This window comes from Curvibacter fontanus (genome assembly GCF_054780335.1).
In genome coordinates, this window is sequence record NZ_BAAGWN010000011.1 from 55,572 (window position 1) to 112,045 (window position 56,474).

49 protein-coding genes, 1 other RNA gene and 1 pseudogene (2 of these 51 cut by a window edge) are annotated in these 56,474 nt (G+C 67.3%); 15 read left to right on the forward strand and 36 right to left on the reverse strand.

Going from position 1 to position 56,474, the window contains the following annotated elements; all coding sequences use genetic code 11:
• Positions 1-401, reverse strand: the 5' portion of a protein-coding gene (locus ACYVH8_RS06380; protein ID WP_460488042.1) for a response regulator. The gene continues 298 nt to the left of window position 1, outside the view; only the first 401 of its 699 coding nucleotides appear in the window; the start codon lies at positions 399-401; the stop codon falls past the left edge of the window.
• Between the two features lie 139 nt (positions 402-540).
• On the opposite strand from ACYVH8_RS06380, the gene ACYVH8_RS06385 reads away from it, so the two are divergent.
• The 5 genes from ACYVH8_RS06385 to ruvC all read left to right on the forward strand — a co-directional run bounded on the left by ACYVH8_RS06385 (position 541) and on the right by ruvC (position 5,879).
• The gene (locus ACYVH8_RS06385) at positions 541-1,128 is read left to right on the forward strand and encodes a YqiA/YcfP family alpha/beta fold hydrolase (protein WP_460488043.1); all 588 of its coding nucleotides are present in this window, start codon (positions 541-543) and stop codon (positions 1,126-1,128) included.
• 41 nt (positions 1,129-1,169) lie between these two features.
• Positions 1,170-3,221, forward strand: a complete 2,052-nt coding sequence (locus ACYVH8_RS06390) for a ribonuclease catalytic domain-containing protein (protein WP_460488044.1) — start codon at positions 1,170-1,172, stop codon at positions 3,219-3,221.
• A 276-nt stretch (positions 3,222-3,497) separates the two neighbouring features.
• A complete protein-coding gene (locus tag ACYVH8_RS06395; RefSeq protein WP_460488045.1) occupies positions 3,498-4,355 on the forward strand; it encodes an energy transducer TonB in 858 nt (285 codons plus the stop codon).
• Between the two features lie 247 nt (positions 4,356-4,602).
• Positions 4,603-5,334: a monofunctional biosynthetic peptidoglycan transglycosylase gene (gene mtgA / locus ACYVH8_RS06400; protein ID WP_460488046.1), complete on the forward strand. Its 732-nt coding sequence runs from the start codon at positions 4,603-4,605 to the stop codon at positions 5,332-5,334.
• Entirely contained in the window at positions 5,331-5,879 is a 549-nt protein-coding gene (gene ruvC / locus ACYVH8_RS06405) for a crossover junction endodeoxyribonuclease RuvC (RefSeq protein ID WP_460488047.1), read from the forward strand. The genes mtgA and ruvC overlap by 4 nt, the downstream gene beginning before the upstream one ends.
• 12 nt (positions 5,880-5,891) lie before the next feature.
• On the opposite strand, the gene ACYVH8_RS06410 is transcribed toward ruvC, so the two are convergent.
• Positions 5,892-7,760, reverse strand: a complete 1,869-nt coding sequence (locus tag ACYVH8_RS06410) for a YhgE/Pip family protein (RefSeq protein ID WP_460488048.1) — start codon at positions 7,758-7,760, stop codon at positions 5,892-5,894.
• A gap of 52 nt (positions 7,761-7,812) precedes the next feature.
• The gene (locus tag ACYVH8_RS06415; protein WP_460488049.1) at positions 7,813-8,826 is read right to left on the reverse strand and encodes an extracellular catalytic domain type 1 short-chain-length polyhydroxyalkanoate depolymerase; all 1,014 of its coding nucleotides are present in this window, start codon (positions 8,824-8,826) and stop codon (positions 7,813-7,815) included.
• Between the two features lie 99 nt (positions 8,827-8,925).
• On the opposite strand from ACYVH8_RS06415, the gene ACYVH8_RS06420 reads away from it, so the two are divergent.
• Positions 8,926-9,243 carry a hypothetical protein gene (locus ACYVH8_RS06420; protein ID WP_460488050.1) on the forward strand — a complete coding sequence of 106 codons (318 nt, stop codon included), beginning with the start codon at positions 8,926-8,928 and terminating at the stop codon, positions 9,241-9,243.
• A 9-nt stretch (positions 9,244-9,252) separates the two neighbouring features.
• On the opposite strand, the gene ACYVH8_RS06425 is transcribed toward ACYVH8_RS06420, so the two are convergent.
• The 24 genes from ACYVH8_RS06425 to ACYVH8_RS06540 all read right to left on the reverse strand — a co-directional run bounded on the left by ACYVH8_RS06425 (position 9,253) and on the right by ACYVH8_RS06540 (position 38,328).
• On the reverse strand, positions 9,253-9,429 hold the full coding sequence (locus tag ACYVH8_RS06425) for a hypothetical protein (RefSeq protein WP_460488051.1): 177 nt from the start codon (positions 9,427-9,429) through the stop codon (positions 9,253-9,255).
• A gap of 16 nt (positions 9,430-9,445) precedes the next feature.
• Positions 9,446-10,369, reverse strand: a complete 924-nt coding sequence (lpxC, locus tag ACYVH8_RS06430) for a UDP-3-O-acyl-N-acetylglucosamine deacetylase (protein WP_460488052.1) — start codon at positions 10,367-10,369, stop codon at positions 9,446-9,448.
• Positions 10,370-10,379: 10 nt separating this feature from the next.
• A complete protein-coding gene (locus tag ACYVH8_RS06435) occupies positions 10,380-12,698 on the reverse strand; it encodes a putative bifunctional diguanylate cyclase/phosphodiesterase (protein WP_460488053.1) in 2,319 nt (772 codons plus the stop codon).
• Positions 12,695-13,297, reverse strand: a complete 603-nt coding sequence (locus ACYVH8_RS06440; RefSeq protein WP_460488054.1) for a methylamine utilization protein — start codon at positions 13,295-13,297, stop codon at positions 12,695-12,697. The genes ACYVH8_RS06435 and ACYVH8_RS06440 overlap by 4 nt, the downstream gene beginning before the upstream one ends.
• Positions 13,298-13,301: 4 nt before the next feature.
• Positions 13,302-14,186, reverse strand: a complete 885-nt coding sequence (locus ACYVH8_RS06445; protein WP_460488055.1) for a DUF4394 domain-containing protein — start codon at positions 14,184-14,186, stop codon at positions 13,302-13,304.
• A 131-nt stretch (positions 14,187-14,317) separates the two neighbouring features.
• Positions 14,318-15,550 (reverse strand): cell division protein FtsZ, encoded by a 1,233-nt coding sequence (ftsZ, locus tag ACYVH8_RS06450; protein WP_460488056.1) that lies wholly within the window; start codon positions 15,548-15,550, stop codon positions 14,318-14,320.
• A 142-nt stretch (positions 15,551-15,692) separates the two neighbouring features.
• The gene (gene ftsA / locus ACYVH8_RS06455) at positions 15,693-16,922 is read right to left on the reverse strand and encodes a cell division protein FtsA (protein ID WP_460488057.1); all 1,230 of its coding nucleotides are present in this window, start codon (positions 16,920-16,922) and stop codon (positions 15,693-15,695) included.
• A 27-nt stretch (positions 16,923-16,949) separates the two neighbouring features.
• Positions 16,950-17,741 carry a cell division protein FtsQ/DivIB gene (locus tag ACYVH8_RS06460; RefSeq protein ID WP_460488058.1) on the reverse strand — a complete coding sequence of 264 codons (792 nt, stop codon included), beginning with the start codon at positions 17,739-17,741 and terminating at the stop codon, positions 16,950-16,952.
• A complete protein-coding gene (locus ACYVH8_RS06465; protein ID WP_460488059.1) occupies positions 17,738-18,679 on the reverse strand; it encodes a D-alanine--D-alanine ligase in 942 nt (313 codons plus the stop codon). The genes ACYVH8_RS06460 and ACYVH8_RS06465 overlap by 4 nt, the downstream gene beginning before the upstream one ends.
• A 169-nt stretch (positions 18,680-18,848) precedes the next feature.
• Complete coding sequence (gene murC / locus ACYVH8_RS06470) at positions 18,849-20,252, reverse strand: UDP-N-acetylmuramate--L-alanine ligase (protein WP_460488060.1); 1,404 nt, start codon at positions 20,250-20,252, stop codon at positions 18,849-18,851.
• A 64-nt stretch (positions 20,253-20,316) separates the two neighbouring features.
• The gene (gene murG, locus ACYVH8_RS06475) at positions 20,317-21,378 is read right to left on the reverse strand and encodes an undecaprenyldiphospho-muramoylpentapeptide beta-N-acetylglucosaminyltransferase (protein WP_460488061.1); all 1,062 of its coding nucleotides are present in this window, start codon (positions 21,376-21,378) and stop codon (positions 20,317-20,319) included.
• On the reverse strand, positions 21,375-22,625 hold the full coding sequence (gene ftsW, locus ACYVH8_RS06480; RefSeq protein WP_460488062.1) for a putative lipid II flippase FtsW: 1,251 nt from the start codon (positions 22,623-22,625) through the stop codon (positions 21,375-21,377). The genes murG and ftsW overlap by 4 nt, the downstream gene beginning before the upstream one ends.
• Before the next feature lie 109 nt (positions 22,626-22,734).
• A complete protein-coding gene (murD, locus tag ACYVH8_RS06485; RefSeq protein ID WP_460488259.1) occupies positions 22,735-24,237 on the reverse strand; it encodes a UDP-N-acetylmuramoyl-L-alanine--D-glutamate ligase in 1,503 nt (500 codons plus the stop codon).
• Positions 24,238-24,614: 377 nt separating this feature from the next.
• Positions 24,615-25,793 carry a phospho-N-acetylmuramoyl-pentapeptide-transferase gene (gene mraY, locus ACYVH8_RS06490; protein WP_460488063.1) on the reverse strand — a complete coding sequence of 393 codons (1,179 nt, stop codon included), beginning with the start codon at positions 25,791-25,793 and terminating at the stop codon, positions 24,615-24,617.
• Positions 25,783-27,189 (reverse strand): UDP-N-acetylmuramoyl-tripeptide--D-alanyl-D-alanine ligase, encoded by a 1,407-nt coding sequence (locus ACYVH8_RS06495; RefSeq protein ID WP_460488260.1) that lies wholly within the window; start codon positions 27,187-27,189, stop codon positions 25,783-25,785. The genes mraY and ACYVH8_RS06495 overlap by 11 nt, the downstream gene beginning before the upstream one ends.
• Before the next feature lie 76 nt (positions 27,190-27,265).
• Positions 27,266-28,786, reverse strand: coding sequence for a UDP-N-acetylmuramoyl-L-alanyl-D-glutamate--2,6-diaminopimelate ligase (locus ACYVH8_RS06500; RefSeq protein WP_460488064.1), 1,521 nt, complete (start codon positions 28,784-28,786; stop codon positions 27,266-27,268).
• On the reverse strand, positions 28,780-30,519 hold the full coding sequence (locus ACYVH8_RS06505) for a peptidoglycan D,D-transpeptidase FtsI family protein (protein WP_460488065.1): 1,740 nt from the start codon (positions 30,517-30,519) through the stop codon (positions 28,780-28,782). Before ACYVH8_RS06505 ends, ACYVH8_RS06500 begins: the two co-directional genes overlap by 7 nt.
• A 58-nt stretch (positions 30,520-30,577) precedes the next feature.
• Positions 30,578-30,907 (reverse strand): cell division protein FtsL, encoded by a 330-nt coding sequence (ftsL, locus tag ACYVH8_RS06510; protein WP_460488066.1) that lies wholly within the window; start codon positions 30,905-30,907, stop codon positions 30,578-30,580.
• Between the two features lie 124 nt (positions 30,908-31,031).
• Entirely contained in the window at positions 31,032-31,970 is a 939-nt protein-coding gene (gene rsmH / locus ACYVH8_RS06515) for a 16S rRNA (cytosine(1402)-N(4))-methyltransferase RsmH (protein WP_460488067.1), read from the reverse strand.
• A gap of 9 nt (positions 31,971-31,979) precedes the next feature.
• Positions 31,980-32,408 (reverse strand): division/cell wall cluster transcriptional repressor MraZ, encoded by a 429-nt coding sequence (gene mraZ, locus ACYVH8_RS06520; protein WP_460488261.1) that lies wholly within the window; start codon positions 32,406-32,408, stop codon positions 31,980-31,982.
• Between the two features lie 358 nt (positions 32,409-32,766).
• On the reverse strand, positions 32,767-34,635 hold the full coding sequence (locus ACYVH8_RS06525; protein WP_460488068.1) for an STAS domain-containing protein: 1,869 nt from the start codon (positions 34,633-34,635) through the stop codon (positions 32,767-32,769).
• A gap of 44 nt (positions 34,636-34,679) precedes the next feature.
• The gene (gene dksA, locus ACYVH8_RS06530; protein ID WP_460488069.1) at positions 34,680-35,645 is read right to left on the reverse strand and encodes an RNA polymerase-binding protein DksA; all 966 of its coding nucleotides are present in this window, start codon (positions 35,643-35,645) and stop codon (positions 34,680-34,682) included.
• Positions 35,646-35,880: 235 nt separating this feature from the next.
• Positions 35,881-36,942, reverse strand: coding sequence for a CobW family GTP-binding protein (locus ACYVH8_RS06535; protein ID WP_460488070.1), 1,062 nt, complete (start codon positions 36,940-36,942; stop codon positions 35,881-35,883).
• 204 nt (positions 36,943-37,146) lie between these two features.
• Positions 37,147-38,328, reverse strand: a complete 1,182-nt coding sequence (locus ACYVH8_RS06540; RefSeq protein ID WP_460488071.1) for a class I SAM-dependent rRNA methyltransferase — start codon at positions 38,326-38,328, stop codon at positions 37,147-37,149.
• A gap of 89 nt (positions 38,329-38,417) precedes the next feature.
• On the opposite strand from ACYVH8_RS06540, the gene ACYVH8_RS06545 reads away from it, so the two are divergent.
• Positions 38,418-40,163, forward strand: coding sequence for a methyl-accepting chemotaxis protein (locus ACYVH8_RS06545; RefSeq protein WP_460488072.1), 1,746 nt, complete (start codon positions 38,418-38,420; stop codon positions 40,161-40,163).
• 4 nt (positions 40,164-40,167) lie between these two features.
• Here the strand turns inward: ACYVH8_RS06545 and xerC are convergent, their stop codons facing one another.
• Genes xerC through dapF form a run of 3 tightly spaced genes read right to left on the reverse strand, consistent with a single transcriptional unit; the run spans position 40,168 to position 42,804 of the window.
• A complete protein-coding gene (gene xerC, locus ACYVH8_RS06550; RefSeq protein WP_460488073.1) occupies positions 40,168-41,121 on the reverse strand; it encodes a tyrosine recombinase XerC in 954 nt (317 codons plus the stop codon).
• 3 nt (positions 41,122-41,124) lie between these two features.
• The gene (locus ACYVH8_RS06555) at positions 41,125-41,823 is read right to left on the reverse strand and encodes a DUF484 family protein (protein ID WP_460488074.1); all 699 of its coding nucleotides are present in this window, start codon (positions 41,821-41,823) and stop codon (positions 41,125-41,127) included.
• Positions 41,824-41,859: 36 nt separating this feature from the next.
• Positions 41,860-42,804, reverse strand: coding sequence for a diaminopimelate epimerase (gene dapF, locus ACYVH8_RS06560; protein WP_460488075.1), 945 nt, complete (start codon positions 42,802-42,804; stop codon positions 41,860-41,862).
• Positions 42,805-42,886: 82 nt separating this feature from the next.
• Here dapF and ACYVH8_RS06565 point away from each other — a divergent pair, with 82 nt between their 5' ends.
• Entirely contained in the window at positions 42,887-43,432 is a 546-nt protein-coding gene (locus ACYVH8_RS06565) for a carboxymuconolactone decarboxylase family protein (protein WP_460488076.1), read from the forward strand.
• 117 nt (positions 43,433-43,549) lie between these two features.
• Here ACYVH8_RS06565 and ACYVH8_RS06570 read toward each other — a convergent pair whose 3' ends face one another.
• Entirely contained in the window at positions 43,550-44,533 is a 984-nt protein-coding gene (locus ACYVH8_RS06570; RefSeq protein WP_460488077.1) for a tripartite tricarboxylate transporter substrate binding protein, read from the reverse strand.
• A 73-nt stretch (positions 44,534-44,606) separates the two neighbouring features.
• Here ACYVH8_RS06570 and ACYVH8_RS06575 point away from each other — a divergent pair.
• The 4 genes and pseudogenes from ACYVH8_RS06575 to ACYVH8_RS06590 form a co-directional block, all read left to right on the forward strand.
• Positions 44,607-45,488 (forward strand): annotated as a pseudogene (locus tag ACYVH8_RS06575) (MBL fold metallo-hydrolase); the annotation flags it as partial.
• Positions 45,485-46,201 (forward strand): RNA pseudouridine synthase, encoded by a 717-nt coding sequence (locus ACYVH8_RS06580; protein WP_460488078.1) that lies wholly within the window; start codon positions 45,485-45,487, stop codon positions 46,199-46,201. The pseudogene ACYVH8_RS06575 and the gene ACYVH8_RS06580, both read left to right, overlap by 4 nt.
• A gap of 62 nt (positions 46,202-46,263) precedes the next feature.
• The gene (locus ACYVH8_RS06585) at positions 46,264-47,478 is read left to right on the forward strand and encodes a YjgN family protein (RefSeq protein WP_460488079.1); all 1,215 of its coding nucleotides are present in this window, start codon (positions 46,264-46,266) and stop codon (positions 47,476-47,478) included.
• 8 nt (positions 47,479-47,486) lie between these two features.
• Positions 47,487-48,626: a M48 family metallopeptidase gene (locus ACYVH8_RS06590; protein WP_460488080.1), complete on the forward strand. Its 1,140-nt coding sequence runs from the start codon at positions 47,487-47,489 to the stop codon at positions 48,624-48,626.
• A gap of 3 nt (positions 48,627-48,629) precedes the next feature.
• Here ACYVH8_RS06590 and nhaR read toward each other — a convergent pair whose 3' ends face one another.
• The gene (nhaR, locus tag ACYVH8_RS06595; RefSeq protein WP_460488081.1) at positions 48,630-49,526 is read right to left on the reverse strand and encodes a transcriptional activator NhaR; all 897 of its coding nucleotides are present in this window, start codon (positions 49,524-49,526) and stop codon (positions 48,630-48,632) included.
• Positions 49,527-49,660: 134 nt separating this feature from the next.
• Here nhaR and ACYVH8_RS06600 point away from each other — a divergent pair, with 134 nt between their 5' ends.
• Complete coding sequence (locus ACYVH8_RS06600) at positions 49,661-50,194, forward strand: Rrf2 family transcriptional regulator (RefSeq protein WP_460488082.1); 534 nt, start codon at positions 49,661-49,663, stop codon at positions 50,192-50,194.
• Positions 50,195-50,241: 47 nt separating this feature from the next.
• Here the strand turns inward: ACYVH8_RS06600 and rnpB are convergent.
• An RNA gene (gene rnpB, locus ACYVH8_RS06605) (RNase P RNA component class A) lies at positions 50,242-50,561 on the reverse strand.
• A gap of 76 nt (positions 50,562-50,637) precedes the next feature.
• Between rnpB and ACYVH8_RS06610 the strand changes: the two genes are divergently transcribed.
• Both ACYVH8_RS06610 and ACYVH8_RS06615 read left to right on the forward strand, forming a co-directional pair.
• Positions 50,638-52,371, forward strand: coding sequence for an NAD(P)/FAD-dependent oxidoreductase (locus ACYVH8_RS06610; protein ID WP_460488083.1), 1,734 nt, complete (start codon positions 50,638-50,640; stop codon positions 52,369-52,371).
• Positions 52,368-52,502 (forward strand): hypothetical protein, encoded by a 135-nt coding sequence (locus ACYVH8_RS06615; protein ID WP_460488084.1) that lies wholly within the window; start codon positions 52,368-52,370, stop codon positions 52,500-52,502. Before ACYVH8_RS06610 ends, ACYVH8_RS06615 begins: the two co-directional genes overlap by 4 nt.
• 8 nt (positions 52,503-52,510) lie before the next feature.
• Here the strand turns inward: ACYVH8_RS06615 and ACYVH8_RS06620 are convergent, their stop codons facing one another.
• The 3 genes from ACYVH8_RS06620 to htpX all read right to left on the reverse strand — a co-directional run.
• Complete coding sequence (locus tag ACYVH8_RS06620; RefSeq protein ID WP_460488085.1) at positions 52,511-52,795, reverse strand: hypothetical protein; 285 nt, start codon at positions 52,793-52,795, stop codon at positions 52,511-52,513.
• A complete protein-coding gene (locus tag ACYVH8_RS06625; RefSeq protein ID WP_460488086.1) occupies positions 52,792-55,500 on the reverse strand; it encodes a bifunctional diguanylate cyclase/phosphodiesterase in 2,709 nt (902 codons plus the stop codon). The genes ACYVH8_RS06620 and ACYVH8_RS06625 overlap by 4 nt, the downstream gene beginning before the upstream one ends.
• A 210-nt stretch (positions 55,501-55,710) precedes the next feature.
• Positions 55,711-56,474 carry the 3' portion of a protease HtpX gene (gene htpX, locus ACYVH8_RS06630; RefSeq protein ID WP_460488087.1) on the reverse strand. 112 nt of this gene lie beyond the right edge of the window, so only the last 764 of its 876 coding nucleotides appear in the window; its start codon lies off the right edge, out of view; it ends in the stop codon at positions 55,711-55,713.

Consider the following 56,474-nt stretch of genomic DNA (forward strand, 5'->3'; position numbering starts at 1 on the left):
GCGATCATGGGCGAGATGGGCGAGGCCCCGTCCTTCATCTCCAGAATGGTCTGCGCGATGTCGTCCGGCGCGGAGTCCTTGTGGATATAACCCAGGGCGCCGGCTTCGATGCTGGCCAGCACATTGTCTTCGTCACCAAAGAGGGAGATCACCAGCGGCTCGCAGCGCGGATGCAGGCGCGTGGCGTGGCGTATGACCTCCAGCCCGCTGCCGTCAGGCAGGCCCAGATCGGTCAGCAGCACATCGACCATATTGGCATCGTTGTCCAGCCAGGCCCGCGCCTCGGCCACCGAGCCCACGGCCCCCACCAGCTGCAGACCCGCGCAGCGCGAGACGCTGGCGGCGAAAAAATCCCGCATCTGCGCATCGTCTTCCACCACCAGTACACGCCACACTTGCATAGTCCGCCGATCTCTTCACTCTCAGTACGTACGGTCAGAGCATAGCCGCTACACCCCCCCCTGCCCACGCCGACGCCTCCCATGAACATGGGAGGCGTCCTTCCCTTTACGATCTCTCGTGACTTATTCACAGCGCCCCATGCCCACCACCCACCTTCTCTATCTGCACGGTTTCCGCTCCTCGCCCCGTTCGACGAAAGCACAACTGGTGCAAGAGCGTGTCGCACAGCAGCACCCGGGCGTCACACTCTGGTGTCCACAGCTGCCGCCCTCGCCACATCAGGCCATGGACGAGGTGATGCGGGGCATTGCGGCCTGGCCCCACGCGCGCATGGCCGTCATGGGTTCCTCACTGGGCGGTTATTACGCGACCTGGATCGCCGAGCAGACGGGCTGCCCTGCCGTGCTGCTCAACCCGGCCGTGTTTGCGGCCCGCGACCTGGCGACCCAGGTGGGCGTGCACCCGAACTGGCACGAGCCGCAGGAGAGCTTCGAGTTCAGGGCCGACTACGTCGACGAACTGCGTGCCCTGGCCGTATCCGCCATCACGCGCCCCGACCGTTATTACGCCCTGATCGCCAAGGGCGACGAGGTGCTGGACTGGCGGGAAATGAGCGCCCACTACCCGGGCGCGCACGGGCGCCTGCTCGAAGGCAGCGACCACGCGATCAGCGAGTTTGCGGCTTATCTCGACGAGGTGCTGGCCTTCCTCGATCTGGGTGCCTGAGGGAACCAAGCGTTCACGGTCGGCATGGGACAATCCAGGTTATGTTTGCATTGTTCGATGAAGCCGGCAAATTCCTCGCCGGGCGCATTCTGTCCGAGGCCGAGGCTTCGCTCCAGGTGGAGCTGGAATCCGGCAAGCGGATCAAGGTGAAAACCGCCAACGTCCTGCTCAAGTTCGAGAAACCCGCTCCCGCCGATCTGCTGGGCGCGGCCCAGGCCCTGAGCGAGTCCATCGAGCTGGACCTGGCCTGGGAGTTCGCCCCCGAAGACGATTTCAGTTTTACCGAGCTGGCCGCCGTCTACTTCCAGGACCCGCCCACGCTGCCGCAGCAGGCCGGCACCCTGCTGCGCCTGCACGAGGCGCCGCACTACTTCCGCCGTGCCGGCAAGGGCCGTTACAAGAAGGCCCCGGCCGAGATCATCCAGCAGGCCCTGGCCGCCATCGAGAAAAAGCGCCTGCTGCAGATCCAGATCACCGAGTGGGCACAGGCCCTGGGCCAGGGCCTGTGCCCGCAGCCCATCCGCGAGCAGCTCTACAAGATCCTGTTCAAACCCGACAAGAACGCCCCGGAGTACAAGGCCGTGGTCGAGGCCTCGCGCGCCACCCACCTGGCGCCGCTGGACCTGCTGCAAAAAGCCGGCGCCATCGATTCGCCCTACCAGTTCCACTGGCGTCGTTTCCTGTTCGAGAACTTCCCCAAGGGTCATGGTTTCCCGGCGCTGAACGCGCCCGAGATCAAGGACGACCTGCCCGTGGCCACGGCACAGGCCTACTCCATCGACGATTCGGCCACCACCGAGATCGACGACGCGCTTTCGGTGCAGGGCCTGGGCACGGGCACGGTCACGGTCGGCATCCACATCGCCGCCCCGGGCCTGGCCGTGCAGCGCGGCGATGCGATCGACAACGTGAGCCGCGCGCGTCTGTCCACGGTCTACATGCCGGGCTACAAGCTCACCATGCTGCCCGACGAGGTGGTGCAGCGCTACACCCTGCAGGAAGGGCGCGCCTGCCCCGCCGTCTCGCTCTACGTGGCCTTCAAGGAGGACACGCTGGAACGGCTGGGCCACGAGACCAAGCTGGAGCGTGTGCCCATCGCGCACAACCTGCGGCATGACAAGCTGGACCACGTGGTGACGGCCGGGTGGCTGACGGACCCGGCTTTCGCCCATGCACAAGCTGAACCCGCGCCGCTCACTCCGACCCTGCGCACCGAGCTGGCCTTCCTGTTCCGCCTGGCCCGGCACCTGAAAGCCCAGCGTGAAGTCGTACGCGGCAAACCCGAGACCTTCAACCGGCCCGACTACACCTTCAAGCTCGTGGGCAACGACGGCGCCGAACCGGCCGGCAACGAAGAGGTTCGGATCGGCACGCGCAGCCGCGGCGCCCCGCTGGACCTGATGGTGGCCGAAGCCATGATCCTGGCCAACAGCAGCTGGGGCCAATGGCTGGCCGAACTCGGCGTGCCGGGCATCTACCGCAGCCAGGCCAGCCTGGCGCCGGGTGTGAAAGTACGCATGGGCACCAAGGCCCTGCCGCACGCGGGCATCGGTGTGAAAAGTTACGCCTGGAGCACCTCGCCCCTGCGCCGTTACACCGACCTCGTGAACCAGTGGCAGATCATCGCCTGCGCACGCCATGGCCGCACGGCCGCGCTGGCGGCCCCCTTCAAACCCAAGGATGCCGAGCTCTTTGCCATCATCTCGGGTTTCGATGCCGCCTACAGCGAGTACAACGGCTACCAGGCCACCATCGAACGCTACTGGACACTCAAATACCTGCAGCAGCGGGGCATCACGGAACTCGAAGCCACGGTGTTCAAGGACAACCTGGCGCGCGCCGACACCCTGCCCCTGGTGCTGCCGGTGCTGGGCGCCCAGGGCCTGCCGCGCGGCGCGCGCGTGCGCGTGCGGCTGGGCGCCATCGACGAGGTGGCGCTGGACGTCAGCGGCACGGTGCTGGAGCGGCTCGATGCCGACGCAGCACCCGTGGAAGAAGACGATGCGGAAGATGGCGAAGCCCTGGCCGCCGGCCCCATTGCCATCGCGGTCGACGTCAACGAACCTGCCGAGGCGGCGGGCGGAGATAATTAGGGCCTGCTCACACTGATTTCTCAAGATGCGTTGCGGATCAAAAAAGTCATGCGATAGGCGCGTGGACGCCGCCGGGGTAATCCCCCGGCCACAGTCCGCGCAACACCCCGCATGGCTTTTTTGGCCGCAACCCGTAGGGAACGTGGTTAAAACAGCGCCAATCGTTGTTGCACTCCTAGCCCGGGCGGCCAGCCTGGGCGTCGTCGCGCGCCTAGATTGGCGCTGTTTCAACCCCGTTCGCATTTGAGAAATCAGTGTGAGCAGGCCCTTAACCTCGTGAAACTGCGCAGGTTCAGCACTCTCGAATACGCCCTCGGCATCTCGGTTGCCGTGCATGCGGTGCTGCTGACCGTGCGTTTCGTCGATCCCGAGGCGATCGAGCGTGCCTTCCGCGACACGCCGCTGGAAGTCATCCTGGTCAATGCGCGCGGCACCAGCCGCCCGGACAAGGCCCGGGCCATCGCTCAGGCCAGCCTGGCCGGCGGCGGCGAAGCCGAACGTGGCCGCGCCACCAGCCCCCTGCCCTCGACCCAGATCTCCGACAGCGGCGACACGCTGGAAGAAGAATCCCGCAAGAGGGTGCAACAGTTGCAGAAGCAGCAGACCATGCTGCTGGCCCAGGTGCGTCAGCAGCTCGCCGCCCTGCCCCTGCCCGACCCCAAACAGGCCAGGCTCAGTCCCGATCAGGCTGCGCAGGAAGAAAAGCGCCGCCTGCTGCTCAGGCAGCTGGCCGAGATCGAGCGCCGCATCAAGCAGGACAGCCAGAAGCCGCGCAAGCGCTACATCGGCCCCTCCACACGCGAGGAGGCCTATGCCATCTACTACGACCGCCTGCGCCGCGCCATCGAGGACAAGGGCACGGAAAACTTCCCCGCCTCGGGCGGCAGAAAACTCTATGGTGAACTGACCATGGTGGTGACCGTGGACCGCCAGGGCCTGGTGGTCTCCACCGAAATCGCCGAGAGCTCGGGCAACCGTGTGCTGGACCGCCGCGCCGAGGCCATCGCCCGAGCCGCAGCGCCCTTCGGCCGCTTCACCCGGAGCATGCGCAAGGAGGCCGACCAGATCGTGGTGGTTTCGCGTTTCAAGTTCTCGCGCAACGAAACCCTGGAAACGCGCATCAGCGCGCCCTGACGACCGAGCCTAGAAACAGCAGTCGACCGCTTACTTTCCGCAGGAATAACCCATGAGCATTGATTTTTCTCGCCACGAAGACGCTCACCTGTTGGCTCAAAGCGCTACGCACCCGATGGAGCCGCCCTGGGGCGTGCTGGGCGCGTTGCTCCTCCTTGCGGGCACTGGCCGGCTGCGTCGTCGCGCCTTCCCATCCCACCCCATGACGACCCACTCGGGCGCGTCCAACTGCCGCTTCTAGGCTGATATGAAAGCCCTGCTGCGCTGGTTCGCCCTGCTGCTGCTTGCCCTGCTGGCGCTGCAACTCTTTTTCGTCGCGCGCATCGCGCTCATGGCGGTGACCCATCCGCAGTCCACCACCTTCGAGCGCTCCGAAGCCTGGCGTCTCCTGCAGGAGAAGGACCCGTTGCGCTGGCGCCAGCAGTGGGTCGATTACGACCAGATTTCAGATCACCTCAAACGCGCCGTCATCGCTTCGGAAGACGACAGCTTCGCCTGGCATGAGGGCGTGGACTGGGACGCGATGGAAAAAGCCTGGCAGAAGAACCTGGCCGCCGAGGAACGGGTCACCAAGCTGGCGGCCAACGGTGCGCGTGCCGTGCGCCCGCCCAAGATCGTCGGCGGCTCCACCATCACCCAGCAGTTGGCCAAGAACCTGCTGCTTTCGGGGGAGCGCACCCTGCTGCGCAAGGGCCAGGAGTTCGCGCTGGCCTTCCTGCTGGAGAGGCTGCTGAGCAAACAACGCATCCTTGAGCTCTACCTCAATCACGTCGAGTGGGGCGAGGGTGTCTTCGGCGCCGAGGCCGCCGCCCAGCACTATTTCCGCAAGCCGGCGGCGCGTCTCACTGCCGGCGAGGCCGCGCGCCTGGCCGTCATGCTGCCGCGTCCCCGCTACTACGAGAAGCTGCCCCACTCCTCCTACCTGGCCGATCGCGCCGGCGTCATCAGCGGTCGCCTCTGGCGCGCCGAGCTGCCGTGAGAATCATCGGCATCGACCCCGGCCTGCGCACCACCGGTTTCGGCGTGATCGATGCCGCCGGCCACCAGCTGTCCTACGTGGCCAGCGGCACCATCAGCACCATGCACCTGGCCCAGGGGGCGCTGCCGGCGCGACTGAAAGTGCTGTTCGATGGCATCCACGAGGTGGTGGCGCGCTACCAGCCGCAATCGGCCGCGGTGGAAATCGTCTTCGTCAACGTGAATCCGCAGTCCACCCTGCTGCTGGGCCAGGCGCGCGGCGCCTGCGTCACGGCCCTGGTCACCGCCGACCTGCCGGTGGCCGAGTACACGGCGTTGCAGATGAAGCAGGCCGTGGTGGGCCATGGCCGTGCGCAAAAGGCCCAGGTGCAGGAGATGGTCAGGCGCCTGCTCAAGCTGCCCGGCCTGCCGGGGCCGGATGCGGCCGACGCCCTGGGCATCGCCATCACGCAGGCCCATGCCGGCGCCGCGCTGGCGCAGATCGCCAAGGCTGCGGGGCCCCCACGCAAGGCCGGCGGCAGCTACCGTGACGGACGCAGCCGCTGAAACAGCCGCATCTCAGACTTCGACGGCCGCCCGGTAATCCCGTGCAGGCACCGTCTTCCAGGGACGGACCAGACTGCTGAGCAGCAGCGCGCCCAGGCCGATGAGGACGACATCCAGCCAGACCAGCAGCCAGCCGCTGTCATAGGCGCCGAACAGGCTGGCACGCAAGGCCTTGATGACCCAGGTGAAGGGCAGCCAGTCGTGCACGGCCTGGAAGAAATCGGCCGTCAATTCAATCGGCATCACACCGCCACCGGCCGCCAGCTGCAGGGTCAGCAGCAGAATGACGATGAGCTTGCCCACTTCACCAAAAGCGCGCAGGAGCAGCAGCACCAGGGCCAGAAAGGCCTGGCCGGCCGCCAGCATGATCAGGCTGAAGCTGAAGGGATCGGACACCACCACCCCCAGGCCGAAACACAGCACCAGCACGGTCAGCAGGGTCTGCAGCAGCACCAGCAGGGCCGGCACGGCGTAACGCCCCAGGCTCTTGGCCAGCGCCGGAGCCTGGGCGTGTTCCTCGCTGAGCCTCTGCATATTAAAAAGGTAGACCGACATCACCGCCCCCAGCCACAGGGCCATGGCGATCATATTGGGGGCAAAGGCGCTGCCGTTGTTGGGCACGGGGGCCAGCACCTCCAGCACCGGCTCCACCGAGTCGGCCAGGCCCCGCGCGCTGCCGTCGAGCTTGCCCACGCTGGCCGGCAGGGCCGATTCGACCAGCTCGATGCCGCTGCGCAGCTTGTGCGCAGCACGCACCAGCTCGTCACCGCTGCGCGTGAAGGTCTCCAGCCGGGCGTCTTCCGGCAGTTGCACGGCCAGTGCGCGCAGATTGTCGGCCAGCAGGCCCATGCCTTCGGTCAGGCGGGCCGTGCCTTCCTCGATCCGGGTGGCGCCACGCGCCATCCGCGCGTTGGCGTCCAGTGCCACACCCAGGCCTTCGCTGAGCTGCTTGCCACCCCCCGCCAGTTCACCTGCGCTCTGCGCGATCTTTTCGCCCACGAAGGGCAGGCCGGCCGTTTCTTCCTGCAGTTGCGTGGCGCCGGCTGTCAGGCGGCCCGCGCCGAGCTGCAACTGCTCCAGCCCGGCGCCCATTTCGCGCTGGCGTTGCGCCAGGCGCTGCGTCCCGTTGCGCAGGGCCTTGAGCTCCGCCTCGCCGGGCAGGCGCGGCTCCATGCTGCGTGTGCTGGCCCCCACCTGTCGGAGACCCGCCGCCAGCTGGGCCGCCAGGCCGTTGTAGCGCACCATGCCCTCGCCATAGGTCCTGGCCCCGGTACGCAGCTGGGCCATGCCGGCGCGCAGCATGTCCAGGCTCTTGCCCGAGCCGTCGGCCGAAAGCAGCACCTGTTCCCAGCGTTTTTCATTCAGGGCCTCATTGACCTGGTGGCCAAGTTCGGCGGCGAAGCGCCGTGCGATACCCGCCGCCGCGTAGTTGTTGCCCTCGGACAGGACCACCACCACCTTGCCGCCACCGGGAAGCGTGCCGGGCAGCGCGCTGGCGCTGAAGTCCGGCGGGATGATGACGGCAAACGCCAGGCGGCCCAGCCGCACGCCCTGGCGCGCACCATCGGCGTTGTCCATGGCACGAAAACCGAACTCCCCCGAGCGCATCAGCTCCTGCGCGAGTTCGGCGCCGACATTGCTGGTGCGCCCCTGGTGCACCGAGCCCTGGTCGAGGTTGACGATCCCCACCGGCAGGGTGCTGGTCTTGGCATTCGGATCCCACACGCTGGACAGGTAGATCAGCGCATACGCCGCCGGCACCAGGGCGATGGCCAGCGCGGCCAGGACCAGTCGCGGAAAACGCCGGAACAAGGCCAGGTCGGTGGCCATGACGCGCCAGCTCGACCGGACCAGCTGATGGAGATGCTGTCCTGGGCTCATGGCATCGATTGTGCGGGTTTCGCCCGGGCGCACAAGCGAGTCAGCCCCGTCTTTACCTCGGCTTCACCTGTGTGAAAAAAGCCCGCATCGTCTCGTTGGCCGAGAGCGCCCGCGAGGCCGGCTCCCCGCGCGTCTTCACGGCCCCTGGCCAGGAGTGGCCGCCGCTGTCCGTCACGCAGAGCTGCACCTGCGCACCTTCGCGGCAGGGCGCGTAGACCTCGCACCAGGCGCCGGCCCGGTCCAGCACGCGCTGCGGCGTAGGCTGGCAGCCATTGAACGCCACCCAGCGCGCCACGGTGGCCGGCACCGAGCGGTAGTCCGTCACCTGCGCCTTGTCCACCGATTGCGGGCCGGCGCCGCCCTCGTAGAGCACGTGCCCGTCATTGCGCGCGTGGATGTGCAGCACCGAGACCGGCTGCGCCGGCGCGCAGTTGCGCGTGTTGTCGGTCCCGGCCACGGCCGCAACGGCGCGGACCACGTCGGGCATCTCGCAGGCCAGGCGATAGGCCATCATGGCGCCGTTGGACATGCCGGTCGCGTAGACGCGCTGGCGGTCGATGTTGAGCTGGCGCATGACGCGCTCGATCACGACGCGGATGAAACCGACATCGTCCACCACCTCGTCGCGCGCCGCGCCGCAGCAGTCCCCGGCATTCCAGGTTGCGAACATGCCATTGCGAAAGCGGCTGATGCCGTTGGGGAAGACCAGCACCTGGCCTTCGCGCGCCGCATGGCTGAGCTGGCCATAGTTCTCGTCCCTGGCCATGTAGTCCATGCTGCCGCCCCCGCCATGCAGCGAGACCAGCAGGGGCGCCGGGGTGTCGCTGCGGTAGCCGGGCGGCACGTGCACACGGTACAGGCGCGTGCGCCCCCCGTGCGACAGGCTGTAGCGGTAGTCGCCGGGCGCGGTGATCACGGCATCCGGCGTCGATGACGCCTGGGCCTCACCCGCGGCGCGCGCTTGCCGGCGCTCATGAAAACGCTCGCGTAGCCCCCCGTCCTGGGCTGAAAGAACGCCAGACGCCAGCAGGAGGCACACGAAAATCGGCAGAAAACGGGGTTTCATGGCAATCCTTCACGGCCCAAGGCGCCGCCAGCTTGTCACAAATCGTCACGCAGGCTAAATTGTGGTCATCGCAAAGCGTACAGCACCCAGGACGGTCGCATGCTGAAATTCTTCAAGTCCGCTCCCAAGCCCCCGGCCACACCGGCCCGGGCGGTCGCGGCCGCCAAGCCCTGGCCAGCAGCACCCACCCCTTCGCCGGCACGCGCGGGCACCCCGCCCGTGCCACCGCCCCTGCCTGAAGTGAGCGAGGGCAACCAGGAGTCCGACTGGGCCATGTGGGAGGACTCGGTGGCTTTCCAGGACAGCCAGATGCCCTCCGCCTTCAACGAGCTCGATGCCGTCAAGACACACGACGAGACACCGAAGAAGGGTGGGGGGCCCGATCCCTTCGCCGCAGTCCGCAAACGCGGCTCCTGACGGCCGGCCTCAGGCGATGCGCTGCAGGATCAGGACGGCGAAGAAGCCGAAGGCGGCGATCAGCGTCCACTTCAGCGTGACCAGACCCCAGCGTTTGTAACGCGCCTGACCGGTGCCGGCGTAGAAGGCGAAGCAGACAGCGGCGCCGATCAGCGTGAGGAAGATGAGCCAGCGAAACAGCAGCATCGCAAGACCCTGACACTCACCAGGCGCGCGCTGGTTGTGCGAAACCCTTGGGCGCGAGCTTCTCGTTGTCGAAAGTCACGGTTTCCCAGGCATCGGTTCGCTGCAGCAGTTCGCGCAGCAGCTTGTTGTTGAGCGCGTGGCCCGAACGGAAGGCGCTGTAGGCCGCCAGCAGGGGCTTGCCCAGGATGTAGAGATCGCCCATGGCGTCGAGGATCTTGTGCTTGACGAACTCGTCGTCGTAGCGCAGGCCACCGGCATTGAGCACCTTGTAGTCGTCCATCACGATGGCGTTGTCGAGACCGCCACCCAGGGCCAGGCCGTTGGCGCGCATCATCTCCACGTCCTTGGTGAAGCCGAAGGTGCGCGCGCGCGCGATGTCACGCGAGTAGTTGTGCACACTCATGTCGAACTCGACCCGCTGGCCGGTCGAGTCCACGGCCGGGTGGTCGAAGTCGATCTCGAAGCTGAGCTTGTAGCCGTGGTAGGGGTCCAGACGGGCCCACTTCTGATTGAGGCCCTGGCCCTCGCGGATCTCGATGGGCCTGGTGATACGGATGAAACGGCGCGGCGCGTTCTGCATCTCGATGCCGGCGCTTTGCAGCAGGAAGACGAAGGAGGCGGCCGAGCCATCGAGGATGGGCACCTCTTCGGCCGTGATGTCCACGTACAGGTTGTCCAGCCCCAGACCGGCGCAGGCCGACATCAGGTGCTCCACGGTGTGCACCTTGGCGTCGCCGTTGGACAGGGTGGAGGCCAGGCGCGTGTCGGTCACCGCCATGGCCGACATCGGGATGTCCACCGGCTGCGGCAGGTCCACGCGCCGGAACACGATGCCGGTGTCGACCTGCGCCGGGCGCAGCGTGATTTCCACGCGCTGGCCACTGTGCAGGCCCACGCCCACGGCACGGGTCAGGGACTTGAGGGTGCGTTGCTGCAGCATGGACCCGATTCTACTTTCTCAGCCATGCCATGAAGGCCGGTGCGGGCATGGGGCGGCTGAGGTGATATCCCTGCACCTCGTCGCAGCCCAGCACGCGCAAACGCTCCAGGATGGCGGCGTTTTCGACCCCCTCGGCCACCACACTCAGGCCCAGGTTGTGGGCGAGATCGATGGTGGAGCGCACGATGATGGCGTCGCCCTCGTCGCTCTCCATGCCCATCACGAAGGACTTGTCGATCTTGAGCTCGTCCACCGGCAGGCGCTTGAGGTAGGCCAGGGAGGAATAGCCTGTGCCAAAGTCGTCGATGGACAATTTGAATCCCTGCTCGGACAGGCGGTTGAGCATGGCTTCGGCGCGCTGCGGGTCGTCCATGATGGCGCTTTCGGTGATCTCGAGGCAGAAGGCGGCGGCCGGCACACCGTGCACCTCCAGCATGCGGCCCAGGCGCGCACTGAGTTCCAGGTCCAGCAGGTCACGCGTGGACAGGTTGACCGAAACGCGCAGGCCCGCGGCCTGCGGCGTGGCCAGCAGGCGCGCGGTCTCGTCGAACATCCAGAGCGTGAGCTGGCGGATGTAGCCGGTCTGTTCGGCAAAGGGTATGAACTGCATGGGCGGCACCAGGCCGCGCTGCGGGTGCTCCCAGCGCACCAGGGCCTCGGCCGCGTGCGTGTGGCCGTCGGCCAGGCTCACCTTGGGCTGCAGGAAGAGACGCAGCTCGCCCTGGTCCACCGCGCGGCGCAGCTCGGTCAGCAGGGAGAGGGTCTGGGTGCTGGCCGAGTCATAAACCGGGTCGTAGCGCAGCGGCCCTTCGAGCTTGCGCTTGGCCACGTACATGGCGATCTCGGAACGGCTCAGCAGCGTATCGACATCCTGCGCGTCGGCGGGCCAGCAGGCGATGCCGATGCCCGCGCTCAGGTCCACGGTCTGCTCGGCGATGGCCAGCGGCACTTCCAGGCTGCGCGCCACGGCGGCGGCCATGGCGAGCGCCTGCGCCGGGCTGCCCGGCTCCAGCAGCAGGGCGAACTCATTGCCGCCCAGACGCGCCACCACGCCTGAGGCCTCGCCCAGCACATCGGCCAGCTTGCCCGCCACGGTCTTGAGCAGCTGGTCGCCGAAGGCATACCCGAGCACGTCGTTGACGTGCTTGAAACGGTCCAGGTCCAGGGTGACGATGGCCAGCTCCGCACCCTCTGCGCTGCGGATGATGGACTGCTGCACCGAGTCGCGGAAGTTCTCCCGGTTGGGCAGACCGGTCAAGCGGTCCCAGTAGGCCAGGTGCCGGATCTCGGCCTGCTGCGCGGCGATGTCCAGGCGCATGCGGTCGAAAGAGCGCGCCAGGTTGCCGATCTCGTCCTGGCGCTCGACGTCTTCGAGTGGCACGCTGTAGTCGCCGCGTGAAAGCCGCTGCGTGGCCACCAGCAGGGAGCGCAGCGGCGTGGCCAGGCGACGCGCCATCAGGCCGCTGCCCAGGGCCACCAGCAACACACCGCCCACGGTGATGACAGCCAGCAGGATCTGCAGATTGCGGTAGGGCGCCACCACGTCGTCCATGGAGCGCAAGAGCAGCACCCGGGTCTCGCCCCCCACGGCATTGAGCTTGATCTCGCGCACCAGCAGGGTCGCACCGTCGGCCTCCAGTTCGCGCACCTCGCCCTTCATGCCCTGGAGCATGTCCAGCGCCTGCGGATCCAGTGTGCTGACCGGCGCCGCCAGCTTGCCATCGCTCTGGCGCACCTGCAGCACCAGCTGCACCTTGAGCAGGCGCTGCATCTCCTCGGCCAGCGGCGGGCCCACGGGGAAACCCATCAGCACCCACCCCACCACCAGAGGCGCGCGCATGGGCACCATGACCAGCTGGTAGGGGCGCCCGTCCACCACCACGATGCGCCCGCCCTGGGCGGGCTCGGCCAGCGCCGGGGCCAGGCCGGCCAGGATGGCGGAAAGATCGGCGCCGGGCGTGTCCGCACTGACCGCACGCACGCGCAAGCCGGTGTCCAGCAGCGCCGTGATGGCCGCACCGATACGCTCGCCATGGTTCTGCAGGGCCGAGCTGATGGTGTCCAGATCGTCCGAGCTGACCGCCGAGCGGAAACCGTAATCGGCCGCCAGCAGGGCGGCGCTCTGGCGCAGCTTCTCGGCGTTCTGGTCCAGCAGGCGCAGCCAGACTTTTTCACCGGTATCGAACTCACGCGCGATCTGCATGCGGGCATTGCGCGCGATGCTGTCGCGCACCACGAAGAAACCCGCCAACTGCACAAAAAGCAGCAACAGCAGCGACAGGCCGACCAGTCGGGTGATGAGGCTGCGCCGGTTGAAAACGAACTTCATGGCCGCACACCCGTCATGCGCACGCTCACGTCCAGCTGCCCCTCGGCCGGCACGCTCACGGCCTGGTCCAGCGCCGGCGCGCCCACGGGCAGGCCGGCATGCCAGCTGCGCAGGCGGTAGCTGCCCGGCGGCAGCTTGTCCAGCACGAGCTGGCCCTTTTCTGTCGTGCGGCCGAAGTAGGGTGTGTCGACGATCACGATCCAGCCCACCATCTGGTCATGGATATTGCAGCCCAGCACCGCGATGCCGGGCTGGTCGAAGAGCACCGGCTTGGTCGGCGTACCGATGTAGAGCTTGAGTTCGAACTTCTTGACGGGCGAGAAGGAATAGACGTGGTGCCGCACCGTGTCGCGGTTGGGGAAGTTCACCTCGGTGCCGGTGCTCACCACCAGCACCTGTGGCACGAACTGCCTGCCGGCCTGCCCCATCTCGGCGCCCTCGGTCGGCCGCACCTGGCGGCGCGCCTGCGCCGACTCCAGGAACACCACCGCCTCGGGCAAGGGACGGTCGGCGCCATCACGCACCTCCACCCTCAGCGTGCCGGCCTGGACCGGCAGGACCAGCGCCAGCAGGAAACCGATGGACAGGCGCAACGCCACGGCCTCAGGGCTCGATGGCCATGCCGGCCAGGGGCTCGCCCTGGCCGATCAAGCCGATCTCGGTGGCACGTCCGCTGGCCAGATCCACCTGGTACAGACGCGTCTGGGTCTGACCGGCGAGCCGGGCCGCGAGCAGGGCCGTGTTGGCGATGTCCGAAATATCGAAGTGCGCTTCGGCCAGGGCACCCGTGCCCAGCAGGCCCACGGTGCGCAGCTGGCCCGTGTTGGGCGAGATCACCGGTTCGGCCCCTTCGGCCGAACCCTGCATGAGCAGGGCGCCCAGCGCGCGGTCGATCACGTAGTTGGTGGTGATCTTCTCGTTCTTCCTGTTGTAGGTGTAGGCCACGCCGGACACATCCGGCGTGCGACCGGCATGGCGGTCGCCGGCCACATAGTGCAGGCCGCCGTCGAGCTGCAGGCCAGGCTGGGCCGGGTTGCCGTCGACCACGGCATTTGTTTCGGGGTGCAGGCGCAGGCTCTGTCCGCTGCTGCTGAGCACGCGGATGCGGTCCACCGTGGGGTTGAAGTCAAAACCCGTCACGCCGCCCTGCACGGGCCAGGGCACGGGCGCGGCGGCGGCCACCGGCGCCAGTCGGGCCTGCGCCGTGTCGATGGTGTAGAGCCGGCCGCTGTCGGCCAGCGCAAAGAGCACACCACGCGCCACGCGGTAGTCGATGCCGCGCAGGCTTTCACCGGGCGCCAGGCCGCTGAGGCTGCGGCGCTCCAGCACCTGCCCGGGACGGTCCGACTTGAAACGGATCAGCTCGTGCTGCCGGGTCACGGCATACACGGTTTCCTGCGGCACGCTCACCCTGCCCACGGCACAGGCCGAGAGCACCAGGGCCAGGCCCGAAGCCAGGGCAAGGAAGGGACGTCGATGCAAGCTCATAGGAGTCACTCCTGTCGGTCAAAAAAATCGATGCCGCCCGCGCATGCGGCTTGCATGCCGGGGCGGCCCTGATGATCGATCCTAGACCAAGTCGCGCCCCGCCGCTACCTGCGGGGCACAAACCACCTCACTCAGTCAGCCTGTTTGCGCAGAAAGGCCGGAATCTCGAAATCGTCCATGCCACCGGACGACAGCGCATCCACCTTGGCCGCGGCCTGGGTGCGGTCGCGCGTGCGCCAGACGCTCGGTGTGGCCATGGCGTTGTAGTCGGGCTGGGCTGCGCCGGGGGCGGCGGCCGGCGTGCCCGGGGCCACGGCATGGTTCAGCGTGGGCACCTGAAAAGGCACGTTGTCGGTGCCGGTGCGCAGCACCTGCAGCGGCGGCGCGGTGCGGCGCACACCCTGGCGCGACAGGCCGGTGGCCACCACGGTGATGCGGATGTTGTCCGCCAGGCTGTCGTCATAGGCCGTGCCGTAGATCACGTGCGCATCCGACGAGGAGTAGGCGCGGATGGTGTCCATGGCCAGGCGGGATTCCTTCAGCTTGAGCGAACCCTTGGCCGCGGAAATCAGCACCAGCACGCCCTTGGCGCCCGAGAGGTCGATGCCCTCCAGCAAAGGGCAGGCCACGGCCTGCTCGGCGGCGATGCGCGCGCGGTCCGGGCCGCTGGCCACGGCCGTGCCCATCATGGCCTTGCCGGGCTCACCCATGACCGTGCGCACGTCCTCGAAGTCGACGTTGATTTCGCCCGGCACATTGATGATTTCTGCAATGCCGCCCACCGCGTTTTTCAGCACGTCGTTGGCGTGGGCAAAAGCGGCTTCCTGGCTGACGTCGTCACCCAGCACCTCCATCAGCTTCTCGTTGAGCACGACGATCAGCGAGTCGACATTGGCTTCCAGCTCGACCAGGCCGGCGTCGGCGTTGGTCATGCGGCGGCCGCCTTCGAAGTCGAAAGGCTTGGTGACCACACCCACGGTCAGGATGCCCATTTCCTTGGCCACGCGTGCGATCACGGGGGCCGCGCCGGTGCCGGTGCCTCCGCCCATGCCGGCGGTGATGAACAGCATGTGCGCACCCTCGATCGCGGCACGCACGTCCTCCACCGCCGCTTCGGCGGCCTCGCGGCCCTTCTCGGGCTTGCTGCCTGCGCCCAGGCCGCTGCCGCCGAGCTGGATGACCTTGTGCGCGCTGCTGCGGCTCAGGGCCTGCGCGTCGGTGTTGGCGCAGATGAACTCCACGCCCTGGACTTCGCGCTGGATCATGTGCTCGACGGCGTTGCCGCCGCCCCCGCCCACGCCGATGACCTTGATCTGGGTGCCCAGATTGAAGGCTGCCTCTTCAAACATTTCGATGCCGTCCATGGTGCTTCTCCTTAATATGCAATTGCCTTGATGTGTCTCGATTCGATGCTTCGCTGAACGCTCAGCCCGGCGGTCCCGTGCACCGCCGTCGCTGATGGGGACTTCCCCTTGCCAACCAGAGCCTGTGTTTCATGTGGAGGACCTAAAAATTCCCGATGAACCAGTCCTTGACGCGGCCCATGGCGTTTTTCATGGAGCCATGTTTCTGCGCCACCTTGTAACCACGCAGGCGCGCCAGACGCGCCTCCTCGAGCAGGCCCATGACGGTGGCCGCGCGCGGCTGGCCCACCATGTCGGACAGGGCCCCGCTGTACTTGGGCAGGCCGCGGCGCACGGGCTTGAGAAAGATGTCCTCGCCCAGTTCGATCATGCCGGGCATGATGGAGCTGCCGCCGGTGAGCACGATGCCCGAGGACAGCACTTCCTCGCAGCCCGAATCGCGCAGCACCTGCTGCACCAGTGAAAAGATCTCTTCGATGCGCGGTTCGATCACGCCGGCCAGGGCCTGTCGGCTCAGCATGCGCGGGCCGCGGTCGCCCAGGCCCGGCACTTCGACCTGGACGTCGGGGTCGGCCAGCAGCTGTTTGGCGAAGCCGCTCTCGACCTTGATGTCCTCGGCGTCCTTGGTCGGTGTGCGCAGGGCCATGGCGATGTCGCTGGTGATCAGGTCGCCGGCGATCGGGATCACCGAGGTGTAGCGGATGGCCCCGCCCGTGAACACCGCCACGTCGGTGGTGCCCGCGCCGATGTCCACGCAGGCCACGCCCAGTTCCTTCTCGTCGTCGGTCAGCACCGAGAGGCTGGAGGCCAGGGGATTGAGCATGAGCTGCTCCACCTCCAGGCCGCAGCGGCGCACGCACTTGATGATGTTCTCGGCCGCGCTCTGCGCGCCGGTCACGATGTGCACCTTGGCCTCCAGGCGGATGCCGCTCATGCCGATGGGCTCGCGCACGTCCTGCCCGTCGATGATGAATTCCTGCGGCTCGACCAGCAGCAGGCGCTGATCGGTCGAGATGTTGATGGCCTTGGCCGTCTCCACCACACGCGCCACGTCGGCGCCGCTGACCTCGCGGTCCTTCACGGCCACCATGCCGCTGGAGTTGATGCCGCGGATGTGGCTGCCCGTGATGCCGGTGTAGACGCGGGTGATCTTGCAGTCGGCCATCAGCTCGGCCTCTTTCAGGGCCTGCTGGATGCTGTGCACGGTGGCGTCGATGTTCACCACCACGCCGCGTTTGAGCCCGTTGCTCGGCGCCACCCCGAGGCCGGCGAGCTTGAGCTCGCCGCCGGGCAGCACCTCGGCCACCACCACCATCACCTTGGCGGTGCCGATGTCGAGTCCGACGACCAGATCCTTGTACTCTTTTGCCATGTCGTGGGTCCTGCTGTATCTTTGTTCCTAGTTCTTCCTGGACGCGGCCTGCGCCGTCACCGTGCTCACGCCGCGCAGCCGCAGCGCGTAACCCTGCGCATAACGCAGGTCGGCGCCTTCCAGCGCATCGAGCTTGCGGCCGTGATGGGCCGCCACCTGCGTCACCGTGCCGAGAAACTGCCGCGCCCGCGCCGTGAGTTCGGGCACGTCGCCACTGCCCAGTTCGATGGCCGCTGCGCTGGCCAGCTGCAACTCCCAGTTGCCGCGCCCGCTCAGCGTCAGCCGCTCGATGGGCAGGTCCAGCGCCTCGAACAGGGGCCGCAGTTCGCGGTACATGGCCAGCACCTGGGCCGACTGCTCGACCGGCCCGTCCAGGCGCGGCAGTTCGTCCTGTTCGATCTCACCCAGGTTGGCCTCGAACACCTCGCCATAGCTGTTGACGAGGGTCGACTCGCCCTCCTCGCCCCAGTAGGCCACGGCCTGGTGTTCCTGCAGGATCACGCGCAGGCGATTGGGAAATTCACGTTGCACCACGGCCCGCCGCACCCAGGGCACGGACTCGAAGGCCAGGCGCACGGCGTTGAGGTCCACCGTCAGGAAGGTGCCCTTGAGTTGCGAGCCCACGTGCGCGCGCAGCGTCAGCGCACTGGTATGGCTGATATCGCCCAGCACCGTCAGACCCCGGATCGCGAACACCGGGTGCTGCACCAGCCAGCGCCCGCCCGTGCCCAGGCCCAGCAGCATGAAACCCAGCAGCAGCAGATTGGCTGTCAGGTTCATGAGCTTGACGTCGAGGGGAACGGGCAGGGGGTGGGTCATGCGTGCGCCCCTCCGTGGTCCAGCGCGGCCGCCTGCAGCAGCAACACGCACAGGTCTTCGTAGCTGATACCGGCGGCCCGTGCCGACATGGGCACCAGGGAATGCCCGGTCATGCCGGGCGCGGTGTTGATCTCCAGCAACCAGGGCTTGCGCGTTTTTGCGTCGATCATCACGTCGGCCCGCGCCCAGCCGCGGCAACCCAGCACCGCGTAGGCCTGCAGCACCAGCTGCTGGACATGCGCCTCCTCGCCCGCCTGCAGGCCGCAGGGCACCAGGTACTTCACCTCGTCGGTGAAGTACTTGTTCTGGTAGTCGTAGTTGCCGTCGGGCGCGACGATGCGGATCACCGGCAGCGCACGCGCCTGCGCGCCGCTGCCCAGCACGGGCACCGTGACCTCTTCCCCGCTGATGAACTGCTCGCACAGCACCTGCTCGTCCACCTGCGCGGCCCTGGCATAAGCCTCGTCGCATTCGCCGGCCGACATCACCTTGGTGAGGCCGATGGACGAACCTTCGCGTGCGGGCTTGACGATCATGGGTGCACCCAGTTCGGCCAGGGCTGCGCGCGTGGCAGCGGCACTGGCCACCTTCTGCCACCTCGGCGTGGGCAGGCCCTCGGCCAGCCAGATGCGCTTGGTCATGACCTTGTCGATGGCGATGCTGGAGGCCATCACGCCCGAGCCCGTGTAAGGAATGCCCAGCAGTTCCAGCGCGCCCTGCACCGTGCCGTCCTCGCCGAAGCGACCATGCAGCGCGATGAAACAACGCGCAAAGCCCTCGCGCTTGAGCTCGCCGAGATCACGCAAGGAGGGATCGAAGGCGTGGGCATCCACCCCGCGCGACAGCAAGGCCTGGAGCACACCCGTGCCCGACATGATCGAGATGTCGCGCTCGGCGGAGGACCCGCCCATGAGCACGGCAACTTTTCCTAAATCCACTTCGTCTCCTCGCTTCTTTCACATGACGCCCGCTGCGCGGGCATGACTTCGTCGCGGCGCGACTTCCATGACGGCGCGGCAGACGCCATGACGAAAGTCATGCGGGCGCAGCCCGCATCATCAAGACGCCGAAGGCGCGAGGTCATGCCCGCGCAGCGGGCGTCATCATTCATCGCTGCCCCCCGAGATCCACCACCCGGGCTGGAACCCCACCGATGGAGCCCGCCCCCATGCACATGACGACATCGCCGTCGCGTGCGTTGTCCAGGATCGCCTGCGGCATGGCCGCGATGTCGTCCACGAAGACCGGTTCCAGCTTGCCGGCCACACGCAGCGCGCGCGCCAGGCTGCGGCCATCGGCCGCCACGATGGGGGCCTCGCCCGCGGCATAGACCTCGGCCAGCAGCACGGCATCGGCCTCGCCGATGACCTTGACAAAATCCTCGAAGCAGTCGCGCGTGCGCGTGTAACGGTGCGGCTGGAAGGCCAGCACCAGGCGCCGCCCGGGGAAGGCGCCGCGCGCCGCGGCCAGCGTGGCCGCCATCTCCACCGGGTGGTGGCCGTAGTCGTCGATCAGCGTGAAACTGCCGCCGTCTTTGGCCTTCACTTCGCCATAACGCTGGAAACGCCGGCCCACGCCCTTGAATTCGGCCAGGGCCTTGCGCAGCGCGGTGTCGGCAATGTCCAGCTCGGCCGCCACCGCGATCGCCGAGAGTGCGTTGAGCACGTTGTGCCGGCCCGGCAGGTTGAGCACCACGTCCAGGTCCGGCAGCACCACGCCATTGCGCCGCTGCACGGTGAAGTGCATCTGGCCGGCCACGGCTCGCACGTTCACCGCGCGCACCTGGGCCTGCTCGTTGAAGCCATAACTCGTGATGGGGCAGTTGACCTCGGACACGATCTCGCGCACCGCGGCGTCGTCCGTGCACAGGATGGCCGTGCCGTAAAAGGGCATGCGGTGCAGGAAATCGACAAAGGCTTTCTTGAGATTGCCGAAGTCGTGCCCGTAGGTCTCCATGTGGTCGGCGTCGATATTGGTCACGACGGCCATCACGGGCAGCAGATTGAGGAAGGAGGCGTCGCTCTCGTCGGCTTCGACCACGATGTAGTCGCCGCTGCCCAGGCGGGCGTTGGCGCCGGCGCTGTTGAGGCGCCCGCCGATCACGAAGGTCGGGTCCAGCCCGGCCTCGGCCAGCACGCTGGCCACGAGACTGGTGGTGGTGGTCTTGCCGTGGGTGCCCGCGATGGCGATGCCCTGCTTGAGGCGCATGAGCTCGGCCAGCATGACGGCGCGCGGCACGATGGGGATGCGTTTCTCTCGCGCGGCCAGCACCTCCGGATTGTCGGGCTTGACGGCCGTGGACGTGACCACGGCATCGGCGCCGGTGATGTTGCCCGGTGCGTGACCCACGCAGGTCTTGATGCCCAGTCCACCCAGGCGCTTGAGCGTGGCGCTGTCGCTGAGGTCCGAACCCGAAATGGCATAACCCAGGTTGTGCAGCACCTCGGCGATGCCGGACATGCCGGAGCCGCCCACGCCGACGAAATGAATGTGCTTGATCGCGTGCTTCACAGCGCCTCCTTCATTTTGGTGGCACTTCTGTTTCTCGACGAAATGGATGTGTGGATCGCGTGCTTCATCGTGCCAGCTCCTCGCAGGCGGCGACCACCTGTGCGGTGGCCTCGGTCCGGGCCAGCTTGCTCGCCTGCTCGGCCCAGCGCAGCAGCGTGCTGCGGTCCGTGCCCTGCAGCAGTTCGGCCAGTCGTTCTGGCGTCATGTCGTTCTGGGCCAACAGGAGCCCGCCTCCCTGGTCCACCAGAAAGCGGGCGTTGGCGGTCTGGTGGTCGTCCACCGCCGCCGGGAAGGGCACAAAGATGGCAGCCGCACCCACCGCGGCGATCTCGGTCACGGTGCTGGCGCCGGCGCGGCAAAGCACCAGATCGGCTGCCGCAAAGGCCTGTGCCGTGTCGTCGATGAAGGGCGTCAGTTCGGCCTGCACGCCGGCCGCCGCGTAGTTGGCGCGCAGCGCATCGATCTGCGTCGCCCCGCTCTGGTGGATGACCTGCGGCCGCTGCGCGGCGGGGATCAGGGCCAGGGCGCGCGGCACAACCTCATTGAGCGCCCGGGCGCCCAGGCTGCCGCCCACCACCAGCAGGCGCAGTGGTCCGCTGCGTGCGGCAAAACGCGCCGCCGGCGCAGGCTGGCGCAGGAAGGCAGCGCGCAGCGGATTGCCCACCCACTGCGCCTTTTTCATCACCCCCGGGAAAGCGCTGAACACACGGTCGGCCACGCCGGCCAGCACCTTGTTGGCCATGCCCGCCACCGAGTTCTGCTCGTGCAGCACCAGGGGTTTGCCCAGCAGCACCCCCATCATCCCCGCCGGAAAGGTGATGTAGCCTCCCAGGCCGATCACCACGTCGGGTTTGACACGACGGATCACCCCGATGCTCTGGCCAAAAGCCTTGAGCAGGCGCAGGGGCAGCAAGGCCAGGGTCAGCGGGCCCTTGCCACGCACCCCGCCGAAATCGATGCTCTCGAAGGCGAAACCGTGCGGCGGCACCAGCCGGCCCTCCATGCCGCTCTGGTTGCCCAGCCAGTGCACGCGCCAGCCGCGTTCGCGCAGGGCCTCGGCTACCGCCAGACCCGGGAAGATGTGCCCGCCGGTTCCGCCCGCCATCACAAGGGCGCACTTGCTCATGCCCGCCCCCCATGCATGAGTTGCCGGTTCTCATAGTCGATTCTGAGAACGATGGCCACCGCCACCATGTTCATCAGGATGGCCGAACCGCCGTAGCTCATGAAGGGCAGGGTCAGGCCCTTGGTCGGCAGGGCGCCGAGGTTCACGCCCATGTTGATGAAGGCCTGGAAACCCATCCACACGCCCACGCCCTGGGCCACGAGGCCGGCGAAGACGCGGTCCAGCGCGATGGCCTGGCGGCCGATGTGCATGACACGGCGGGTCAGCCAGAAGAACAGCGCGACGATGGTGAGCACGCCCAGCAGGCCGAACTCCTCGCCGATCACGGCCAGCAGGAAGTCGGTGTGCGCCTCGGGCAACCAGTGCAGCTTCTCGACGCTGCCGCCCAGACCCACACCGAAGATCTGGCCGCGCCCGAAGGCGATCAGCGAGTGCGAGAGCTGGTAACCCTTGCCCAGGGTGTGGCGCTCGTCCCAGGGGTTGAGGTAGGCGAAGATGCGTTCGCGCCGCCACTCGCTCAGCGCGATCATCAGCACGAAGGCCACCAGCAGGATGGCCGCGATCAGGAAGAACATGCGTGCGTTGACGCCACCCAGGAAAAGGATGCCCATGGCGATGACCGCGATCACCATGAAGGCGCCCATGTCGGGCTCGGCCAGCAGCAGCACGCCGATCAGCGCCACGGCCGCCCCCATGGGCGCGACGGCGCGGAAGAAATGCTCCTTCACGTCCATCTTGCGCACCATGTAGTCGGCCGCATACAGCAGCACGGCCAGCTTGGCCAGCTCCGAGGGTTGGAAGTTCATCACGCCCAGCGAGATCCAGCGCCGTGCGCCGTTCACGCCCTTGCCGATGCCGGGAATCAGCACGGCCAGCAGCAGCGCCAGGGCGGTCAGCAGCAGCCAGGGCGCCATCTTTTCCCATTTCGCCATGGGGATCTGGAAAGCAATCAGGGCCAGCACAAAGGCCACCGCCAGCGAGAGCAGGTGGCGGCTCAGGAAGTGCGTGTGCGCGTAACGGCCGAACCTGGGGTTGTCGGGCAGCGCAATGGAGGCCGAGTAGACCATCACCAGACCCCAGGCCAGCAGGGTGACCACGACCCAGATCAGCGCATGATCGAAGTCGGACAGGCGCACGGGCTGGCTGCCGCTGCGTCCGTAGCCCTGCGGCCCCAGACGCACGGGCAGGGCATCGGTCGCCGGCGCGGCGCCGAACCAGCCACGCAGGCGCTGCGTCAGCGCGCTCATACCCGGCCTCCTGTCGATGACGCCCGCTGCGCCCGCATGACGTCAGCCATTTCGTCATCGATGCCGCGCAGCGGCGAGGTCATGCGTCCGCAGAGCGCGTCATAGGCACTCATGCCAGCCCCCCTTCATCCGACAGGGTCTGCACGGCCTCGACGAAGACGCGTGCGCGGTGCTCGTAGTTGTCGAACATGTCGAAGCTCGCGCAGGCCGGCGACAGCAGCACGGCGTCCCCCGCCTGCGCCTGTTGCCGCGCCAGGGCCACGGCCCCGGGCAGGGTGGTGGCGTCGAGCAGAGGCACCCCGGCGCTCTGCACCGCCGCGCGGATGGCCGGCGCGTCGCGACCGATCAGCACGGCCGCCCGCGCATAACGCTGCACCGGTGCGTACAAGGGCGTGAAGTCCTGGCCCTTGCCGTCACCACCCAGGATGACCACGATGCGGCGCTCGGCGCCCAGGCCGGTGAGGGCGGCCACAGTCGCGCCGACATTGGTGCCCTTGCTGTCGTCGAAGTACTCGACCCCGTTCACGATCGCGACCGGCTCGACCCGGTGAGGCTCGCCGCGGTATTCGCGCAGGCCGTAGAGCATGGGGCCCAAGGCGCAGCCGGCGGCCTGGGCCAGGGCCAGCGCGGCCAGGGCATTGGTGGCGTTGTGGCGGCCGCGGATGCGCAGGGCGTCGGCCGGCATCAGGCGCTGGATGAAGATCTCTTCCTCTTCACCCTTTTTCCGTTTCTGCGTCTCGTCGGCCTCCTGCGCGCGCACCAGCCAGGCCATGCCGTTGACCATCTCGATGCCGTAGTCACCCGGGCGCTGCGGCATCTCGGCCCCGAAGCTCAGGTACTCGCGCCACTGCGGCTTTTGCAGCTTGACGCGCACCGGTTCGGGCAGCATGGCCATCACCGCCGCATCGTCGCGGTTGAGCACCAGCAGGCCCTGACTGCCGAAGATGCGCGCCTTGGCCGCCCCGTAAGACGCCATGCTGCCGTGCCAGTCCAGATGGTCCTGCGTGAGGTTCAGCACCACGGCCGCCGTGGGCTCGAAACCCTGCGTACCGTCGAGCTGGAAGCTGGAGAGCTCCAGCACCCAGACCTCGGGCAGGGTGCCGGCATCGATGTGCCGGGCCAGCACGTCGAGCAGATTGGGACCGATATTGCCCGCCACCGCCACGGTCTTCTCCGCATGGGCCACCAGCTGGCCGGTCAGCGAGGTCACGGTGGTCTTGCCGTTGGTGCCTGTGATGGCCAGCACCTTGGGGGCATAGGCCCGCTCGGCCCGCAGATCGCGCAAGGCGCGCGCAAACAGGTCCAGCTCACCGCCGACCCACAGGCCGATGGACTGCGCGGCCAACCAGACCGGCGCCACTGCGGCCGGCGCCAGGCCCGGGCTCTTGAAGACGGCACGGATGCCCTGCCCCTCGACCAGGCCGGCCTCGAAAGCGCCCGCACGGAATTCGACCTGCGGCAACTCGGCCTGCAGCTGGGCCAGCTGGGGCGGTGTCTCACGGGTATCGGCCACCGTCACACGGGCACCCTGGCGCACGCACCAGCGGACCATGGCCAGGCCCGAAGCACCCAGGCCCAGCACGAGCACATGCTGGCCTTGCAGAGGTGACACCACGGGCTCGGGCGCCGGCTCGCTGGCGGAGGCCTCCTCCTGCGATGCGGCACTGTTGTTGTCATCCGGCGCGACCGGCGCCGGCGCCGTTGGCTCGGGCGTACCCGCATCGGTGAACAGTTGGGCGACAAAGGCCGCAGCGTCACGCGCGGCCGTCAGGGTCTCGGGCAGGGGGCGCTTGGCCGGCTTGCCGGTCGCGGGCACGGAAACCCGGGGTTCGGCATCGACAGAAGACGGCGGCGCATCCTGTCCGCTATCAGGCGCAGGGGCATCGTTCGCGCCCTGCGTGGGCACATTTGCCGTCGGCAAAGACACCGAAGCCGCCTCATCCTGAGGCGGCAGCAGCCGGGGCTGATCGTCGGGTCGGTCGTTTTCGTTCATCGCAGTTTCAAGGTCGACAGGCCCACCAGGCACAGCAGCATGGTGATGATCCAGAAGCGCACGACCACCTGGGTCTCCTTCCAGCCGCTCTTCTCGAAGTGGTGGTGCAACGGGGCCATCTTGAACAGGCGCCGGCCCTCGCCGTGTTTCCTCTTCGTGTACTTGAACCAGCTCACCTGCAGCATCACGCTCAGGGCCTCGGCCACGAAGATGCCGCCCATGATGGCCAGCACGATCTCCTGACGCACGATGACGGCGATCGTTCCCAGCGCGCCGCCCAGGGCCAGCGCGCCCACGTCACCCATGAAGACCTGGGCCGGATGCGTGTTGAACCAGAGGAAGGCCAGGCCCGCACCGGCCATGGCCGAGCAGAAGATCAGCACCTCACCCGAGCCCGGGATGTGCGGGAAGAACAGGTACTTGGAATAGACCGCGCTGCCGGTCACGTAGGCAAAGACACCGAGCGCCGAGCCGACCATGACCACCGGCATGATGGCCAGGCCGTCCAGGCCGTCGGTCAGGTTCACCGCATTGCTGGCCCCGACGATGACCAGATAGGTCAGCACGACGAAGCCGATCACACCCAGCGGGTAGCTGACCTCTTTGAAGAAAGGAAGCAGCAGGCCGGCTTTCGCCGGCAGATCGACCGAGAAACCCGAACGAACCCAGGTGACGAATAACTCCCAAACGCCCTGGTTGCTGCTGCCGGAAATCGAGAAGACAAGGTAGAAGGCGGTGATCAGCCCGATCACCGACTGCCAGAAATACTTTTCGCGCGAACGCATGCCCTCGGGGTCCTTGTTGACCACCTTGCGCCAGTCGTCCACCCAGCCGATCGCGCCGAAACCCAGGGTGACCGCCAGCACGATCCAGACGAAGCGGTTGGACCAGTCGAACCACAAGAGGGTCGAGATGCCGATGGCCATGAGAATGAGCACGCCACCCATGGTGGGCGTGCCGCTTTTGGACAGGTGCGTCTCCATGCCGTAACCGCGCACGGGCTGGCCGATCTTGAGCTCACGCAGACGCCGGATCACCCAGGGTCCGGCCACCAGACCGATCAGCAGCGCGGTCAGCGCGGCCATCACGGCGCGGAAGGTCAGGTACTGGAAGACCCGGAAGTAGCCGAATTCGGGCGAGATGGTCTGGAGCCACTGGGCCAGGCTAAGCAGCATGATGTTCTTCCTTGTTCTGTTCGGCGTGCGCGCTCACCGCCTGCACCACCCGCTCCATGCGCATGAAGCGCGAGCCCTTGACCAGCAGGCTGGCCAGATCAGGCAGGACCTGCAGCACGGCGGCGTTCAGCGCCTCGACGTCGCTGAAATGGCGCGCCCCTTGAAAGTGCGCCACGCTATGTGCGGTCTGCTCCCCCAGGGCGTAGAGCTGCTCGATGCCGCGCTCGCGCGCGTAGGCGCCGACCTCGGCATGGAAACGCGGGCCCTCGCTGCCCACTTCGCCCATGTCACCGAGCACCAGCAGATGCGGGCCCGGCAGACCGGCCAGCACGTCGATCGCGGCGCGCACCGAATCCGGGTTGGCGTTGTAGCTGTCGTCCACCAGGGTCAGGGTGCGGCCGCCGAGCTGGAGCGCGAGCGCGAGCGAACGGCCCTTGACCGGCTCGAAGGCCTCCAGCCCCAGGGCGATGTGCGACAGGGGAATCCCCGCCGCCAGCGCGCAGGCGGCGGCGGCCAGCGAGTTCTTGACGTTGTGCAGGCCGGCCACGTGCAGCCTGTACTGCAGCGGGCCGGCCGGGGTGCGCGCCTGGACCTGCCAGGCCGCGCCGCTCCACTGGGGCGTGACGCAGCTGAGATCGGCCGCGTCGGCCCGCTCCGTGATGGCGAAGGTGAGTTGCGGCCGCGCACCGGCGAGTTCATGCCACAGGGTGCTGTACGCGTCATCGGCCGGGAACACGGCCGTGCCGCTGCCCCCCAGCGCCGAGATCACCGAACCGTTCTCGCGTGCCACGGCCTCGATGCTGGCCATGAACTCCAGGTGCTCGCGTTGCGCGTTGTTGACCAGGGCCACCGTGGGCTGGGCCATGCCGGCCAGCAGGGCGATCTCGCCCGGGTGGTTCATGCCCAGCTCGACCACGGCCTGCTGGTGCGTGCCGCGCAGACGCAGCAGGGTCAGCGGCACACCGATCTCGTTGTTGAGGTTGCCTTCGGTGGCCAGGGTGGCCTGCGGCTTCCAGGCCCGCAGGATGGCGGCGATCATCTGCGTCACCGTGGTCTTGCCGTTGCTGCCGGTCACGGCGATCAGCGGCAGCTTGTGTAACGCGCGCCAGCCCGTGGCGAGCTGGCCCAGCGCCCGTTTGCCGTCGCTCACGACCAGGCCGCTCAGGCCCGAGGCGCGCAGGGCCGCCTCGTCGCTGCACAGGGCTGCCACCGCGCCGGCATGCTGGGCCTGGGCGATGAAAGTGTTGCCGTCGAAACGCTCGCCCTGGAGCGCCACGAACAGGTCGCCATGCTGCAGGGTGCGCGTGTCGCTGTGCACGCGCTGCACACCGACCAGGCCATCACCCACCAGGCGCACGCCGGCCAGCCAGGGCAGGGCCTGCTGCAGATTGAACATGATGGTATGGGCGCTCACTGGATAACCTCCGTGCTGTGCACTGCGGTGCGAGCGCCTTCGGACGGCCGGGCGGCGCTCATGCGGCCGCTCCTGTCGCGCGGGCGCGCAGGGCCTGCCGCACCTGCTGCCGGTCCGAGAAAGGCGCACGCACACCGGCCGTTTCCTGGTAGTCCTCGTGGCCCTTGCCGGCCACCAGCACCACATCGCGCGCATCGGCCCGGCCCAGCGCGAGAGCGATGGCCTGCGCCCGATCGGGTTCGACCTGCACCGCGCCATGGCCCCTCAGGCCCGGACGGATCTGCGCCACGATGGCCTCCGGGGCCTCGCTGCGGGGGTTGTCACTGGTCAACACGATGTGATCCGCATGCTGTGCCGCCGCCGCACCCATGAGCGGACGCTTGTGCGGATCACGGTCGCCGCCGCAGCCGAACACGCACCAGAGCCGGCCACCGCGTTGTGTTGCCAGCGGCTTGAGGGTCTGTAAAACCTGGACCAGCGCATCGGGCGTGTGCGCGTAATCCACCACGGCCAGCGGCAGATCGACACCGCCCTGAAATTCCATGCGTCCTGGCACCGGCTGAAGCTCGTGACAGGCGAGCACCGCGTCGACCAGCGGGACACCCAGGGTACGCAGCGTGGCGATCACGCCGAGCAGATTGCTCACGTTGTAGTCGCCCAGGGTCTGCGTGGTCAGCGGAAGGCGGGTCTCGCCTTCGCAGACCAGGAACTGCACGCCGCGTGCTCCCATATGGATGTCTTGCGCGTACAGGCGCGCACCGGCATCTGCCCGCAGGGAAACCGTCCACAGGTCCAGCGCACGGGCCGCCAGCGTCGCTGCCAGCGCGATGCCCTTGGGGTCGTCGAGGTTGATCACCGCTGCACGCAGGCCCGGCCAGTCGAACAGCTCGGCCTTGGCCAGCCAGTAAGCCTCCATGCTGCCGTGGTAGTCCAGGTGGTCCTGCGTGAAATTGGTGAAGATGGCCGTGCGGATGTGCGTGCCGTCCAGGCGCCGTTCGGCGATGCCGATGGACGAGGCCTCGATGGCGCAGGCGGCCAGGCCTTCGTCGACGAAACGGCGCAGGGTCTGCTGCAGCAGCACGGGGTCGGGTGTGGTCAGGCCGGTGCTCACCACGGCGGCCTCGTTCTGCGCGCCCGGCGCCGGCACGCGTCCCACACCCAGGGTGCCGATCAGGCCGCAGGGCACGCCCGGCTGCAAGGCCTCCAGCGCCTGCGCCAGCCACCAGCTGGTCGAGGTCTTGCCATTGGTGCCCGTGACGGCCAGCACCCCGAGCTGCTGCGAGGGCTGTTCGTAATAGGCTGCGGCGATCGGGCCGCTGGCGGCTTTCAAGCCGCTGTAGCTTGCGATGCGTTCGTCGGCAAAGTCGTAGGGTTCAGCGCCACTGCGCTCGACCAGGCAGGCCAGCGCCCCCTGGGCCAGCACGCCCGGCACGAACTGGCGGGCGTCGCGCGCCGCGCCGGGCCAGGCGATGAAACCGTCCCCCGCAACCACCCGACGGCTGTCGGTCTGCAAGGCGCCACGCACGCGGCCGCGCAGCCATTGGGCGGCCTGGATCGGGTTGTGGAGTTCGGTCACCATGGGCCGCCCTCCCCCACATGCGCCACGATCTGCGGCTTGACCTCGATGTCGGGCTGTACGCCCAGCAGGTGCAGGGTCTGCTGCACCGTCTCGCTGAACACCGGGGCGGCCACGTCCCCGCCGTAGTACTTGCCGGCATCGGGCTCGTCGATCAGCACGGCGACGATGATGCGCGGGCTGGCGATCGGCGCCAGGCCGACAAAGAAGCTGCGGTATTTCTTGTCGGCGTAACCGCGGCCTTCCTGCTTGCGCGCGGTGCCGGTCTTGCCGCCCACCGAGTAGCCCATGGTCTGGGCCTTGGGCGCCGTGCCGCCCGGGCCGGTGGCCAGCTGCAACATCTGGCGCACGGCCCGCGCGTGACGCGCCTGCACCAGGCGCACGCCGGTCACCGGCCCCTGGGCCTTTTGCAGCGTCACGGGGATCAGCTCGCCGTCGTGCGCGAAGACAGTGTAGGCATGGGCCAGCTGCACCAGGCTCAGCGACAGGCCGTAACCGTAGCTCATGGTGGCGTGTTCGATGGGCTTCCAGGTCTTCCAGGGACGCAGGCGGCCACTGACCGCCCCCGGGAAGGGCAGTTGCGGACGCTGGCCGAAGCCGACCTGGCTGTACATCTCCCACAGATCACGCGCCGGCATCTGCATGGCCAGTTTCACCATGCCGATGTTGCTGGACTTCTGCACCACCTCGCTGACCGTCAGCGCGGCATAGGTATGGGTGTCGCTGATGGTGGCGCCGCCGAAACTCAGCCGGCCGTTGCTGCTGATCTGGACCGAGGTGGCCGGTGTGACCAGGCCCTTCTCCAGCGCCAGCGCGGCCACAAAGGGTTTGACCGTGGAGCCCGGCTCGAAGGAATCGGTCAGGGCGCGGTTGCGCAAGGCGTCCTTGAAACCCTGGCGCTTGCCCGGCGTGTAGCTGGGGTAGTTGGCCAGCGCCAGCATCTCGCCGGTCCGGGCGTCGAGCACCACCACGCTGCCCGCCTTGGCCTGGTTGTCGCGCACGGCCTGCTTGAGGCGCTGGAAGGCGAAGAACTGGATCTTGTTGTCGATGGACAGCTGCACATCGCGCCCTTCGACCGGCGGCACCTGCGCACCCACGGCCTCGATCACGCTGCCCAGGCGGTCCTTGATGACACGGCGCGAGCCGGGTTTGCCAGCCAGGGTCTGGTTGAAGGCCAGCTCCACGCCCTCCTGGCCCTGGTCCTCCACGCTCGTGAAACCGACCAGGTGCGCGGCGACTTCGCCCTCGGGGTACTGGCGTTTGTATTCCTTGCGCTGGTAGATGCCCTTGATGCCGAGATCGGCGATCTGCCTGGCCACGTTCTCATCGACCTGGCGCTTGAGCCAGACAAAGGTCTTGTCCTCGTCCTCGAGCCTGCGGTTCAGATCGACCAGCGGCATCTCCAGCAGGCGGGCCAGGCGCTGCAGCTGCTTCGGATCGCGCTCCACGTCCTCGGGGATGGCCCAGATGCTGGGCGCCAGCACGCTGGTGGCGAGGATCTGGCCGTTGCGGTCCAGGATGCGGCCGCGGTTGGCGGGCAGCTCCAGGGTGCGCGCGAAACGCACCTGCCCCTGCTTCTGGAAGAAATCGTTGGAGATGACCTGGATATAGGCGGCGCGCCCGGCCAGCACCACAAAGGCCAGCGCGATCATGGCCACCACGAACTTGCTGCGCCACACCGGCGTGCGGCTGGCCAGCAAGGGGCTGGAGGTGTACTGGATGCTGCGGCTGCTCACAGGCACACCTCCACCTTGCAGGCTGCGGTGCCATCGGCCTTGGGGACGGCCCGGCGGCTCATTGGAGTCGCCCCCCGGAAACCCGCGGCTGCACGACAGCGCTGCCGGGCACGCTGCCGCCATAGGGCTGGTAACTCACGTAGTCGGTGATGGCCGGCGTGGCCGCACGCATGTCGAGCTTGTCCTTGGCCAGTTTCTCGACACGCTGCACCGTGGCCTGCTGACGCTTCTCAAGCTCCAGCTGCTCGCGCTCGGTCTCGATGCGGCGCGCGTCCAGCACGGCACGGTCGAGCTCGGAAAACAGGCGGCGCGAATCGTACTGCACGCTCACGAGGTAGAGCGCGCTGGCGAGCACGGCCAGGAGCAGCATCAAGTTGACCCGCGTCATGCTGATATGACCCCCACGGTTGCCCACTGCGTGTGGCGCCCTGCCCCCCGAGGGGGCCGCGTTTCACCTTGGGACGGCCCGGCGGTGAAACCACCCGCGATGCTGAGCCTGTTGACTTCGCCGCTCATGCTTCTGTCCTCACGGCCACACGCATGATGGCGCTGCGCGCGCGCGGATTGGCCGCCACCTCGACCGCGCCTGGCTTGATGCGGTCGATGGCGCGCAGCTTCATGGGCTTCGGCGCGGCAAAAGGCGCGCGGCGGTCGTAGACCTCACGCGAGTTCTGCGCGATGAACTGTTTGACGATGCGGTCTTCCAGCGAATGGAAACTGATCACGACCAGCCGTCCTCCGGGTTGCAGTACATCGAGACTTGCCTCTAGCGCTTCTTGCAGCTCCTCAAGCTCGGCGTTGATGAAAATCCGAAAAGCCTGAAATGTGCGCGTTGCAGGGTTCTGGCCCGGCTCGCGGGTTTTGACCGTGTCAGCCACGAGCTGGGCCAGTTCACCGGTGCTTGAAACTGGGCCCCGCTCCTGTCGGCGCGCCACAATCGCCTTTGCAATCTGGCCAGCAAACCGTTCTTCACCGTAGTCACGTATCACCTCCGCGATCTGTCGGGTTTCGGCTGTCGCCAGCCACTGCGCCACGCTCTGGCCCCGCGTGGTGTCCATGCGCATGTCCAGCGGCCCGTCGAAACGGAAGCTGAAGCCGCGGGTCGGGTCGTCGATCTGGGGCGAACTCACGCCCAGGTCCATCAGCACGCCGTCCGCGCTGGCCGGCGACAGTTCGTGCAGATGCCGGAAGCCCTGGTGGCGGATGGAGAAGCGTGTGTCGCTGATCGTGTGCGCCTCGGCAATGGCCTGCGGATCCTTGTCGAAGGCGGTCAGCCGCCCTTGTGGCGACAGCCTCGACAGGAGCAGGCGGGCGTGCCCGCCGCGACCGAAGGTGGCGTCGACATAGTGGCCGTCGGCCGGCTCGGCGGCCGACTCGTCCGGCTTGTTGAGCAAGGCTGTGATCGCTTCGTTCAACAAGACGGTGGTGTGTGTCCATGGGGCGTTTTCCACCGTCTTCCTTCAGAAGGAGAAGTCCTTGAAGACGTCGGGCATGTCGCCCTGCATGGCCTGGGCCTCCTGCGCGTCGTAACTCGCCTTGTCCCAGAGCTCGAAGTGGTTGCCCATGCCCAGCAGCATGGTGTCGCGCACGATGCCGGCGGCGGCGCGCAGTTCGGGCGAGACCAGCACACGACCGGTGCTGTCCATCTCCACGTCCATGGCATTGCCCAGGAAGATGCGCTTCCACCACTGGGCCGCCATGGGCAGCGCAGCGATGCGCTCGCGGAACTTCTCCCACTCGGGCCGGGGAAAGACCATCAGGCAGCCATGCGGGTGGCGGGTGATGGTGAGCTGGCCGGCGGCCATGGCGCTGAGCACGTCACGGTGCCGGGTCGGCACCGACAGCCGCCCCTTGGCATCCAGACTCAGCGACGAAGCCCCTTGAAACACGCGCACAACCCCTTTTTCTGCACCAGTACGGGAGGGCGAAAAGCGCGAGCGCACTTTTCACCACTTAATTCCACTTTTTTGCACTGTATCAGCAAAACATCACTGAGCAAGGGGTGAGTCAGAAAAATTTCAATGAAATCAAGGACTTAGAAACACTTTCATACAATTATCGCGCTTGAAAAATCGTTCTAAATGAAGGACTTAGCAAGTGATATGAATGTGATGGATGAAGGAAGACAGAGGGTCCGTCGTCGCACCGATACGGCGCAAAAATGCGACGGCGACACAAGGAATCCGAGCACGTATCACGGGGTGATACAGCTGCATGGCGCTGCCAACCGCGCCGCCCAAAAAAAACTCAGGCGGCGCGCGGCACCACCCGGGCGTGTTCGGAGATGCCGATCACGTTGAAGAAGGCGGCCACGATGCGGTTGACATCGCGGAACTGCACCTGGCAGCCCTTGCCCTGCTGCTCGGCCACCCAGTTCAGGATGCTGCCGGCCGCCGAGAAGTCGACGCGGATGAGGCGGGCGCAGGACACCACCATGCGGGTGGCCCCCTCCATGCCGGCCTCCAGCTTGGCCAGAACCTCGGCGGCATCGCCCAGGATCTCGCCATAGAGCTCGACCACGGCGGGCGGCTGGTCCTCCAGGCCGACCGGCATGGTCAGGTTCTGCAGCGGATCGTCCCAGGTCGAGTGCGGATCGTCCCAGCGCGAACGGATATCCTCGGCCTCGGCCTCGGCAGCGTCCATCGCGCCCTGCAATTCACAGCTGCAACGCGCCTTCTGCCAGGACGGTGGCGACACCTCATAGGTGACGCAATAGTCCAGCGCCACCAGTTCGAAGGCATCCTGCAGACGCATGATGCGCAGCGCGTCCATGCGCAACTGCCAGCACATGGTTTCCACGCTGCGGTCCCCCGAAGGCGTGAGCGCGAGCAAGGCGCGCTCCAGACTGGCATGGCCGCGAAAAACCAGGGTGGCCGGGGTCACGCACCACTGGGCGACCAGACGGGCCAGGTTCGGCACGGCATCCGGACCGATACCCGCCAGCCCATGCCAGTCCAGCACCAGCGCACCGGGCACGCGCATCAGCGCCTGCAGTTCTTCAAGCGCAGCAGCCGTCAACTGGGCCGGACTGCTCCAGTCCGGCGCACGGGCCGCCGAAGAGGCACGGGCTGCCGGCGCTGCATTGGCCTTGGAACGCCCCAGCAGGTCGGGCGTGGAGAACCAGGCCGGGGCCGAACGGCCGAAGCGGCTGGCGAATTCGATGGCCACGCTGTCAAAGCGCGCCTGCTGGCCCGTGGCACGGTAAAGATCGAACAGGGCCGACATCCAGGTCTCGGCCAGGTCGGGGCGCAGGCCGTCGCCCAGCAAGGCCGCCAACAGGCTCTCTTCGGCGCCGGCATCGTCGCCGTTGGCAAACCGGATGGCGGCGTCTTCCAGATCGGGGTCGGTCAGATTGTCGGACGGCGCCGCAGCGTACAGGCGCTGGGTTGAAAAACCGGCCCCCATGGGAGCTCGGGGGGCCATGGACTGCTGCAGGTTCTGCGGACGACTGATGGGAGCAGCACCCCGCACGCCCGCCGCTGGCGCCCCCTGGCGCAAGCCCATGGGCGCAGGCACGGTGAGCGCGGCCTCGGCCAACTGGGTCGGGGGGTATTCCCCCCCCTCCGGGACATCGGCCCATTGGGAACTGTCGGGGCGCAAAGCCGAGGCTTCGGTCGGCTCGAAACGGCTGTCTTCCGAGGGGTCCGAGGTCGGCTCCCCGTCGGGCGCCGAAGCGGGCGGCTCGGTCGGACCGGCATCGGGCCGCACACCGTGCCTGGCTGGCGCGACGGGGAAGGCCCCGGCACGCGAGCCGGCTTCCTTGCCCTTCCACCACTGGCGCGACATCTGCGCCTCGATCTCGTCGATCTTCTTGAGCGTCTCGGCGCGATCGTCGTGGTTGGAGGTCAGGCTGCTCTGGAAGAAGGAGGGGCGTCCCGCCTGGTCGGAGGGACCCAGCGGCTCGCGGCGGCGCAGCTTGCGCAGGTGATCGAATTCGCGCTTGCGGACAAAGTCGTTCTGCCGCTTGCGCTCAATCATCTCCTTGAGCGCCTCCTTGCTGTAACCGCTGTCCGCCTCGGGCTCCTTCTGGTCGAGCTCGGACCAATCCTTGGTCGGATTGCGCACGAACTTGGCCACCTTGGACAACAAGCCGGACCGGTTTTCGTCTTCAGCCATGTCGGGATTATGAGATGCGCGTCAGAAGGAACGTGTGTTCTGGATCAATCCCCGAACATCTTCTGCTTGAGCTCGCGGCGCTGCTGAGCCTCCAGTGAAAGCGTGGCCGTGGGACGGGCCAGCAGACGGCCCACACCGATGGGTTCGCCGGTCTCGTCGCAGTAGCCGTAATCGCTGGCATCGATGCGCCCGATCGATTGCTCGATCTTCTTGAGCAGCTTGCGCTCGCGGTCGCGCGTGCGCAGCTCCAGCGCATGCTCTTCCTCGATGGTGGCGCGGTCGGCCGGGTCCGGCACGATGACGGTGTCCTCGCGCAGGTGCTCGGTGGTCTCGCCGGCGTTGTTCAGAATGTCCTGCTTGAGCTGCTGCAGGCGCACGCGGAAGGCCACCAGCTGCTTGTCGTTCATGTACTCGCTGTCGGGCATGGCCATCAGCTCTTCATCGCTGAGTTGATCGCCCGGCTTGGTTTTCCAGTTGTTGGCGAGCTTGGGGTCTTTTTTGACGGAGGAAGGCAGGGGGGGGGCAATCAGGGTCTGGGACATGGTGGGGGTGTAACTGGCCTTGACGGCGGTGGATGCCGTCGTCTGGGCCATGGAGGGAACGGTCAGCTGCGCCAGACGGGCCGAGGCCTTGGCCGTGCGGACCGGCGCTTCGGGTGCGACCACCTTCACCGGCATCGGCGCGGGCGCCTTGGGCAGGGGTTTGGCAGCAATGGGCTTGGCAGGTGCGCCGGTCTTGCCGGCCTTGGTCGCCGGTTTGGCAGCGACCTTGGCCTTGGGAGCCGGCGCCTTCTTGACGGCCGCCTTCTTGGCTACCGGCTTGGCAACAGCTTTCTTGGGAGCCGGCTTGGCCGCCGCCTTCTTGGCGGGGGGCTTGGCCGCGACTTTCTTGGCCACCCCAGGTTTGGCGGGCTTCTTCGCGGCCGGCTTGGCCTTGACCGCCGGTTTGGCAGCAGCTTTTTTGGCAGCCGGTTTGGCCTTGCCTGCAGCAGATTTGGCTTTGGAAGACACGGGCACCTTTCCTGGTTGGGCTTTCACTTCTTGTCTCCTGGCAAGCTGGGCCTGCGCTAGATTTCTTCTGGCCTGCTGTTATACCCGCATTGCGGACGTGAGGACGGATCCAGAGCAAAATTTATGGCGCGCGAGTGTACATACTTTCACATGAGCGTCATGGGGGTTGCGAAACCGAGACAGCCACCACCGCCGGGGTGGATGGACTTGCGGCTCCCACGGGCAGGTCACCGCCTCAGACCAGGCTCTGCTCCAGGCCCTGGAGCAGAACGTCCTTGGGCAGGTCGATCCCTATGAAGACCATTTTGCTCAGGCGCTGCTCGCCCTCGGTCCAGACTGGCCCCAGGTCGCTGCCCATGAGCTGGTGCACGCCCTGGAAGATCACCTTGCGGTCGGTGCCCTTCATGTACAGCACACCCTTGTAGCGCAGCATGCGCGGGCCGTAGATGTTGATGATGGCGCCCAGAAAATCCTCGAGTTTGGCCGCATCGAAGGGGCGCTCGGAGCGGAAGACGAAGCTTTTCACATCGTCGTCATGGTGATGGTGGCGCCCATGGCCGTGCCGGTGCGAAGGATGATCGCAATGCTCGCCATGTTCGTGGTCATGGTCGTGGTGCGCATGGTCGTGCCCGTGCTCGTCCTCCTTGAGGAAGTCAGGATCGATCTCGAGCTTGGCGTTCAGATTGAAGCCGCGCAGATCGAACACCTCGCTGATCGCCACCTCGCCGAAGTGCACCGCCTTCTGCGGCGCCCGCGGGTTCATGTGCTTGAGGCGATGCTGCAGCGCCGCCACATCTTCGGCCGAGGCCAGATCGGTCTTGCTGATGAATATCTGGTCGGCAAACCCGACCTGGCGGCGCGCCTCCTGCCGGTCATCGAGCTGCTGGGCGGCGTGCTTGGCGTCCACCAGGGTGATGACGGAGTCGAGCAGGAAGCTTTCGGCAATCTCGTCGTCCATGAAGAAGGTCTGGGTCACCGGGCCGGGATCGGCCAGGCCCGTGGTCTCGATCACCACGCGCTCGAAGTCCAGTTCGCCCTTGCGCTTCCTGGCCGCCAGATCCTGCAAGGTGGTGCGCAGGTCCTCCCGTATGGTGCAGCAGATGCAGCCATTGCTCATCTGGATGATCTGCTCCTTCGTTTCTGAAACGAGAATGTCGGTGTCGATGTTCTCCTCGCCGAACTCGTTCTCGATCACGGCGATCTTCTGGCCGTGCGCTTCCTGCAGCACGCGCTTGAGCAGGGTGGTCTTGCCGGAGCCAAGGAAGCCGGTGAGGATGGTGGCGGGAATCAGGGCCATGGATGTACTCTCGGAAAGGGGGGCCCGCCAACTCGCGCGGCGCGCAAGCGATGGGGTGTCGAAGGCGGGGGATAGATGATGAGTTTAGCGGAATGCCATTTTCGGGGAACGCCGTGGAACCGGCTCTGCCGGGCCACTGGCGTTGCCCCCTGCAAGGGGGGGGGTGGCAGAGCGACACGAAGTGCGCGCAGCCTGGGGGGTGCCTTATTTCCGCATCACCACCAGTCCCTTGAGGTACTCGCCTTCCGGGAAGTTGATCGTCATGGGGTGGTCCGGGGCGCCGCCCATGCGCTCGTGGATGTAGCCGTCCACGCCGGCGTCGGCGCCGGCCGAGGCCACGATCTTGTGGAAGAGGTCGGCGCTGATGCCGCCCGAGCAGGAGTAGGTGAACAGCACACCGCCGGGCTCCAGGATCTTCAGGCCCAAGCGGTTGATGTCCTTGTAGGCGCGCGCTGCGCGCTCGGCGTGGGCCACCGTGGGTGCGAACTTGGGCGGGTCGAGCACGATGGCGTCAAAGGTGCGCCCCTCCTCCACAAAACGGCGCAGGCTGGCGTTGACGTCGGCGTCGAGGAACTCGGTGCGCGCCGCGTCGAAGCCGTTGAGCGCGACATTGGCGCGTGCCTGCTCGATGGCCGGCCCCGAAGAATCGATCGAGGTGACATGGGCCGCGCCCCCGGACAGGGCCGCCACGGTGAAGCCCCCGGTGTAGCAGTAGCAGTTGAGCACGCGCTGGAACTGCAGGCGTCGCGCATGGTCGGAAAAACGCTTGCGGCTGTCGCGCTGGTCCAGGTAGAAGCCGGTCTTGTGGCCCTGCGCGATGTCCAGGCCCAGGCGCCAGTCGTGCTCGCGCAGCACCAGCCCGGTCGGCCCTTGCCCACGCAGCCAGCCGGTGACCTCGGGCAGGCCTTCGAGCCCGCGCGCGCTGGCGTCCGAGCGTTCGTAGAGCCGGCTCAGTCCGGTTTCGGCCAGCAGCGCGTCGGCCAGCACATCCTTCCAGCGCTCGGCGCCGGAACTGAGGAACTGGGCGACCAGGGTGTCGCCATAACGGTCCACGATGAGGCCGGGCAGGCCGTCGGCCTCGCCATGGATCAGGCGCAGGCCATCACTCTGGATGTCAAAACGTGTCCGGGCACGGATGGCGGCGATCACCAGGCCGGTCAGAAAAGTCCCGTCGATGCGCTGTTTTTCGTCAAAACTCCAGACGCGCGCACGGATTTTGGACTGGGGACTGAAGGACGCCCAGGCCAGGAATTCGCCCCGGGCAGACTCCACGCGCACCGTTTCACCGGCGTCACCGCCGCCCTTGGCGATGGCCGATTCGAAGAGCCAGGGGTGGCGGCGCAGCAGTGAGCGCTCCTTGCCTTCCTTGATGCGGATCATTTTCATGTCTTGAATTGTCGGGCTTTTCCGGGGTTCCCTTCCCCGTCAAATTGGTTAGAGTGTTCCCAATAGGTCCATTGCCTGAGGAGATAACGATGAGATTAAAGGACGTCAAGCTTGGAACCAAGCTCATGGGTGGTTTCATCCTGGTCTTGTTCCTGGCGGCCCTCCAGTCGGTGCTGGCCGTTTTCGGCACGAGCGCGCTGAACACCAGCACCCAGCAGATCTCCGACCATCTGCTGCCCGGAGCCCTGCACACGGGCTTCCTCGGCACCCAGGCCAGCCGCCTGCGCGCCGCGCAGTTCCAGCACCTGCTGGTCTTTGGCGAGGATGAACGCCGGGCCATCGAAAAGCAGATGGAGGGCCTGCGCGAGGCTGTGGACACCGAATCGCAGGCTTATGCCCGCATCATCACGATCGGCGAAGAGAAGTCCCACTTCGACAAATTCCAGGGTGAATGGAAGAAATACCAGACCCAGCAGACCGAGATCGTCGGGCTCGGGCGCCAGCGCCGGGACGAAGAGGCCATGGACATCCTCAAGGGTCAGGGGCTGCAGACCTTCGACGCCATGCTGGCCGAGTTGCGCGCGCTGTCAGATCTGTCCCAGGACGGCTCCGTCCTGGCGCGCGACACGAACGCCAGTCTGCAGCGCAATGTGATGATCGGCAACCTGGGCGCCCTGCTCGTGACCATTGTGCTGGGCCTGCTGATCGCCCGCACCCTGAGCCGCGCCATCTCCGGCGGCGTGGGGTATGCCGCCAGCCTGGCCAGCAAGGTCGCCCAGGGGGACCTGAGCTCCCCCATCAACCCCAACACGCGGGACGAGATCGGCACCCTGCTGCACTCCCTGCGCGACATGCAGTCCTCGCTGGCCCAGGTGGTCTCGCGCGTGCGTCAGGGCAGCGAGTCGGTCTCCACAGCCAGTGCCGAGATTGCCCAGGGCAACCACGACCTCAGCGCCCGCACCGAGAGCCAGGCGAGCGCCTTGCAGGAAACCGCCGCGTCGATGGAAGAACTCTCTTCCACCGTCAAGCAGAACGCCGACAACGCGCGCCAGGCCAACCAGCTGGCCCAGAGCGCCAGCACCGTGGCGGTGCAGGGCGGTGAGGTGGTGGCCCAGGTGGTCGACACCATGAAAGGCATCAACACCAGCGCGCGCAAGATCCACGACATCATCAGCGTGATCGACGGCATCGCCTTCCAGACCAATATCCTGGCGCTGAACGCGGCCGTGGAAGCTGCGCGCGCGGGTGAGCAGGGGCGGGGCTTTGCCGTGGTGGCCTCGGAGGTACGCTCCCTGGCCGGGCGCAGCGCCGAGGCGGCCAAGGAGATCAAGAACCTGATCACCGACAGCGTGCAGCGGGTCGAGCAGGGCAGCGCCCAGGTCGATCAGGCCGGCGCCACCATGAGCCAGGTGGTGGCGGCCATCAAGCGCGTGACCGACATCATGGGCGAGATCAGCTCGGCCAGCACCGAGCAGAGCCAGGGCGTGAGCCAGGTCGGCGAGGCCATCACGAGCATGGACCAGACCACGCAGCAGAACGCCGCGCTGGTGGAAGAGATGGCCGCGGCAGCCAGCAGCCTGAAAACCCAGGCGCAGGATCTGGTGCAATCGGTGGCGGTGTTCAAGCTGACCGACGGCGCCGCCGCGCCCGCATCTGCCGGCGCGCCACCCAGACTGGCCGCACGACCGGCGCCGCGCGCAGTCCCGGCGCCCACACCCGCTCCGGCCCCGGGCGCGCAGCGGCGCCTGGTCGCGCCAGCAAAGCCCAGGGTGGCCCCGCCTGCGGCACCCGCCAAATCTTCCACCGGTGCCGACAGCGACTGGGAAACCTTCTAAGGCATCAAGTCTTCTTGCTGCGCGCGCGCGGATGCGCCGCGTCGTAGGCCCGCGCCAGGTGCTGGAAGTCGAGCCGTGTATAGACCTGCGTGGTGCTGATGTTGGCGTGGCCCAGCAATTCCTGCACCGCGCGCAGGTCGCTGCTGGACTGCAGCACATGGCTGGCAAAGGAATGGCGCAGCATGTGCGGATGCACCGGCGTGGCCAGTCCCGCCTGCAGGCTGCGGCGCTTGATTCGCAACCAGATCGACTGGGGCGTGAGGCGTGTGCCCTGGCGGCCCGTGAAAAGCGCCGCCTGTCCGGCCGGCGCGCCTGCGCTGGCACGCAGCTGCAGCCAGTGCTGAAGGGCCGCCATCGCGGCCGAGCCCACCGGCACGCTGCGCCGCTTACCGCCCTTGCCCAGCACGTGCACCTCACCGGCCCGCAGGTCGATCCAGCCACGCGCCGTGCCACTGGCGGCCACGTCCAGGCCCGTCAGCTCGCTCACGCGCAGGCCGCTGCTGTAGAGCAGCTCGACCATGGCGGCATCACGCGCCTCCAGCCAGGGATCGCTCTCTTCGGCGCGGAAACCGGCCAGCTGCACCGCATCGTCGACGCTCAGCGCCTTGGGCAGGGGCTTGGCCGCCTTGGGCGCGCGCACGTCCTGCACCGGATTGCTGCCGACCAGACTCTCGCGCCCGAGCCAGGCATAAAAGCCGCGCCAGCCCGACAGGACAAGCGCAATGCCACGGCCGCTGCGGCCGCCGCTGTGCATCTGCGCAATCCAGCGCCGCACATGCGCGCTGTGCACCTGGCGCAGCGGCACTTTGGTTTCAGCCGCGAAGTCGGCGAGCTTGCGCAGGTCCAGCGCATAAAGCTCGACGGTGCGCTGCGCCAGGCGTTTCTCGACCCGCACATGCTCCAGATAGCGTTCGACCAGAGCGAGGTCGTCGGCCGCGAGCGCGACGGGCCGGGTCACGGTTTACCTCAGCGGCGTCAGCGCCGCGCTCGCCACCTCGGCGATGCGCGCGAGGAACTCCGTGCCCATGGTGCTGGTGTAGCGCTGGGCATCGGGCGAGGCCAGCACCAGCATGCCGAAGGCCGGGCCATTGCTGCCGGCCGTGCCCAGCGGACGAGAAACGGAAACTGCGTCCGCTTCCAGCGGACGCAGGGGCAGCAGAGCCAAAGAGACGGCCTGTGAGGGATGGGCCAGCCAGGCGGTGGCTTCGAAACCGGAATTGACGCCGCAGAAAGGCTCACGCAGCGAATGGGCCAGCAGGCGCGCGTCCTCGCTCACACCCTGGGCAAAAGCGGCGCCGGCATGGGCAGGCGCCACGTCCCAGACGCGTATGGCCACCTGCGGCACGGCGAATTGCAGCTGGATGGAGCTGGCCACCGCCTCGGGAATCGCTGCCGGCTCCTGCGCCAGGAAGAGGTCACGGGCCCAGCACAGCATGCGGTCCGACAGCGCCAGGTTGTCGCTGCCGTGGCGGATCATCTCGATCAGGCGACCTTCGAGCATGCGGATCTTCTCGCGCAGCATCTCGGCCTGGCGCTCCTGCAGGCTGACCGTGCGCCGGCTGTGCGGACTGATCAGGCGCACGGCGGCCAGCAGATCGGCCTGGCGCTCGAAGAACTCGGGGTTGTCGTGCAGGTAGCTGGCAATGTCTTGTTCGGTCATGGGCGTTGAGCGTCCGGTGTTGAGCGTTGAGCGGTTTCAGAGGGTGGGCACATCGACTTCGCCTTGGAAGACAGTGGTGGCCGGGCCGGTCATGAACACAGGCGGGACAGGGCCCCCACGCCCCTCACTGCGTGTAGATCGCTGCCCCCCGAGGGGGTTGTCGCCGCCTTGGGGCGGCCCGGCTGCATCGACGCCACCAGCCCATTCGATGGTGAGCACACCGCCGCGCGTCTGCACGTCCACCCGCGCATCGAGCAGGCCCAGGCGGATGCCGGCCACCACGGCCGCGCAGGCGCCGGTGCCGCAGGCCAGCGTTTCGCCGGCGCCGCGCTCCCACACGCGCAGTTTCACGTGCGCACGGTCCAGCACCTGCAGGAAGCCGGCGTTGACGCGACGCGGGAAACGCGCGTGGCTTTCGATCAGGGGCCCCTGCGCATGCACAGGCGCCGTTTCCACATCGACCACCAGCTGCACCGCATGCGGGTTGCCCATGGAGAGCACGGCCACCGGCACGGTGAGGCCTTGCACCGGCAGCGCCCAGGTCAACCAGGCGCCGCTGGCCACGGGTGTGAGGCCGGCGCCGTCGAAAGGGATGCGCGACAGTTCGAAGATGGGCGCGCCCATGTCCACGGTGACGCGGCCATCGGGCGTGAGACGGGGTTCGATCACGCCGCCCAGCGTTTGCACGCGCAGGCTGTCCTTGGCCGTCAGGCCCTGGTCGCGCACAAAACGTGCGAAGCAGCGCGCGCCGTTGCCGCACTGCTCCACCTCGGCGCCGTCGGCGTTATGGATCACGTATTCAAAATCGATGCCGGCCGCCGGGGCCGGCCGCACGGTGAGAATCTGGTCGGCGCCGACGCCGAAATGACGGTCGGCCAGCCAGCGGTACTGGGCGGTGGACAGGCCAAGACGGCCTTGCGTCTCGTCGAGCACCACAAAGTCGTTGCCCGCACCCTGCATCTTGGTAAAGCGGATACGCATGGCAGTAAATTATCCGCCGTTTCAAGGCGTATCCTTGAGGCTGTCCGCTCCAATTCACTCACCCACTCACGAGAAAACAACGATGCGCCTGCCCGAATGGACCCCCGAACGCAAACCCCAGCCGAAGGAACTGGTGGACGCCATCCTGGCGCGCCGCGGCGGCACTCTCATCAACCTGGACAAGGCCCTGCTGTGGAGCGAACCCCTGGCCCGCGGCTGGAACACCTACCTCAAGGCCGTGCGCAGCGAGCTGCCCACCAGCCTCAAGCTGCGTGAGCTGGGCATCTGCACCGTGGCCCTGCTGACCGGCGCCAGGTACGAGTACCACCACCATGCCCCGGACTTCCTGGGCGCCGGCGGCACGCAGGCCCAGCTCGACGCCCTCAACGCTTTCGTCAAGATCGATCCACGCGGCATCCCGCGCGATCCCTCCTTGAGCGAACTGGAAACGCTGGTGATCCGTTATGCCGCGCAGATGACGCTGGACGTGAAGGTGAGCGACGAGGTGTTCGACGCCCTGCGCCGGCATTTCAACGAGACCCAGATCGTCGAGCTGACCAGCGCCATCGCCACCTACAACATGGTGGCGCGGTTCCTGGTGGCGCTGCAGGTCACACCGGAGGACTGAACTCGACGCGCGGGGATCTGTTTCGCCGCCGGGCCGCCCCAAGGCGAAACGTGGCCCCCTGTGGGGCCGAGGCCCCACAGGGGGCCACACGCAGTGTGGCGACCCGTGGAGGCAACATCAATCCGGCTTGATGTTGTTGTCTTTGACCACCTTGGCCCAGATGTCCATCTGGCGCTCGATGAAGGCCTGCCCGGCCTGCGACGTGCCGCCCAGCACATCGATGCCTTGGCTCTCCAGCCGCTTGGCGACTTCGGGGTTCTTCATGACCTTGTTGATGGCGTCATTCATGCGCTGCACGATGGCCGGCGGTGTCTTGGCCGGCGCCAGCACAGCCCACCAGGCGGGCGCGTCGAAGCCGGCAAAGCCGCTCTCGGCAATGGTCGGCACATCCGGCAGTTGCGGCGCGCGCTTGCTGGTGGTGACGGCCAGGGCCCGCATGCGCTTGCTGTCCACGTGCGGCTTGACCACAAACACCGAGCCGATGGCCAGCGGCACGTGGCCGGCGACAGCATCGTTCATCAGCGGGCCGCCCCCCTTGTAGGGGATGTGATTGAAATTCATGCCACCGTTCTTGCCCAGCAGGGCCATGGCGAGGTGGCCCAGGCTGCCCGAGCCGATGGAGCCGTAATTCGCGCCCTTCGCACCCTTGGCGGCCGCCACCACGTCGGCGAAGGTCTTGAACTCGGAGCCGGCGTACGTGGCCAGCACCATGGGCGAGGTGCCGAGGACGATGACGGTGCTCAGGTCCTTCTTCGAGTCGAAGGGCAGATTGGGAATCAGGCTGGGGTTGACGCCATGGGTATCGAACACCACGGCAAAGGTGTAGCCATCGGCCGGCGCCGCCGCGACCGCCGCCGCACCGATCGAGCCGGAAGCGCCCCCCTTGTTGTCCACGATCACGCTCTGCCCAAGCTCCTGCTGCAGGTACGGGGCCAGCAGGCGCGAGACCTGGTCCACCGAGCCACCGGGCGGGAACACCGCCACCAGCTTGATCGGCTGCTTGCTCGGCCAGTCCTGTGCCAGCGCGCCCTGGCATAACAGCAGGCCTGCAGCGCCGGCCAATGCCAGCATCAGGCGCAGGCAAGTTCTTTTTTGCATCATGGTGTCTCCTCGTTGTGTCGTGCAGAATCGTTCCATGGTAAGCCCAAATCCCGCAGCGTCCACCCCGCACGAACCCCAATCCGGCCTGCTGGCCGCGCCACCCTGGCAGCATGGGCAGGCCGTGGCCCTGCTGCCCCATGTGCTGCGCCTGACCGCGCCCAACCCCGGCCTGATGACCGGCCCGGGCACCAACAGCTACCTGGTCGGCGAAGCGGCCACGGGCTGGACCGTGATCGACCCCGGCCCCGACGACGCGGCGCACATCGAACGCCTGTGGCAGGCCGCCGGCGGCGACATCCGCCTGATCGTCTGCACCCATTCACACGCTGACCACGCCCCGGCCGCGCGGCCCTTGCAAGCCCTGTGCGCGCAGCGTGGTGGCAGCAGGCCACCGGTGCTGGGCCTGCCCTCGGCCCCCACCGCCAACGCCACCAGCCACTTCGTGCCCGACCGTGCGCTGGCCGATGGTGAACCGCTCACCCTGCACGCCGCGCAGAGCAAGCGGCGCCACACCCTGCAGGTCATCCACACCCCGGGCCATGCCGCCAACCACCTCTGTCTGCTGCTGGCACAGGACGGCCTGCTGTTCTCGGGCGACCACATCCTCAACGGCAGCACCACGGTGATCAACCCGCCCGACGGCAATATGACGGCCTACCTCGACGCACTGGATGCGCTGGATGGCGCTTGCGCGGCGCTCGGCCTGGGCTACATCCTGCCGGCGCACGGCCATGTCATGGACAACGCGCGGGAGGTCATCGCCAAACTCAAGGCCCACCGGCTGGCGCGCGAAGCCAAGGTGCGCGTGGCCATGCAGGCCCGGCCCCAGGGCACCCTGGACGACTGGGTGGTGCTGGCCTATGACGACGTGCCGTCCAGCATCTGGCCGCTGGCCAAACGCTCCCTGCTGGCCCATGTCGAACGGCTGCAGTCACAAGCCGGCGGTGCGCCATGAACGAGCCCGTCCGCCTGTCCAAACGCGTGGCCGCCCTGCGGGCCTGTTCACGCAGCGAGGCCGAGCAGTACATCGAAGGCGGCTGGGTGCGGGTCGATGGCCGGGTCGTCGAGGAACCGCAGCACAGGGTGCAACACGAACTGATCGAGATCGACCCCGCGGCCCGGCTGACGGAACTGCTGCCGGTCACGCTGCTGCTGCACAAGCCCGCCGACCAGGCCTCGCCGCAGCAACTGCTGAACGCGGCCAGCCATAGTCGCGAAGACCCCAGCGGTATCCGCGTTCTCAAACGCCACTTCCACCAGCTCACCTGCGCCACCCCGCTGGAGCCCGCGGCCAGCGGCCTGCTGGTCTACACCCAGGACGGGCGCGTGGCGCGCAAGCTCGCCGATGACGGGCGGGTGATCGAAGTGGAAGTGACGGTCGAAGTCCGGGGCGAGGTCTCGGCCGCCCAGCTGGCGCTGCTCATGCGGGCCACCGACGAAGGCGGGCGGCCGCTGCCGCCGATCAAGGCCAGCCTGAACAGCAGCCAGGCGGGCCGCAGCAAATTGCGCCTGGCCATCAAGGGCATGCATGACGGCCTGATCGCCTACGTCTGCGAACGCGCCGGCCTGCAGATCCTGGCCATGAAACGCATCCGCATCGGCCGCGTGCCCATGACCCAGCTGCCCCCCGGACAGTGGCGTTACCTGCAGGCCCACGAGCGCTTCTGACGCCCTCAAACGCCTGGGCGGCGCTGCTAAACTGCCTGCGCAACAACACGACAAGGAGAGACATGGACAGCACGACACAGCGCCACGGCATCGCCGCCTACCGGCTCCGTTTCTCCGGCAGCGGTGGCGAATACTTCCGGGTCTGGATCGTCAACCTGCTGCTGTCCATCGTCACCCTGGGCCTGTACACGCCCTGGGCGCGCCGGCGCACCGCGCGTTATTTCTACGACCACACCATGATCGCCGGCAGCCCGCTGGAGTTCACCGCGCCGCTGCGCAAGATGGTGGTCAGTTTCATCCTCTTCGCCCTGCTCTACGTGGCCTACAAGATCGCCGCCGAGACCGGGCAGGACACCGTGGTCTCGATCTTCATCATTGCCGTCGCCCTGCTGGCCCCCTACATCTGGGGCAGCGCCATGCGTTTCCGTCTGGCCAGCACGCGCTGGCGCGGCCTGCAGCTGCAGTTCACCGCGCGCTGGAAAGACGTCTACGTGGCCAGCTGGCCGATCTTCCTGATGGCCGCGATCTGGGTCGGCATCACCTACGGGCTCGACGTCCTGTCCGCCGACGCGGCGCCGCCGGCGCGCGCGCAGAACGGCAGGCCCGGCCCGGCCTGGCCCCGGATGGACGCGCCCATGTGGGGACTGATCGCCCTCGGCCTGGCGCTCAGCGTGCTGTGCATCATCCGCGTGGAATTCAACTACAAGAGCCTGCTGGTGCTGCGCACCGGCATCGGCAAGCAGCGTGGCCGCTGGAAACCGGTCTATGGCGATTTCGTGCGCATCTGGGGTGCGACCATCGTCGTGTTCCTGGCCGGCGTGGCCCTGATCCTGGCCCTGGCCGTCGGTGCGGCCTACACCATCGAATCCATGTTCAGAGCGGCCCGCGGCCCGGCCGTGTTCCTGCTGATCTTCCTCATTGTGATCGCCGCCTTCCTGGGCCTGGTCCTCGCCTCGGCCCCGGCCCGCGCCTACCGCGAAGCGCGCATGTTCAGGCTGATCTGGAGCAATGTGGGCCTGAGCCAGATCGCCCGCTTCAAGTGCGACCTGCGGCATTGGGCCTTTGTGCGCCTGCGCATCAAGAACATCCTGCTCACCCTGCTGACCCTGGGCTTCTATCGCCCCTACGCCCGCGTCAGCGAATACCGCATGAAGACCGACGCGGTCACCCTGCACATCAAGGGCGGGCTGGACCAGCTGGTCGGTGAGCTGGTGCGCCAGCAGGATGCGCTCGGTGATGCCCTGGCCGACATGGCCGGACTGGACATCGTGGGTTAGGGCCTGATATGACTACGGCGCCGAAACCCGTTGCCGCGCCCCTGCGGGCCAAGTGGTTCAACGGGCGCCACAGCCGCGCGCGCGAAGTGCTGATCGTGCTGGAGCCCGGCCCCCGGGGCCCGGCCCTGCACCTGCACGTGGTGGATCTGGCGCATGCCGCCTCGCGCCGCTTCGGATACGACGAGGTCGAGTGGCCGCCGCAATGGAGCGCCGGCCGCGCGCCCGAACGCATCACCGTGGCCTTGCGTAACCACGGCAGCGTGGAGATCGACCAGCCCCAGGCCTGGCAGCAGGCCCTGGCCGCGGCCGGCGACCGCCCCGGCCTGGCCCAGCGCATGCAGACCCGCTGGCCGGTGCTGCTGGGTGTGCTGCTCGTGGCCGTGGCCGGCCTGTTGGCCTTCTACCGCTGGGGCACACCCTGGGCCGCCGCGCAACTGAGCCGCCATGTGCCGCTGGAGTGGGAACTCAGCCTGAGCCAGCAGGCCCTGGCCCAGGTGGACCAGGCCTGGCTCAAGCCCAGCCAGTTGCCCCCCGAGCGCCAGCAGGAACTGCGCACGCAGTTCACGGAACTGCTCGCCCGCCTGGAGCCCTCGCTCAAGCGCTACCCGGCCTACACCCCGCGCTACGAACTGCACTTTCGTCGCGGCATGGGCCCCAATGCCTTCGCCCTGCCCGGCGGCACGGTCGTCATGACCGATGAGCTGGTCGCAGAAGCCGCCAAGCAGGGCCTGGGCGACGACGCGCTGCTGGGTGTGCTGGCGCACGAAATCGGCCATGTCGAACACCGCCACGGCACCCGCCTGGTGGTGGAGCAGGGTGTGCTCAACGTCGGCCTGGGCCTGGCCCTGGGCGACGTCTCCAGCCTGGTGTCCATGACCAGCACGGTGATGACCGGCCTGGCCTACCGGCGTCAGCATGAAAGCGAGTCCGACTGCTTCGCGCTGCGCCTGATGGCGCTGGCCCGGCGGCCTGCCGCGCCCATGGCCGACCTGCTGCTGGGCATGTCACGCGGACGCAAGGACGCTGACACAAAGGACGGCAAGGCCAGCAGCAGCATGGTGGGCGACTGGCTCAGCACCCACCCGGCCACGCCGCGGCGCGCCGAACTGCTCAAGGCCGGGGCGGATGCTTCCTCCTGCCCGCGCTAAGACTCAGGCGTGGAACAGACGGCCGCGTGCTGCCTGCGTGATGGCTGCCACCGCCGGGTGCTTGATGCGCCGCTCGACCGAAACCGCGTAAAACTCCTCGACCAATTCCTCGCTGCGGCCGATCACCTCCACGCCGTAGTGGGCCACCGTCTCGGCCTCCAGCACGGCGGGCGACATGAAGACGCCCCGGCCCTCGCGGCCGAAGGCCGTCATCAGCGCACCATCGTCGAACTCACCCACGATACGCGGCTGGATCTGCTGGCGCGCCAGCCAGCCGTCGAGCTGTTGTCGCACCGAGGAGGCCGCGCCCTGGATCAGCATGGGCGCGCCGTGCAGGCATTGCGGAAAGTCCCCTTGCAGCCGCCCTCGCAGCGAGGGGGCGCAAAAGAAGCTCATGGGCGTGGCGCCCAGCGCGTGGTTGTAGGCCTTGACGCTGATGCGGCGGGTCAGCGGCTCGTCGGCGATCACCAGATCCAGCCGGTGCAGCGCCAGCTGCGCCAGCAGGTCGGGGAACTTGCCCTCCACACCGATCAGGCGCACCGGCTGAGCCAGGTCCATGGCCGGCGCCAGCAGGCGGTAGGCCACCGACTTGGCCACCGAATCCGCCACCCCCACGCGAAAGTCCAGCAGGCGCGGTCCGCCCTGCGGCTGGCGCAGGGCGGCCTCCAGTTCAGCCCCCAGCGTGAAGATCTCGTCGGCATAACCCAGGGCCACGCGCCCGTCGTCGGTCAGTTCCAGTTGGCGCCCGCTTTTGCGAAACAGCTTGCGGCCCAGACGCTCTTCGAGCAATTTGATCTGCCCGGACAGGGTTTGTGGCGTAGTATGTAACTGCTCACCCGCCTTCAGGATGCCGCCCGTTCGTGCCGCCACCCAGAAATAATGCAAATGCTTGAAATTCATGGGAACTCGCTCGCTTCGTTTTAATCGAAGAGATTCGTTTGAAAATTCGAATTTACCGGAATATCACCGAGGCTTACAGTGATCCGTGCGGGTGTCTCGCACCCGCACCACCTGTCTGCAGAAAGGAAACTGCCATGCGTTTAAGCGCCAAGAGCCGGTTTGCCGTCGCCGCCATGATCGATCTCGCCCTGCGCGAGACCGGCGGCCCCGTCCCCCTGAATTCCATCGGGCTGCGGCTGCAGATCTCGCTGTCCTACCTGGAACAACTGTTCAGCAAGCTGCGTCAGCAGGGCCTGGTGGAGAGCACCCGCGGGCCGGGCGGGGGCTACACCCTGGGCCGCAACCCGCAGCAGATCAGCGTGGCCGACATCATCCGCGCCGTCGAAGGCGCGCGCGCCCTGCAGTCCGAGGAAGCCTCCGAGACCGGCGAGGCCGGCTGGCAGCTGACACAGGACCTGTGGAGCGGCCTGAACAGCCGCATGATGGAGCACCTGCAGTCCATCAAGCTGCAGCAGCTCTGCGAGGAGCAACGCGCCAAGGGCGTGCAGGTGGAGGCGAGGCCGGCCAGCCGGCGCGGCATCTTCACCCGGCGCAAGGTCGAGCCCGTCAAGACCACGGCGCCGAACTCGGTGTTCGCCCTGGCCGCGGCCCTGACCGGCAAGCGCTGAAGCAGCAAAGAAAATGGGCGCTGCCGCGGCAGCGCCCATGGGCATAAGTGTGAAGTCGGCCGATAAGCCGGATTCTGTGCGCCCGCAGTCGCCTGCGGTGTGACCGCCATTAATCTGGGCCGGGGGTCGCCCCACCGGCTCGGTGCTACCTACCCGCACACTCGGGGGGCCCCGTCAACGTGTGCCTATTTGGTATTGCTGCGCGTAGAGATTGCCCGTTTCACCCCAACTTAATGGGCTCGTCTCTGTTGCTCTGATCCTCACCTCACGGTGGAGAGGTGTTACCTCCTACGCTGCCCTGTGCAGTCCGGACGTTCCTCCAGTGCCTGGTTTCCCAGATTGCACCAGCGGCGGTCTGGCCGACTTCACGGACCAGATTATCCCCTCCCCGGCGTATCATGGCGGCCTTCTTCTGCTTGATCGATACAAGCCCAGGGAATTTCATGATCCGACTGACCGAACTCAAGCTGCCGCTGGAGCACCCGCCCGAGGCGCTGCCCGCGCTCATCGCCCAGACGCTGGGCCTCGCGCCCGGCGACATCCCCCGCCACACCGTCTACAAGCGCAGCTTCGACGCGCGCAAGGCCGAACTGCAGCAGGTCTACATCGTCGACGTGGAGCTGGCGCCCGCGCTCGAAACTTCCCTGCTCGCAAAATTTGCGTCACATCCGCACATCGGCCCCGGCCCGGATCTGGTCTACCACCCGGTGGCACAGGCCCCGGCCGGTCTGCAGGAACGGCCCGTCGTCGTGGGCTTCGGCCCCTGCGGCATCTTTGCCGCGCTGCTGCTGGCGCAGATGGGCTTCAGGCCCATCGTGATCGAACGTGGCGCCACGGTGCGCCAGCGCACCCAGGACACCTGGGGCCTGTGGCGCAAGCACATCCTCAAGCCGGAATCGAACGTCCAGTTCGGCGAAGGCGGCGCCGGCACCTTCTCCGACGGCAAACTGTACAGCCAGATCAAGGACCCGCGCCACCTGGGCCGCAAGGTCATGCACGAGTTCGTGCTGGCGGGCGCACCCGCGGAGATTCTGGTCGAGGCGCATCCGCACATCGGCACCTTCAAGCTGGTCAAGGTGGTGGAAAGCATCCGCGAGCAGATCATCGCCCTGGGCGGCGAGATCCGCTTCGGGCAGCGCGTGACCGATGTGCTGCTCGATGAAGGTCCCCAGGGCAAGGTCATGCGCGGCCTGCAGGTGCTGGACCAGGCCACAGGGCAAAGCCACGAACTGCCTGCGCGCCACGTGGTGATGGCCCTGGGCCACAGCTCGCGCGACACCTTTGCCATGCTCTGGGACCGCGGCGTGAACCTGCTGGCCAAGCCCTTCTCCATCGGCTTTCGCATCGAGCACCCGCAGGGCCTGATCGACCGCGCGCGCTGGGGCAAATACGCGGGCCATCCCCTGCTGGGCGCGGCCGACTACAAGCTGGTGCACCACGCGAAGAACGGCCGCGCGGTCTACAGCTTCTGCATGTGCCCGGGCGGCACGGTGGTGGCCGCCACCTCCGAGCCGGGCCGCGTGGTCACCAACGGCATGAGCCAGTATTCGCGCAACGAGCGCAACGCCAATGCCGGCATCGTGGTCGGGATCGAGCCCACGGATTACCCCAATGGCATCACCGACGCCGCCGACTGGCAGGCCGCCTTCGGGGAGGAAGACGGTCTGCGCTACGCCCTGCAGGCCGCCGCCATGGCCCAGCAACAGCCCCCGCAATACCACCCGCTGGCGGGCATCGTGCTGCAGCGCCAGCTGGAAGCCCGGGCCTATGTGCTGGGCGGCAGCAATTACGAGGCGCCGGGGCAACTGGTCGGCGATTTCATCGCCGGCAAACCCTCGACCGACTTCGGCAGCGTGTTGCCCTCCTACAAACCCGGGATGCACCTGGGCAACCTGCATGGCGCCCTGCCCGCCTACGCCATCGAGGCCATCCGCGAGGCGCTGCCGGCCTTCGGCCGCAAGATCAAGGGCTTCGACATGCAGGATGCCGTGCTGACCGGCGTGGAGACCCGCACCTCCTCGCCGCTGCGCATGCCGCGCGGCGAAGACTTGCAGAGCCTGAACGTGCGCGGCCTCTACCCGGCCGGCGAGGGCGCGGGTTATGCCGGGGGCATCCTCTCGGCGGGGGTGGATGGCATCAAGGTGGCCGAAGCGCTGGCGCTGGACATGCTGTCGTGACGGCGACCGGGATCTACGCGCCGTCCTGGACCCGCCGGGACCAGTACACGCTCTGGTTCTACCGGGTCGGTGGCTATGTGCTGCTCAATGTGCTCGACGAGCCGGCCTGGCTGGCGCTGATCTTCTGCTGAGAACCCGTTCAGGGCGGTGTCTTCGGCTTGGGCGGTGGCGGCGGTTTGTGCGGCTTGCGCACGACGGGATGGTGCGGCGTGTCGGTGCCGGGCGGCGCCGGCAGGGCATCGGGCCCGCAGGCGGCGCGCACCGTGGCGCCATAGGTCGTCAAGGCATATTGCGACGGCTCCATCTTGTTGCGCCTCTTGAATTCGTTGTAGTCGGCCCAGGCCGCGTCACAGTTTTGCGCTGCCGCCCCCAGCGTCATCGCCATCAGAAACAGCCCGGTCAGGGTCCGCACACTGCGTTTCATGGCATGCCTACTTTCTCGTTGACAAGCCGCGCACTGGTCTGCGCCATGAAGCCGGCAAAGGCCTGGGCATCCATGGGGCGCGCGAAGTGATAACCCTGGGCATCGTCGCAGGCGAACTCGCGCAGCAAGGCCAGTGTCGCGGCGTCTTCCACACCTTCGGCGATGGTGCGCAGGCTCAGGCTCGCGCCCATCTGGATGATGGCGCGCACGATGGCCGCATCGTCCGGGTCTCTGGCCAGATCGCGGATGAAGCTCTGGTCGATCTTGAGCTTGTCCACATCAAAGCGCTTCAGATAGGACAGGCTGGAGTAGCCGGTGCCGAAGTCGTCGATGGCCAGCTTCACGCCCAGTTGCTTGAGCTGGCGCACGCTGCCGAGAACGCTCTCGGTATCGCGGATCAGGATGGACTCGGTCAGCTCCAGCTCCAGCAGCTGCGGGTCGAAACCGGAACTCTGCAGGGCCTGGGCGATGGACTGCTGCAGATCACCGCGGCGGAACTGCACCGCCGACAGGTTGACCGCCATGACCAAGGACGGCAGACCGGCGGCGCGCCAGGCCATGGCCTGGCGGCAGGCTTCCTGGATCACCCATTCACCGATGGGTACGATCAGCCCGCTGTCTTCGGCCACCGGAATGAAACGCGCCGGCGAGATCAGCCCGTCCTCGGGATGACGCCAGCGGATCAGCGCTTCGGCCCCGATCACCCGCCCGCTCGTCAACTCGAACTGCGGCTGGTAGTGCAACTCGAACTCCCCCTGGGCCAGAGCGCGCCGCAGGCCGCTCTTGAGGCGCAGCAGTTCGACCGCTTCGACGTTCATCTGTTCGTCGAAGAAACGGTAGTGGTTGCGCCCGGCATCCTTGGCGCGGTACATGGCCGTGTCCGCCCTCTTGAGCAGGGTCTCGAAATCACGTCCGTCGTCCGGGTAGAGCGCCACCCCGATCGAAGCCGAGGTGGTGAGTTCATGACCGTCCACCGCAAAGGGGGCCTGCAGGCGCTCGCGGATCTTGAGCAGCACGGGCGGGATCGCCTCCGTCCCGCCCAGATCAGAGAGCACGATCAGGAACTCGTCGCCGCCCTGGCGGCTGATGGTGTCGGTCTCGCGCACACAGGCGCCCAGGCGCACGGCGATTTCCTGGAGCAGGGCGTCGCCCACGGCGTGGCCCAGCGAGTCATTGATGGTCTTGAAGTTGTCCAGATCGAGAAACAGCAGGGCCACCTTGTTCTGCGAGCGCTCGGCATGCGCCATGGCCTGCCCGAAGCGATCCTGCAGCAGCAGGCGATTGGGCAAGCCGGTCAGCACATCGCGGTAGGCCAGGAACTCGACCTGCTGCTCGGCCGCCTTGCGCGCGGTGATGTCGGCCGCAATCGCCAGATAACCCGTCACCGCGCCGCTGGCGTCGCGCAAGGGCGCCAGCGTGGTGCTCAGATCAAACAGCGTGCCGTCCTGCTTCTGGCGCTGCACTTCGAGATCGATGATGCTCTCGCCGCTCAACACCCGATCGCGCAACTCGGTCGTCTCGCGTTCCTTGCCTTGCGGCACGGTCAGCAGGTGCTTGCCCAGGATCTGTTCGGCGCGCCAGCCGAAAAGCTTCTCGGCCGCCGGGTTCCAGGCCGTGACGATGCCGCGACGGTCCCGTGTGTAGAGGGCAAAGGGCGATGAGCGGATGATGGTCTGGTTCAGCTGCTTTTCGGCGTCCAGCGTGCGGTAGGCCTGCTCGAGCGCGCCCACCGCCGCATACTGGCTGCGCCAGGTGCGGCGGATGAAAAACGCAAACACGGTGCTGACCAGGAGAAAGAGCAGCACCATGATGGCGGCCTTGTAGGCCTCGTCCCGCCAGGCCGCCAGATAGTCTTCTCTGGCCAGGCCGATGACCAGGTGGTAGGCCGTGCCCTGGACCCTGCGATAAGAGGAAATCCGCTCGACGTTGTCGACGATGGAGCGGGCCTTGTAAGTGGCCTCTGTCCGTCCGCTGCGGACCAGTGCGCGCAACTCCTGCGAACCGAAGGGCCGTCCCACCGATTGCGACAAATCGCCCGGCAATGGCTGCCTGACCACGAGCCTGAAATCGTCGTCGAACAGCGTGAACGAACCGCTGGCGCCCACCTGCAAGGGAATGAACTGCTCGATGAAGAGGATCAGCGGCACCGAACCCTGCACCACCCCGGCAAAGCGGCCATCACGCTGCTGGATGGAGCGTGACAGGTTGAGCACCCACTTGCCGCTGATTCGCCCCTGCACCGGCTTGCCGATCACCAGTCCGGCGTCCGGCCTGGCCTGGAGCTGGAGAAAATAGTCGCGGTCGGCGATATTGAGCCGGCCGGCCGACTTGACCCCGGTGCCGTGGGTCAGCCACCCCTGCGCATCGGCCACGCGCAGCCCGTCCAGCTCGGGCAGCCTCTGCAGCTTCTGTTCAATGAGCGCCTCGAGCTGGGCCGGAGACGACGTCTTCGCGGCTTCACTGGCGACAGTCTGCAGGGCCAGGTCGACCACACGGATGGAGGCTGCGATGTCGTGCTCCATCAGGCGCGCCAGGTTCGCCGTCGTCACCGCGGCCTGGTCCTCGTACTGCTGCTGGCTCTGCTGCAAGGCCCAGAGGACAGAAGCGATCAGACCCAGATTGAAGATCACCACGGCAAGCACCAGCCGCGTCATGAAGTTGCGCAAGGCAAGTGCGGCAGCGGGTCGCGATGAGGGAACTGGCATGAAGGGCGCGGGTGGTGGTGGCCGCTGGCGCTCAGCAGCAAGCGGCCCCTGTCATTGTGGACATGTCCCCGAGCCGATGCAAGCGATGCCCCGGAAAACAAAAACCCCGGGGAAACACGGATTCCCCGGGGTCGGTATTCAGTTCAGGACTCAGAGGCTGGGAGTTTTTCTGGCGCGCTGCTCGGGCATGAGAGAAAGACTCGCAGTCTCTCAGCCTTGCGCGTTCTGCAGCGCGGCGATGCGCTCCTCGATCGGCGGGTGCGTCGAGAACAGCTGACCGATGCCACCGGCAATCCCCATGGCGGCCATGCTCTTGGGCAGTTCGGCCGTGTGCAGCCCCCCCAGGCGGGCCAGCGCATTGATCATGGGCTGACGACGACCCAAGAGCTGGGCCGAACCGGCATCGGCGCGGAACTCGCGCTGGCGCGAGAACCAGGCCACCACCATGGCGGCCAGGAAGCCAAGAATGATGTCCATCACGATGGTCGTGACGAAATAGCCGATGCCGGGACCGGAGCTTTCCTCGTCGTTGCGGCGCAGGAAACTGTCCACAGCATAACCGACCACGCGGCTGATGAACACGACGAAGGTGTTCATCACGCCCTGGATCAGGGTCATGGTCACCATGTCGCCGTTGGCGATGTGGGCCACCTCGTGGCCGATCACGGCCTCCACCTCCTCGCGCGTCATGTTGCTCAGCAGCCCGGTGGAGACAGCCACCAGGGCCGAGTTCTTGAAGGCGCCGGTGGCGAAGGCATTGGGGTCGCCCTCGAAGATGCCGACCTCGGGCATGCCGATGCCGGCCTGGTCGGCGAACTTGCGCACGGTGTTGACGATCCAGGCTTCGTCCGGCGTCTGGGGCTGCTCGATGATCTGCACGCCGGCGCTCCACTTGGCCACGGGCTTGCTGATCAGCAGCGAGATGATGGCGCCGCCGAAGCCCATGATCAGCGCGAAGCCCAGCAACGCGCCCA

What these genes read in the sequence shown, in the direction of transcription:
- ACYVH8_RS06385 (WP_460488043.1), top strand. Translation starts at nt 541, where the DNA reads ATGCCCACCACCCACCTTCTCTATCTGCACGGTTTCCGCTCCTCGCCC.
- ACYVH8_RS06390 (WP_460488044.1), top strand. Translation starts at nt 1,170, where the DNA reads ATGTTTGCATTGTTCGATGAAGCCGGCAAATTCCTCGCCGGGCGCATT.
- mtgA (WP_460488046.1), top strand. Translation starts at nt 4,603, where the DNA reads ATGAAAGCCCTGCTGCGCTGGTTCGCCCTGCTGCTGCTTGCCCTGCTG.
- ACYVH8_RS06410 (WP_460488048.1), bottom strand. Translation starts at nt 7,760, where the DNA reads ATGAGCCCAGGACAGCATCTCCATCAGCTGGTCCGGTCGAGCTGGCGC.
- ACYVH8_RS06415 (WP_460488049.1), bottom strand. Translation starts at nt 8,826, where the DNA reads ATGAAACCCCGTTTTCTGCCGATTTTCGTGTGCCTCCTGCTGGCGTCT.
- ACYVH8_RS06420 (WP_460488050.1), top strand. Translation starts at nt 8,926, where the DNA reads ATGCTGAAATTCTTCAAGTCCGCTCCCAAGCCCCCGGCCACACCGGCC.
- ACYVH8_RS06425 (WP_460488051.1), bottom strand. Translation starts at nt 9,429, where the DNA reads ATGCTGCTGTTTCGCTGGCTCATCTTCCTCACGCTGATCGGCGCCGCT.
- lpxC (WP_460488052.1), bottom strand. Translation starts at nt 10,369, where the DNA reads ATGCTGCAGCAACGCACCCTCAAGTCCCTGACCCGTGCCGTGGGCGTG.
- ACYVH8_RS06435 (WP_460488053.1), bottom strand. Translation starts at nt 12,698, where the DNA reads ATGAAGTTCGTTTTCAACCGGCGCAGCCTCATCACCCGACTGGTCGGC.
- ACYVH8_RS06445 (WP_460488055.1), bottom strand. Translation starts at nt 14,186, where the DNA reads ATGAGCTTGCATCGACGTCCCTTCCTTGCCCTGGCTTCGGGCCTGGCC.
- ftsZ (WP_460488056.1), bottom strand. Translation starts at nt 15,550, where the DNA reads ATGGACGGCATCGAAATGTTTGAAGAGGCAGCCTTCAATCTGGGCACC.
- ftsA (WP_460488057.1), bottom strand. Translation starts at nt 16,922, where the DNA reads ATGGCAAAAGAGTACAAGGATCTGGTCGTCGGACTCGACATCGGCACC.
- ACYVH8_RS06460 (WP_460488058.1), bottom strand. Translation starts at nt 17,741, where the DNA reads ATGACCCACCCCCTGCCCGTTCCCCTCGACGTCAAGCTCATGAACCTG.
- murG (WP_460488061.1), bottom strand. Translation starts at nt 21,378, where the DNA reads ATGAGCAAGTGCGCCCTTGTGATGGCGGGCGGAACCGGCGGGCACATC.
- ftsW (WP_460488062.1), bottom strand. Translation starts at nt 22,625, where the DNA reads ATGAGCGCGCTGACGCAGCGCCTGCGTGGCTGGTTCGGCGCCGCGCCG.
- mraY (WP_460488063.1), bottom strand. Translation starts at nt 25,793, where the DNA reads ATGCTGCTTAGCCTGGCCCAGTGGCTCCAGACCATCTCGCCCGAATTC.
- ACYVH8_RS06495 (WP_460488260.1), bottom strand. Translation starts at nt 27,189, where the DNA reads ATGTTCAATCTGCAGCAGGCCCTGCCCTGGCTGGCCGGCGTGCGCCTG.
- ACYVH8_RS06500 (WP_460488064.1), bottom strand. Translation starts at nt 28,786, where the DNA reads ATGGTGACCGAACTCCACAACCCGATCCAGGCCGCCCAATGGCTGCGC.
- ftsL (WP_460488066.1), bottom strand. Translation starts at nt 30,907, where the DNA reads ATGACGCGGGTCAACTTGATGCTGCTCCTGGCCGTGCTCGCCAGCGCG.
- ACYVH8_RS06525 (WP_460488068.1), bottom strand. Translation starts at nt 34,635, where the DNA reads ATGGCTGAAGACGAAAACCGGTCCGGCTTGTTGTCCAAGGTGGCCAAG.
- ACYVH8_RS06535 (WP_460488070.1), bottom strand. Translation starts at nt 36,942, where the DNA reads ATGGCCCTGATTCCCGCCACCATCCTCACCGGCTTCCTTGGCTCCGGC.
- ACYVH8_RS06540 (WP_460488071.1), bottom strand. Translation starts at nt 38,328, where the DNA reads ATGAAAATGATCCGCATCAAGGAAGGCAAGGAGCGCTCACTGCTGCGC.
- ACYVH8_RS06545 (WP_460488072.1), top strand. Translation starts at nt 38,418, where the DNA reads ATGAGATTAAAGGACGTCAAGCTTGGAACCAAGCTCATGGGTGGTTTC.
- ACYVH8_RS06555 (WP_460488074.1), bottom strand. Translation starts at nt 41,823, where the DNA reads ATGACCGAACAAGACATTGCCAGCTACCTGCACGACAACCCCGAGTTC.
- dapF (WP_460488075.1), bottom strand. Translation starts at nt 42,804, where the DNA reads ATGCGTATCCGCTTTACCAAGATGCAGGGTGCGGGCAACGACTTTGTG.
- ACYVH8_RS06565 (WP_460488076.1), top strand. Translation starts at nt 42,887, where the DNA reads ATGCGCCTGCCCGAATGGACCCCCGAACGCAAACCCCAGCCGAAGGAA.
- ACYVH8_RS06570 (WP_460488077.1), bottom strand. Translation starts at nt 44,533, where the DNA reads ATGATGCAAAAAAGAACTTGCCTGCGCCTGATGCTGGCATTGGCCGGC.
- ACYVH8_RS06580 (WP_460488078.1), top strand. Translation starts at nt 45,485, where the DNA reads ATGAACGAGCCCGTCCGCCTGTCCAAACGCGTGGCCGCCCTGCGGGCC.
- ACYVH8_RS06585 (WP_460488079.1), top strand. Translation starts at nt 46,264, where the DNA reads ATGGACAGCACGACACAGCGCCACGGCATCGCCGCCTACCGGCTCCGT.
- ACYVH8_RS06590 (WP_460488080.1), top strand. Translation starts at nt 47,487, where the DNA reads ATGACTACGGCGCCGAAACCCGTTGCCGCGCCCCTGCGGGCCAAGTGG.
- nhaR (WP_460488081.1), bottom strand. Translation starts at nt 49,526, where the DNA reads ATGAATTTCAAGCATTTGCATTATTTCTGGGTGGCGGCACGAACGGGC.
- ACYVH8_RS06600 (WP_460488082.1), top strand. Translation starts at nt 49,661, where the DNA reads ATGCGTTTAAGCGCCAAGAGCCGGTTTGCCGTCGCCGCCATGATCGAT.
- ACYVH8_RS06610 (WP_460488083.1), top strand. Translation starts at nt 50,638, where the DNA reads ATGATCCGACTGACCGAACTCAAGCTGCCGCTGGAGCACCCGCCCGAG.
- ACYVH8_RS06620 (WP_460488085.1), bottom strand. Translation starts at nt 52,795, where the DNA reads ATGAAACGCAGTGTGCGGACCCTGACCGGGCTGTTTCTGATGGCGATG.
- ACYVH8_RS06625 (WP_460488086.1), bottom strand. Translation starts at nt 55,500, where the DNA reads ATGCCAGTTCCCTCATCGCGACCCGCTGCCGCACTTGCCTTGCGCAAC.